53 protein-coding genes and 1 tRNA gene (1 of these 54 running past the window's edge) are annotated in these 57671 nt (G+C 69.6%); 29 read left to right on the forward strand and 25 right to left on the reverse strand.

Annotated elements, in window-relative coordinates; genetic code table 11:
• The coding region (locus NS220_RS08135; RefSeq protein WP_058623578.1) for a DNA-3-methyladenine glycosylase family protein at positions 1-754 on the forward strand (754 nt) is incomplete at its 5' end.
• Between the two features lie 3 nt (positions 755-757).
• On the opposite strand, the gene NS220_RS08140 is transcribed toward NS220_RS08135, so the two are convergent.
• Positions 758-1606 carry a siderophore-interacting protein gene (locus tag NS220_RS08140; protein ID WP_058623579.1) on the reverse strand — a complete coding sequence of 283 codons (849 nt, stop codon included), beginning with the start codon at positions 1604-1606 and terminating at the stop codon, positions 758-760.
• A gap of 55 nt (positions 1607-1661) precedes the next feature.
• Here NS220_RS08140 and NS220_RS08145 point away from each other — a divergent pair, with 55 nt between their 5' ends.
• Positions 1662-1883 carry a hypothetical protein gene (locus tag NS220_RS08145; RefSeq protein ID WP_058623580.1) on the forward strand — a complete coding sequence of 74 codons (222 nt, stop codon included), beginning with the start codon at positions 1662-1664 and terminating at the stop codon, positions 1881-1883.
• Between the two features lie 92 nt (positions 1884-1975).
• Positions 1976-2746, forward strand: coding sequence for a siderophore-interacting protein (locus tag NS220_RS08150; protein ID WP_058623635.1), 771 nt, complete (start codon positions 1976-1978; stop codon positions 2744-2746).
• 105 nt (positions 2747-2851) lie between these two features.
• Here the strand turns inward: NS220_RS08150 and NS220_RS08155 are convergent, their stop codons facing one another.
• From NS220_RS08155 to NS220_RS08165, 3 genes are all read right to left on the reverse strand, one after another.
• Positions 2852-4597, reverse strand: coding sequence for a S16 family serine protease (locus NS220_RS08155; protein ID WP_058623581.1), 1746 nt, complete (start codon positions 4595-4597; stop codon positions 2852-2854).
• Complete coding sequence (locus NS220_RS19690) at positions 4594-5562, reverse strand: GNAT family N-acetyltransferase (RefSeq protein ID WP_153004211.1); 969 nt, start codon at positions 5560-5562, stop codon at positions 4594-4596. Before NS220_RS19690 ends, NS220_RS08155 begins: the two co-directional genes overlap by 4 nt.
• A gap of 80 nt (positions 5563-5642) precedes the next feature.
• Positions 5643-6251 carry a MerR family transcriptional regulator gene (locus tag NS220_RS08165; protein WP_058623582.1) on the reverse strand — a complete coding sequence of 203 codons (609 nt, stop codon included), beginning with the start codon at positions 6249-6251 and terminating at the stop codon, positions 5643-5645.
• 71 nt (positions 6252-6322) lie between these two features.
• On the opposite strand from NS220_RS08165, the gene NS220_RS08170 reads away from it, so the two are divergent.
• Both NS220_RS08170 and NS220_RS08175 read left to right on the forward strand, forming a co-directional pair.
• Positions 6323-6823: a DUF4188 domain-containing protein gene (locus tag NS220_RS08170; RefSeq protein ID WP_058623583.1), complete on the forward strand. Its 501-nt coding sequence runs from the start codon at positions 6323-6325 to the stop codon at positions 6821-6823.
• A 16-nt stretch (positions 6824-6839) separates the two neighbouring features.
• Positions 6840-7700, forward strand: a complete 861-nt coding sequence (locus NS220_RS08175; protein WP_058623584.1) for a sulfurtransferase — start codon at positions 6840-6842, stop codon at positions 7698-7700.
• Positions 7701-7753: 53 nt separating this feature from the next.
• Here the strand turns inward: NS220_RS08175 and NS220_RS08180 are convergent, their stop codons facing one another.
• Both NS220_RS08180 and NS220_RS08185 read right to left on the reverse strand, forming a co-directional pair.
• Positions 7754-9076, reverse strand: coding sequence for a flavin monoamine oxidase family protein (locus NS220_RS08180; protein WP_058623585.1), 1323 nt, complete (start codon positions 9074-9076; stop codon positions 7754-7756).
• A gap of 138 nt (positions 9077-9214) precedes the next feature.
• A complete protein-coding gene (locus NS220_RS08185) occupies positions 9215-10651 on the reverse strand; it encodes an amino acid permease (protein WP_058623586.1) in 1437 nt (478 codons plus the stop codon).
• 169 nt (positions 10652-10820) lie between these two features.
• On the opposite strand from NS220_RS08185, the gene NS220_RS08190 reads away from it, so the two are divergent.
• Complete coding sequence (locus NS220_RS08190) at positions 10821-11645, forward strand: IclR family transcriptional regulator (protein WP_081323061.1); 825 nt, start codon at positions 10821-10823, stop codon at positions 11643-11645.
• A gap of 1 nt (position 11646) precedes the next feature.
• Here the strand turns inward: NS220_RS08190 and NS220_RS08195 are convergent, their stop codons facing one another.
• Positions 11647-12396: an IclR family transcriptional regulator domain-containing protein gene (locus NS220_RS08195; protein ID WP_058623587.1), complete on the reverse strand. Its 750-nt coding sequence runs from the start codon at positions 12394-12396 to the stop codon at positions 11647-11649.
• Positions 12393-13889 (reverse strand): amino acid permease, encoded by a 1497-nt coding sequence (locus tag NS220_RS08200; protein ID WP_081323062.1) that lies wholly within the window; start codon positions 13887-13889, stop codon positions 12393-12395. Before NS220_RS08200 ends, NS220_RS08195 begins: the two co-directional genes overlap by 4 nt.
• A gap of 267 nt (positions 13890-14156) precedes the next feature.
• Between NS220_RS08200 and NS220_RS08205 the strand changes: the two genes are divergently transcribed.
• Together NS220_RS08205 and NS220_RS08210 are read left to right on the forward strand one after the other, a co-directional pair.
• A complete protein-coding gene (locus tag NS220_RS08205; RefSeq protein ID WP_058623588.1) occupies positions 14157-15212 on the forward strand; it encodes a homoserine dehydrogenase in 1056 nt (351 codons plus the stop codon).
• Positions 15213-15220: 8 nt separating this feature from the next.
• Positions 15221-16600 carry an aldehyde dehydrogenase family protein gene (locus NS220_RS08210; protein WP_242864566.1) on the forward strand — a complete coding sequence of 460 codons (1380 nt, stop codon included), beginning with the start codon at positions 15221-15223 and terminating at the stop codon, positions 16598-16600.
• Positions 16601-16661: 61 nt separating this feature from the next.
• Here NS220_RS08210 and NS220_RS08215 read toward each other — a convergent pair whose 3' ends face one another.
• A complete protein-coding gene (locus NS220_RS08215; RefSeq protein ID WP_058623590.1) occupies positions 16662-17105 on the reverse strand; it encodes an Lrp/AsnC family transcriptional regulator in 444 nt (147 codons plus the stop codon).
• 108 nt (positions 17106-17213) lie between these two features.
• Here NS220_RS08215 and NS220_RS08220 point away from each other — a divergent pair, with 108 nt between their 5' ends.
• Positions 17214-18416: a trans-sulfuration enzyme family protein gene (locus NS220_RS08220; protein WP_058623591.1), complete on the forward strand. Its 1203-nt coding sequence runs from the start codon at positions 17214-17216 to the stop codon at positions 18414-18416.
• A 36-nt stretch (positions 18417-18452) separates the two neighbouring features.
• Here the strand turns inward: NS220_RS08220 and NS220_RS19695 are convergent, their stop codons facing one another.
• From NS220_RS19695 to NS220_RS08245, 5 genes are all read right to left on the reverse strand, one after another.
• Positions 18453-19109 carry an excalibur calcium-binding domain-containing protein gene (locus NS220_RS19695; protein ID WP_153004212.1) on the reverse strand — a complete coding sequence of 219 codons (657 nt, stop codon included), beginning with the start codon at positions 19107-19109 and terminating at the stop codon, positions 18453-18455.
• 239 nt (positions 19110-19348) lie between these two features.
• Positions 19349-21088, reverse strand: coding sequence for a choice-of-anchor G family protein (locus tag NS220_RS08230; protein ID WP_058623592.1), 1740 nt, complete (start codon positions 21086-21088; stop codon positions 19349-19351).
• Positions 21085-21813: a hypothetical protein gene (locus tag NS220_RS08235; protein WP_058623593.1), complete on the reverse strand. Its 729-nt coding sequence runs from the start codon at positions 21811-21813 to the stop codon at positions 21085-21087. Before NS220_RS08235 ends, NS220_RS08230 begins: the two co-directional genes overlap by 4 nt.
• A 13-nt stretch (positions 21814-21826) precedes the next feature.
• Positions 21827-22438 carry a signal peptidase I gene (locus NS220_RS08240; protein WP_058623594.1) on the reverse strand — a complete coding sequence of 204 codons (612 nt, stop codon included), beginning with the start codon at positions 22436-22438 and terminating at the stop codon, positions 21827-21829.
• Positions 22435-23121, reverse strand: a complete 687-nt coding sequence (locus NS220_RS08245) for a SipW-dependent-type signal peptide-containing protein (protein ID WP_242864567.1) — start codon at positions 23119-23121, stop codon at positions 22435-22437. The genes NS220_RS08240 and NS220_RS08245 overlap by 4 nt, the downstream gene beginning before the upstream one ends.
• A 429-nt stretch (positions 23122-23550) precedes the next feature.
• Between NS220_RS08245 and NS220_RS19700 the strand changes: the two genes are divergently transcribed.
• From NS220_RS19700 to NS220_RS08260, 3 genes are all read left to right on the forward strand, one after another.
• Positions 23551-25956 carry a helix-turn-helix transcriptional regulator gene (locus tag NS220_RS19700; protein WP_153004214.1) on the forward strand — a complete coding sequence of 802 codons (2406 nt, stop codon included), beginning with the start codon at positions 23551-23553 and terminating at the stop codon, positions 25954-25956.
• A 239-nt stretch (positions 25957-26195) separates the two neighbouring features.
• A complete protein-coding gene (locus NS220_RS08255) occupies positions 26196-26816 on the forward strand; it encodes a histidine phosphatase family protein (RefSeq protein ID WP_058623597.1) in 621 nt (206 codons plus the stop codon).
• Between the two features lie 253 nt (positions 26817-27069).
• The gene (locus NS220_RS08260; protein WP_058623598.1) at positions 27070-27501 is read left to right on the forward strand and encodes a MarR family winged helix-turn-helix transcriptional regulator; all 432 of its coding nucleotides are present in this window, start codon (positions 27070-27072) and stop codon (positions 27499-27501) included.
• Between the two features lie 115 nt (positions 27502-27616).
• Here NS220_RS08260 and NS220_RS08265 read toward each other — a convergent pair whose 3' ends face one another.
• The gene (locus NS220_RS08265) at positions 27617-29113 is read right to left on the reverse strand and encodes an L-serine ammonia-lyase, iron-sulfur-dependent, subunit alpha (protein ID WP_058623599.1); all 1497 of its coding nucleotides are present in this window, start codon (positions 29111-29113) and stop codon (positions 27617-27619) included.
• A gap of 157 nt (positions 29114-29270) precedes the next feature.
• Between NS220_RS08265 and NS220_RS08270 the strand changes: the two genes are divergently transcribed.
• Positions 29271-29343 (forward strand) — tRNA-Arg (locus NS220_RS08270).
• 149 nt (positions 29344-29492) lie between these two features.
• Positions 29493-30464, forward strand: a complete 972-nt coding sequence (locus tag NS220_RS08275) for a hypothetical protein (protein WP_153004215.1) — start codon at positions 29493-29495, stop codon at positions 30462-30464.
• A 1-nt stretch (position 30465) separates the two neighbouring features.
• On the opposite strand, the gene NS220_RS08280 is transcribed toward NS220_RS08275, so the two are convergent.
• Complete coding sequence (locus NS220_RS08280) at positions 30466-31149, reverse strand: response regulator (protein WP_058623601.1); 684 nt, start codon at positions 31147-31149, stop codon at positions 30466-30468.
• Complete coding sequence (locus NS220_RS08285; protein WP_058623602.1) at positions 31146-32393, reverse strand: sensor histidine kinase; 1248 nt, start codon at positions 32391-32393, stop codon at positions 31146-31148. The genes NS220_RS08280 and NS220_RS08285 overlap by 4 nt, the downstream gene beginning before the upstream one ends.
• 163 nt (positions 32394-32556) lie before the next feature.
• Here NS220_RS08285 and NS220_RS20090 point away from each other — a divergent pair, with 163 nt between their 5' ends.
• The 13 genes from NS220_RS20090 to NS220_RS19240 all read left to right on the forward strand — a co-directional run bounded on the left by NS220_RS20090 (position 32557) and on the right by NS220_RS19240 (position 47224).
• The gene (locus NS220_RS20090) at positions 32557-32727 is read left to right on the forward strand and encodes a hypothetical protein (RefSeq protein ID WP_193755313.1); all 171 of its coding nucleotides are present in this window, start codon (positions 32557-32559) and stop codon (positions 32725-32727) included.
• Between the two features lie 40 nt (positions 32728-32767).
• Complete coding sequence (locus NS220_RS08290; RefSeq protein ID WP_058623603.1) at positions 32768-34714, forward strand: hypothetical protein; 1947 nt, start codon at positions 32768-32770, stop codon at positions 34712-34714.
• Positions 34711-36354: a YcaO-like family protein gene (locus NS220_RS08295; RefSeq protein WP_081323045.1), complete on the forward strand. Its 1644-nt coding sequence runs from the start codon at positions 34711-34713 to the stop codon at positions 36352-36354. The genes NS220_RS08290 and NS220_RS08295 overlap by 4 nt, the downstream gene beginning before the upstream one ends.
• 15 nt (positions 36355-36369) lie before the next feature.
• Complete coding sequence (locus tag NS220_RS08300; RefSeq protein WP_058623605.1) at positions 36370-37902, forward strand: nitroreductase family protein; 1533 nt, start codon at positions 36370-36372, stop codon at positions 37900-37902.
• Positions 37899-40565 (forward strand): lantibiotic dehydratase, encoded by a 2667-nt coding sequence (locus NS220_RS08305; protein ID WP_058623606.1) that lies wholly within the window; start codon positions 37899-37901, stop codon positions 40563-40565. The genes NS220_RS08300 and NS220_RS08305 overlap by 4 nt, the downstream gene beginning before the upstream one ends.
• The gene (locus tag NS220_RS08310) at positions 40562-41620 is read left to right on the forward strand and encodes a thiopeptide-type bacteriocin biosynthesis protein (RefSeq protein WP_058623607.1); all 1059 of its coding nucleotides are present in this window, start codon (positions 40562-40564) and stop codon (positions 41618-41620) included. Before NS220_RS08305 ends, NS220_RS08310 begins: the two co-directional genes overlap by 4 nt.
• The gene (locus tag NS220_RS08315) at positions 41617-42732 is read left to right on the forward strand and encodes a hypothetical protein (protein ID WP_058623608.1); all 1116 of its coding nucleotides are present in this window, start codon (positions 41617-41619) and stop codon (positions 42730-42732) included. Before NS220_RS08310 ends, NS220_RS08315 begins: the two co-directional genes overlap by 4 nt.
• Positions 42733-42771: 39 nt before the next feature.
• Positions 42772-42957 (forward strand): thiazolylpeptide-type bacteriocin, encoded by a 186-nt coding sequence (locus NS220_RS19235; RefSeq protein WP_081323047.1) that lies wholly within the window; start codon positions 42772-42774, stop codon positions 42955-42957.
• Between the two features lie 87 nt (positions 42958-43044).
• On the forward strand, positions 43045-43959 hold the full coding sequence (locus tag NS220_RS08320; RefSeq protein ID WP_058623609.1) for an ABC transporter ATP-binding protein: 915 nt from the start codon (positions 43045-43047) through the stop codon (positions 43957-43959).
• Positions 43956-44702: an ABC transporter permease gene (locus NS220_RS08325; protein WP_058623610.1), complete on the forward strand. Its 747-nt coding sequence runs from the start codon at positions 43956-43958 to the stop codon at positions 44700-44702. The genes NS220_RS08320 and NS220_RS08325 overlap by 4 nt, the downstream gene beginning before the upstream one ends.
• Positions 44703-44706: 4 nt before the next feature.
• A complete protein-coding gene (locus NS220_RS08330; RefSeq protein WP_058623611.1) occupies positions 44707-46413 on the forward strand; it encodes a YcaO-like family protein in 1707 nt (568 codons plus the stop codon).
• Positions 46410-47006, forward strand: coding sequence for a hypothetical protein (locus NS220_RS08335; RefSeq protein ID WP_058623612.1), 597 nt, complete (start codon positions 46410-46412; stop codon positions 47004-47006). Before NS220_RS08330 ends, NS220_RS08335 begins: the two co-directional genes overlap by 4 nt.
• A gap of 35 nt (positions 47007-47041) precedes the next feature.
• Positions 47042-47224 (forward strand): thiazolylpeptide-type bacteriocin, encoded by a 183-nt coding sequence (locus NS220_RS19240; protein WP_081323048.1) that lies wholly within the window; start codon positions 47042-47044, stop codon positions 47222-47224.
• A gap of 254 nt (positions 47225-47478) precedes the next feature.
• Here the strand turns inward: NS220_RS19240 and NS220_RS08345 are convergent, their stop codons facing one another.
• From NS220_RS08345 to gmd, 4 genes are read right to left on the reverse strand one after another with little or no spacing between them, the layout of a single operon-like run.
• Entirely contained in the window at positions 47479-49716 is a 2238-nt protein-coding gene (locus tag NS220_RS08345) for a hypothetical protein (protein WP_058623614.1), read from the reverse strand.
• Between the two features lie 53 nt (positions 49717-49769).
• Positions 49770-50054 (reverse strand): Dabb family protein, encoded by a 285-nt coding sequence (locus NS220_RS08350; protein WP_058623615.1) that lies wholly within the window; start codon positions 50052-50054, stop codon positions 49770-49772.
• Positions 50055-51038 (reverse strand): GDP-L-fucose synthase family protein, encoded by a 984-nt coding sequence (locus NS220_RS08355; RefSeq protein ID WP_058623616.1) that lies wholly within the window; start codon positions 51036-51038, stop codon positions 50055-50057.
• Positions 51035-52084 carry a GDP-mannose 4,6-dehydratase gene (gmd, locus tag NS220_RS08360; RefSeq protein WP_058623617.1) on the reverse strand — a complete coding sequence of 350 codons (1050 nt, stop codon included), beginning with the start codon at positions 52082-52084 and terminating at the stop codon, positions 51035-51037. The genes NS220_RS08355 and gmd overlap by 4 nt, the downstream gene beginning before the upstream one ends.
• Here gmd and NS220_RS20095 point away from each other — a divergent pair.
• Positions 51995-52456, forward strand: a complete 462-nt coding sequence (locus tag NS220_RS20095; RefSeq protein ID WP_193755317.1) for a hypothetical protein — start codon at positions 51995-51997, stop codon at positions 52454-52456. The two genes, gmd and NS220_RS20095, sit on opposite strands and share 90 nt — an antisense overlap.
• A 52-nt stretch (positions 52457-52508) precedes the next feature.
• Here the strand turns inward: NS220_RS20095 and NS220_RS19705 are convergent, their stop codons facing one another.
• Positions 52509-53078 carry a hypothetical protein gene (locus NS220_RS19705; protein WP_153004216.1) on the reverse strand — a complete coding sequence of 190 codons (570 nt, stop codon included), beginning with the start codon at positions 53076-53078 and terminating at the stop codon, positions 52509-52511.
• Between the two features lie 546 nt (positions 53079-53624).
• Here NS220_RS19705 and NS220_RS19245 point away from each other — a divergent pair.
• Entirely contained in the window at positions 53625-55052 is a 1428-nt protein-coding gene (locus NS220_RS19245; protein WP_275934672.1) for an oligosaccharide flippase family protein, read from the forward strand.
• Between the two features lie 36 nt (positions 55053-55088).
• Here the strand turns inward: NS220_RS19245 and NS220_RS08370 are convergent, their stop codons facing one another.
• The 3 genes in view from NS220_RS08370 to NS220_RS19250 are tightly spaced (at most 58 nt apart) and all read right to left on the reverse strand, a layout consistent with a single transcriptional unit that may run on beyond the window.
• Positions 55089-56396, reverse strand: a complete 1308-nt coding sequence (locus tag NS220_RS08370; protein ID WP_058623619.1) for a hypothetical protein — start codon at positions 56394-56396, stop codon at positions 55089-55091.
• 58 nt (positions 56397-56454) lie between these two features.
• Positions 56455-57531, reverse strand: coding sequence for a glycosyltransferase family protein (locus NS220_RS19710; RefSeq protein ID WP_153004217.1), 1077 nt, complete (start codon positions 57529-57531; stop codon positions 56455-56457).
• A gap of 12 nt (positions 57532-57543) precedes the next feature.
• Positions 57544-57671, reverse strand: the end of a protein-coding gene (locus NS220_RS19250) for a glycosyltransferase (protein ID WP_081323050.1). The gene runs 1090 nt beyond the window's last position; only the last 128 of its 1218 coding nucleotides appear in the window; the start codon falls outside the window, past its right edge; its stop codon occupies positions 57544-57546.

Raw genomic sequence — 57671 nt, forward strand, 5'->3', positions numbered from 1 at the left:
CCAGAGCATCGGGGGTGCGGTGCGCGCGGCGGCATGGGGGCCCGGTGCCGAATGGGCACTCGACCAACTGCCGGCCCTCTGCGGCAAGCTCGACGACCCCGACGGGTTCGACGCTTCGCGGCATCCGTCGGTCGCCGAGTGGCACCGGCGGCACCCCGATCTCCGGATCGGACGCACCGATCTCGTCTTCGATGCCCTGGTCAGCGCGATCATGGAGCAGAAGGTCACGAGCCTGCAGGCGTTCTCGGCCTGGCGCAGCATCGTCACCTGGTACGGGGAGCGCGCGCCGGGGCCGACGCCGCGACCGATGTTCGCCCCGCCCGATATCGAGGGCTGGCGTCACGTGCCCTCGTGGGCCTGGCACCGCGCCGGTCTCGAGCCCCCGCAATCCCGCACGATCGTCGAGACGGCGCGCCGAGGCGAATCCATCGTGCGCGCGGCGAGCGGCGCCACCGACGGCGAGGCCCGCGATCGCGTGTTCATCAGCCTGCGCGGGGTCGGCATCTGGACAAGCGCTGAGACACGTATCCGCGCGTTCGGGGATCCGGATGCCGTGAGCGTCGGCGACTATCACCTCGCGCATCAGGTGGGCTACGCCCTCACCGGCCACCGCACCGACGACGACGGCATGCTCGAGCTGCTCGAGCCCTTCGCGGGGCACCGGCAGCGCGTCATCCGTCTCATCTACGTGGGATCGGCGCTCGAACCCCGCCGGGGCCCGCGCCTGCACCCCGAGGACCATCGCGACCGCTGAGGTTCAGTGCCCGCGCGACGCCCGCCAGTACCCCGTGAACGAGATCGCGCGCTTGTCCACGCCCGCGCGAACCCAGTGCCGACGCATCGCGGCGACGAGAGCCTGCTCCCCCGCCACCCACGCGTACGCGGGCACCGCCGCGACACCCTCGACAGCGGTGTCGTCCCGCGCAGCGTCGCGGACGGCGACGCCCGGGGTGGCGTCCGCGACGCCGCGGACGACCCATCGCACGTCCACCCCGGCGGGCGCGACGAGGTCTCGCACGTCGCCGGCCTCGGGCACCTCGATGAGAGCGGTGCCGGTGGCTCCGGCGGGAAGGGAGGCCAGGATGCCGCTGATCGCCGGCAGGGCCGTCTCGTCGCCCACGAGCGCGAAGGGGCCCGTCACTCCACCCGCAGGGGTGAAGAGGATCCCCTCGTCGAGGATCGCGACGGCATCGCCGGGCTCGCAGGTCTCGGCCCAGGTCGCCGCCGGTCCCGCGGTCCCGTCGGCTGCGGAGCCGTGGATCACGAAGTCGACGTCGAGCTCGGGCCCGTCCTCACCGGTGGGGCGGAACCCGGCGACGGTGTAGTTGCGCAGCACCGGACGTTCCGTCTTGGCGATCGCCAGGTACCGGAGATACGCGAAGGTGTCGAGTTGCTTCGGCAGGCGCGACAGCGTGCCCTCCGCCACGGGGAGGAACAGGCGGAACCACTGGTCGCGGCCGAGTGGCGCGAACCGGGAGAGCTCTTCGCCGCCGAGCGTGACGCGCGCGAAAGACGGGGAGAGACGCCGCCGTTCGCGCACCCGGAGGGTGAGGAGCGTGCTGTCGAGGGGCTTCTGCCGCGTCTGCGCGGCGTTCGTGCGAGCCATGTCGTCCTTCGCGAGGGATCGGGGTGGGGGTGGGGGCTGCGCCTAGGCTGAGCACATGACGCAGACAGGGACCGGTTGGCCGCGAGGACGCACATACTGGGTGCTCGGCAGCGTGCTGCTGCTGGGTCTCGGCATCCTGTTCGGGTTGATCTGGCAGAACGTGTGGCTGGGCGTCATCCTCGCCGCGGCTGTATCGGTGGGATGGCTGATCGCGTACGAGTCCAGCCGCGGCCGCAATGTCGGCGTGAACGACCCCGATAACGGCATCCAGCTCTGACGGCGATCGCCCACCAAGAGGAGACCGCTCACCGGTGGTACGGCCGCGCCTCTGATCCGACATGAAGTTAGGTTAGCCTTAGCTTTGTGATGATGTCGAACTCGACCCTGGGAGCCCGTCTCGAACCCCGCCGCCACGAGCTCGTCTTCCGCTCGGCGTCCCTCGCCGCTCGCACGTTCCTCACCCCGTCGTACGTGCGGCTGCGCCTCGAGGGCAGCGAGCTCCGCAGCTTCGATTCGGCCGGCACCGACGATCACATCCGCGTGTTCTTCTCCTCGGCACCGACCGTCGATCTCCGGTCCGCGCCGAGCCGCGAATACACCCCGGTGAGCTGGGATGCCGAGCGCGGCTGGCTCGACATCGACGTCGCGCTGCACGGCGACGGCGTCGGCAGCCGCTGGGCCGAGACGGCTCCCCTCGGCGCACCCGTGGGCGTCGGAGGGCCGCGGGGGTCGATGGTGCTCGTCGGGCGTCCGGACGCGTGGCTTTTGGCCGGCGACGAGACGGCCGTTCCCGCAATCCGCCGATTCGCCGCGGCGATGGACGACGACGCAGTCGGTCGCATCGCGATCGAGGTGCCTGATGCAGCGCACGACCTCCCCGTGGCCGCACCTGCGGGGGTGCAGGTGATCCAGGTGCACCGGGGCGACAGGCCGGCCGGCGCGGAGCTCGCCGATTGGCTCGACGCACTCGATGTCGAGGAGCAGCCCGAGGGGTGCGTTTTCGGCTTCGTCGCCGCCGAGCAGTCGATCGTCCGCGCCGGACGCGCCCTCCTGGTCGACCGATGGTCAGGCGACCCGGCCGCGACCGTCGTCAAGGGCTACTGGAAGCGCGGCACGGCGGAGTACCACGCGCCACACTGATAGCAGGCGGGGAGCGGGCATCGACGTGCCGCGACGCGGACCGTGCCGCGTCGTGTGCTCCGCCGCCGGCGAGACGCGCGTGTCCCGATTCGGTGCTGCGCTGCGCTACGCGCGCTCGACGCCGGCCGCGAAGGCGAGAACGCGCGCTCGCAGGAACGGCGTCGCATACACCGCCGACGCACCGGGTACGGGGGCTGCCGTGGCCGTCGCCGTCGCGTCGCTGAGGGCTCCGCGCACCAGAGACACCTCGGCCCCGGCGTCGGCGAGCGCGTCGACGGCCCGCACCGCGTACTGGTCTCCGACGGCGATGCGCTGCTGCACCGCCGCCGTCGGGTCGACGCCGTCGGGCACACGCACCGCCTGCTGCGTGACGAGCGGGGGGACCGCCCGGCTGAGGGAGGTTGCGGCGAAGGCGAGACCGAGCCACGCATCGCCGCCGGCGATCGACTCGAGATCTTTGCGCGCCGTGTCGTAGGCCGCGAGCCGCACAGCCGGAAGATCGCCCGCGCGCACGGGTGCCTCTCCCGCGCGCGACTCGTATGCGTCGGTGGCCGCGATCGCGGCGCGCCGCAACAGCGAGCCGAGACCGTCGAGGTCGGCATCACGCGAGATCGACCCCGACCCGGGGCCGAGCGCATCGCGCAGGGCGGCGCTCTCGCGCGCGCGGGCGAGCGCCGAAACCGCGAGCGCCGCGGCGGTCGGCGCCGCTTCTTCTCCGGCGGCGAGGGCTGCCTCCGCGGAGACCGCGAGCGCGTAGGCATCGGCCGCGGCTCCGATGACCTCGAGTGAGAGATCGGCGGCGTCGAGCGTCTCGGGAGGATTCTGCGACGCCGCCGCCAGCAGGTCCTCCGCCGCCGTGCGTGTGCCACCGACCGATGCCGCGTCGACATCGGATGCACCGGCGACCGCGGCGACGTCGGCCGCGGCCGCGGCGGCAGCGAATGCTCCGCTGTCGTCGCCGGCATCGCGCAGTGTCCGTGCGCGATCAGCGGCCGCCCGGGAGCGCTCGACGAGGGTCGCATCGGTCGCGGTCTCGAGAGACGACTCCACGCGGGCCAGCGCACTGTCGATGGCGACGTCGAACGCACCATCCCCGGGCTCCACCGGCCCCTCCGTCGCGGTCGGCAGCGGGGTCGGCGAGGCGGCGGGGGTGGGGAACGCCGCCTCGGGCAGGTCTTCGGCCGTCATGATCGCGTACGCGCCGGCCACGTCGGCGACCTCGGTGATCGTCATCCCGCCGGTGGCCGCGACCTGGTCGAGGTCGACCGGTCGGCCGTCGGCATCCGCCGCGATGCGTTGCCCCGCGGGGACGAGGACCGTGTCGATTCCGCCGGCCTCGATCGCCGCCGTCACCTGCTCGGGCAGGCCGGCGACCGGGCTCACGGTGCCGAACGGCGTCACGCCGCCGGTGAGGGCGACCCCAGGCTGCACCTCGGTGCCGTAATACAGCGCCAGCACGCCCACGGCGGTCACGGCACCGGCGGCCGGGGTGTTGATGCGGGCGTCGAAGCCGAACGTGTAAGCCGTGTCGGGGCGCGCCCCGGTGAGCAGTGTGGCCGCCGTCACCGCCGTCCAGGTCGCGGACTGCGTGACCGGGGCGACGCCGCTGACGTCGTTCTCGGTGATGTCGATGCTGAGGTCGCCGCCGTCGGTTGACGCGGCGGTGATCCGTTGCGAGGCGACGCCCCCTTTGCCGCCGCTGACGTACAGCACGGGAACGGTGAGCTCACTGCCCTCGAAGTGCCCGTCGGGCTTGCCGCCGAAGCCGAGCGAGAATCCCAGGTCGCATCCGGCCAGCACCAGCGTGCACGCGAGGGCCAGGGCCGTCGCGGCTGCCGCGCGGGCTCTCACGCCTCGGTCTCCTCGACGTACAGCGCGCAGGTGGTGTCGTAGTAGTCGGCCGTCTCGCCCACCGGACGCAGTCCGATGCGCTGCGCGAGCGCGCCGGAAGCCGAGTTCGCGGGGTTCGTGACGGCGACGATCCTGCGGATGCCGCTCTCGTGCGCGAGCGCGAGGACCGCGGCCGCCGCCTCGGTGGCGTACCCGGATCCCCACGCGTCGGGGTGGAAATGCCACCCGATCTCGATGTCTTCCGGCCGGCCCTTGCCCGCACCCGCCGACCACGGGATGCGCTTGAGCAGCACCGAGCCCAGCCGTCGGCCCTCTCGCGTCTCGACGGCGCGGACCCCTAGGATGCCGTCGGCCAGACTCGTCCAGCGGTCGAGGGTCGCGTCGACCTCGACCGGATCGGTCATCACCTGACCGTTGCCGAGGTACTGCCGCACCTCGGGGCGTCGGTACATGTCGAACAGGAACGCCCGGTCGTCGTCGGACCGGGTCCATTCGCGCAGCACCAGACGCTCGGTCGCGAGACGCGTCCGCCGCATCGGCACGTGCGGGATCCCGTCCTCGGCGAACGGCGCCCCCGACACGACGAAACCGAATCGTCCGTACCAGGACGCCAGGTGAGCCTGCGCGTCGAGCAGGATCGGGATGCCGGGGGCCTCGGCATCCAGGATCTCGACGGCCTCGCGCATGAGGTCGGCGGCAAGCCCTCGGCCGCGAGCGGAGGCGGCGGTGGCGACCCGACCGATACGCGTGTTCGTCGACTCGCGCAGGAGACGGAGGGTCGCGAGCACGTCGTCGCCTTCGCTGACCCACATCAGCTCGGCACCCGGTTCGATGTCGCGACCGTCGATCTCGGGGTACGCGGCCTCCTGCTCGACGACGAACACGGTCACGCGCAGCCAGAGCAGGCGGTAGAGGGTGCGGGGGTCGATCTCGGCGACGGGCGCCCGGTGCAGGGTGACGGCCATCCTTCGACCGTACCCCGGCGTACCGACATCGCTCATGCCCCGAACAGGGCGCGGGCCACCTCGTCTCCGAACCGGCGCGGTCAGCCCGCGCCGAAGCGCCGCGAGGCGGCGACCTGCTCCGCGACGCGACGGAGCGCGAGAATCAGCGGCTCGACGAGCGCGGTTCCGAGCACGACATAGCGCACGGCGTCCTCGATCGACGTGTCGGGGGTCGCGGCCAGCTCCGCCTCGGCGATCGCGGACAGGTGCTCGAGGTAGGACGCCATCACGGGCTCAGGCACCATGAACTCGGCGCGCTCCAGCGTCGAGAGGGCATGCGCGACGGCCGCGAGCTGGTCGGGGAAGCACTTCTCGGGACTTCCCCCCATGCGCTCCAGCAGCGCGGTCGCCTCGGTGAGATCCGGATCCCCGACGATCTCGGGCGTCACGGCGGCATTGGCCGCACCGAGCAGGTCGTAAGGGTTCTCGGGCGGCTCCTCGAGCACACCGACGACCTTGCGCACCCCCGCGATCCCGACACCGGCGTCCACGAGCGCGCGGATGACCCCGAGCCGCTGCACGTGCGCGGCGCCGTACGAGGCCTGCGTGGGCGAGGAGCGTTCCCCCTCCGGCAGGAGCTTCTCGCGCAGGTAGTACTTGATCGTCGCCACGGGGACTCCGCTCTCCGCCGACAATTCCGAAATCCGCACCGTGACCCCCTTGACTGGATAGCTCTACTATCTAACACTGGATAGCATCACTATCGAGCGAGGACGAGCCCATGGCATCCATCAATCCGGGTCGGATGACCCACCGTTACGACGGCGAACTCGTCGTCTTCCACATCGGGATGACCGTCAACAAGTGGTGGCGGCCCGACCAGTGGATGCCGCTGATGGGCGACATGCCCCGGATGCTGCGCGAACTCAGCGTGGACCCCGACTCGGGACTGCTCGGCTTCACGATGCTTCTCGGCTCGCGCGGGCCGTATCTCGTGCAGTACTGGTCGTCGCTGGAGAAGCTGTACGCGTACGCCTCCGCCCCGGAGCACGAGCACCGCCCCGCGTGGACCCGATTCAACCGACGCGCGCGGAAGACTCCGGGTGCGGTCGGCATCTGGCACGAGACGTACGTCGTCGAGCGCGCCGAGACCATCTACGTCGCGACACCCCCGATGGGATTGCCGAAGGCCACCGAACTCGTGCCGATCGCGTCCCGCCATGACCGCGCTCGAGCGCGCGTGACGGACGGACGGACCCGGGGTCCCGCCCCGGGGAGCTGAGGGCCAGACTGGGACCATGGCCTCGATCCTCACGACCGCGCACGACCTGCACGACGCCCTCGCAGCCGGAGCCTTCCCCGACGGGGGGCCGGTGCGCGTCCTCGACGTCCGCTGGCGCCTCGACCGCCCCGACGGGCGCCCCGCGTACCGCGCCGGACACATCCCGGGCGCGCAGTACGTCGACCTCGACCACGATCTCGCTGCCCACGGCGCGCCGACCGAGGGCCGGCATCCTCTCCCTCCCGTCGAGACGCTGCAAGCCGCCGCGCGACGCTGGGGCATCGACGCGGGCGACACGGTCGTGGTCTACGACGATCTGAAGAACATGTCGAGCGCGCGGGCGTGGTGGCTGCTGCGGTACGCGGGAGTCGCCGACGTCCGGTTGCTCGACGGCGCGTTGGCGGCCTGGACCGGTGCCGGCTTCATGACGGAGGAAGGGGATGCCGAGCCCCCGACGCCCGGATCCATCGCTCTGTCGTACGGGGCTCTGCCGACGCTCGAGCTCGACGAGGTGGGCGCGTTCGCCGAGTCCGCGCCGCTGCTCGACGCCCGCGCCGGCGAGCGCTACCGCGGCGAGGTCGAACCGATCGACCCGCGCGCCGGTCACGTGCCCGGGGCGATCAGCGCCCCGACGACCGAGAACGTCGGCGACGACGGGCGCTTCCTCGAGCCGGATGCCCTGCGCTCACGATTCCGGATGCTGGGGGCCGAGGACGGCATGACCGTCGGCGTCTACTGCGGCTCCGGGGTGACGGCGGCGCATCAGGCCGTCGCGCTGACGCTCGCGGGATTCGCGCCGCGCGTGTTCCCCGGGTCGTGGAGTCAGTGGTCGAACCACGAGGAGCTGCCGGTGGCGACGGGGCCGGAGCGGCGGTAGCGGTCCGCCCGGTCCCTTCGACGCGCTCAGGGACCTCCGCCGCGGCCCAGGGCCTACGACCAGAGCGCGCTCAGCGGGACCTCTCGCCCCAGCACGTTCTCGGCCGCACGGTGCCCCGACAGCATCGCGCCCGGTACCGTCGCGGGATCGTCGCCCCAGGTCGCCTCGCCCGCGAGGTGCAGGACCCCGCCGACCGGGACGGCCAGGTCATCGTGGTCGGACCCGACCGAGCCCGGGAGCATGTAGGCGTAGGAGCCCCGCGAGAACGGATCGTCCTGCCAACGCGTCACGACCGCGCTCTCGGGCTCGGGAACGTCGTTCCCGTAGAGCCGTCGCAGCTGTGCCAGCGTCGAGGCGACGATCTCCTCATCCGCCCACTCGCGCGTCGCCACCGCGGCGGGCCCCGCCGCGAACGTCAGCAGGGCGGGCTCGTCGTGGATCCGACCGAGGTCGTACCACGAGTGCCACCACTCCCCCTCGGCACCGAGCTGACGGATGCCGTAGACCTCGGCATCCCAGAATCTCTCGGGAAAGCGCAGCACGACCTTCTCGAAGGCATTCATCCGCAGAAGGCCCAGGGCGCGGCGGTGCGTCTCGGGGAGCTCGGGCTCGATCGCGAGGTCGCCGGACTGCAGGACCCCCACCGGCACGGTGACGACGACGTTCGCGGCGGCGAACGAGCCGTGGTCGGTCTCCACCGTGACGCCGTCCGGCGACCAGCGCACCGCCGACACGACGTGCGAGAGCCGCACGTCGACCCCTTCGGCGAAATTCTGGGCGAGCTCGTCGTACCCGCGCGGGAAGACGACCTCGTCGCCGTTCACGGTGTCGTCGTCGAGGCCGTGGGCGCCGAGCCCTGTCATCGCGACGCCGTACTGCTCCTGCGCGCGGCGGTCGTTGTACTCGCGTACGCGCGCCGCGCGCGCGGCATCCCAGTCCTGCGCGGCGAGGGCCCGGTCGACGACGTCGGCGTAGGTGGCATCCGGAGCGGAGTCGGCGATGACGTCGACGAGGGCCGCGTTCAGGGCGCGGATGTCAGCGGCGTACTGCTCGACCCCCTCGGCGGAGAGACGCGCGCCGTTCTCATCGAAGTACGCGAGCGGCCGACCGGCCGGCTGGTACCCACCGACCGTGAACTCGACCATCGGCATCCCGAACGCGCGCGCCGCCTCGGCGACCGGGCTGTCGTCGATGCCGTGGATCCAGGACGCGCCGCGGTCGGTCACGTGCCCGCCGGAGCGATCGGTGTGCGTGCGACCGCCGATGCGGTCGCGCGCTTCGAGCACGACCACGCGGCGGCCGGCGCGGGTGAGCAATCGGGCTGCTGCAAGCCCCGAGACTCCCGCTCCCACGACGATCGTGTCGATGCTCTCCATGGATGCCTCCTGGTTGCGGCGGCCCCCACGGGTCGCGTCGCCTTTCCCGAGACCGTAGTGGGCCGCGCCGAGCCGCGACAGCCACCCCGACGTACGGTGCGGCTCATCCGGATCGACGCCGCGTATAGGAGCCCCGACTCAGGCGACCGGCGCCTCCTCGTCGAGGGGCCGCGGGGTCACGCCCTTCCGGCCGTAGCGCCACCAGAAGTACAGATAGCAGAGGCCGACGAAGGGGATGCCGAAGTACAGGGCGGGAGCCTGATCGGGGTCGAACGCGATCGCGACGATCGACGCGGTCAACAGGACGAACGCCAGGATCGGCACCACCGGGTAGAACGGCGTCCGGTACACGAGCGTCGCGACATCTCCCCCGCCGCGGACGAACGCGCGCCGGTGGAAGTACTGAGCCGCGACGATCGACATCCAGACCGCCACGGCGGCGAAACCCGCGATCGACACGAGCACGAGGTAGACGGTCTCGGCGGCGATGACGCTCGAGATGAGCGACACGAGACCGATGGCCAGGCTCACCAGCAGGGCGATCATCGGGATGCCGCGGCGGGTGAGGCGCGTGAACGCGCGCGGCGCGTATCCCTCCTCGGCGAGCGAGAACAGCATCCGCGCGCAGGAGTACAGGCCGCTGTTGCCCACCGAGAGCAGCGCGGTGATGACGACGAAGTTCATGATGTCGGCCGCGTACGGCACACCGACGTACTCGAAGACGTCGACGAAGGGGCTCGAGCTGAGCCCCGCCTTCTCGTACGGCAGCAGCGCCGCGATCACCGTGATCGAGCAGACGAACAGCACGAGCAGGCGCAGGACGGTCGATCGCAGCGCGCGCGGAATGTTGCGGCCAGGATCCTTCGTCTCCCCCGCGGCGACGCCGACCAGCTCCGCACCGCTGAACGCGTAGAACACGGCGAGAGAGGTGATGAGCACGCCGCCCAGCCCCGCCGGTAGGAGACCCTCCGGCGTCTCGAAGTTGCTGAGCAGCACAGCCTCGTGCGGGCTGGTCGACAGCGGGGTGAACCCGAAGATCGCCATGGTCCCCAGCACGATGAGCGCGAGGATCGCGATGACCTTGATGGCCGCGAACCAGAACTCCGTCTCCCCGAACACGCGCGCCGAGATCGCGTTGAGGGTGAACAGGATGCCGGCGAACACCAGACACCACACCCACACGTCGACGTTCGGGAACCAGCGCTGCATGAGGATTCCGGATGCCGTGAACTCCGACCCGAGGGCGACGACCCAGCAGAGCCAGTACAGCCACGCCGTGACGAAGCCTGTCGCCGGCCCCATCGTGCGCGCCGCGTAGATGTGGATGGACCCCGAGACGGGGTAGACCACGGCCAGCTCGCCGAGGCACACCATGACGAGCCAGACGACGAACGCACCGAGCAGGTATGCGAGCACCGCCCCGAGCGGGCCCGCCTGGTGGATCGTGTACCCGGAGCTGAGGAACAGACCCGACCCGATCACGCCGCCGAGGGCGATCATCACCAGGTGGCGCGCGCTCATCGCGCGGCGCAGCTGCCGTTCGGGGGCCGGGCGCGCGTCCGTCTGTCCGTCCATGGGGATCCCACTCTCGTGCTCGAGTCGAAAGCCCACGGGCTCGCGTGCGCCGCGAGCCAGAGTAATGGACGCACAGGGCCATCGGCTGTTCCTCCCCTCTTCTCACGTCACCGAGGGGGACACGCGATCCGCAAGATCGTCGTCCGCGCGGGCTGACTACGCTGAGACGATGACCTCCGCCGATCGAGGAGCCCCCGTCGCCGCCGGTGCGAGGGGCGACGGCGCCGCCGACGACGAGGTCACCTCGACCGTCAGCAGGGCGTTCGACGTGATCGCGAGCCTCTCTCAGCTCACGCGCGACGGGCAGGGTGCGTCAGCGACGGACGTCGCCCGGGCCCTGGGGCGGGAACGATCACACGTCTCGCGCACTCTCGCCGCTCTCGCGGATCAGGACGTGGTCGCCCGCGATGCCGGGCGCCGCTACCGCCTGTCGTGGGCCTGGTACACCGCCGCCGAAGACCTCGTCGACCGGCGTCTGCGCCTCGAAGGGCTCAGCGCGCTCGACGACCTCGCCGCGCTCACCGGGGAAGCCGTCTTCCTCGGTGTCCTGCGCGGCGACACGACCGTCACGATCGTCGAGAGCGTGCCGGCGGTCTCGCGCATGATCGGCACCTGGGTCGGCCGCGCCTACCCCGCGTTCTGCAGCGACGCCGGCCAAGCGGTGCTGTGGGACGCCAGCGACGAGGAGGTTCGTGCGATCTTCGCCGCCACCGCGTTCGACAGCGAAGGTCCGCGGGCGCCGCGGTCCGTCGACGACTTCCTGGCCCGGCTGCACGCCGCCCGGGAACGCGGGTACACGATCGTCGACGAAGAAGCCGAGGTGGGCCTCTATTCGGTCGCGGCGCCGGTGTGGGACTTCCGTGGCGAGGTGGTCGCCGCGGTACAGGTCGTCGGCGAACGAGCGGCCCTCCAGCCGCGGACATCGGCACTCGCCGACGCCTGCCTCCTCGCGGCCTCGGCGCTGTCGGCGCGCCTGGGGCACGGCATCCGCTGACTCAGGCCTCGGCGAGAGCGCTCAATCGCTGCGCACTGTCGGCGAGCAGGGCCTCGATCCGGCGGTGGCGAGTGGTGTCGGTGGTCGGGCCGCTCAACGACACCGCCGCGACGATGCCCTGTCGGCCCCGCACCGGGAGGGCGAACTCGTCGATTCCCGCTACGTACTCCTCGTGGGCGACCACCAGTCCGCGCGCGCGGTCGCGCCGCTGCAGGGCATCGACGGCGGCGACCGTGCGAGCGGCACCGGGCCCCCCGACGCCGACGAACTGCGCATCGCCCAGGAGCGCATCGAGTTCGTCACGCGAGTGATCCCAGAGCAGAGCCCGCCCGGCGCCCGTGCACCAGATCGGGGTGACCGCCGCGGGGCGGAGGGTGCCTTCGCCCGCCGCATCCGCGCCCTCGACACGCAGCAGCAGCGCGCGCGGACCGTCGGGGGCGACCACCCGCGCCGTCATGCCCAGGTGCGCGGCCATCGCCCGCAGGTGCACGCGAGCCGCGCGCAGCCACGGTTCGTGCCGCGCCCCCGCGGCGGCGAAGAAAGCCGAGCCCGCGCGCAACGCGGTCGTCTCGTCTCGTTCGACGAAATCGAGGCGACGGAGTTCCTGAGTGACGCGGGACGCGCGGCTGCGTTCGACGCCCGCGGCCTCGGCCAGGCGCGACAGCGCCCAGCCGGCCCGGCCCGACCGCTCCCGCTCGACGGCGGTGTGCAGCAGGGCGAGACCCTGCGTGAGCGAGGCGGGTGGGGTCATCGGTGTCCTTCGGGTGCGGGAGCCGCCGGCGCCTCCTCGTCGACGACGGCGACGGGCGCGACCCCTCGACGACCGTACCGCCACCAGAAGAACACGTAGCACGCGACGACGAACGGGATGCCGAAGTACAGCGCCGCGACCTGGTTCGGGTCGAAGGCGATCGCGACGATCGAGACGCCGAGCAGCACGAACGCGAGGATCGGGACGACGGGGTAGAACGGCGTGCGGTAGGCGAGCGTCTTGATGTCACCGCCCCCGCGGACGAAGGCCCGCCGGTGGAAGAACTGCGCCGCGACGATCGACATCCACACCGCCACGACGGCGAACCCGGCGATCGAGACGAGCACGAGGTAGACGGTCTCGGCGGCGATCACGCTCGACACCAGGGAGACGAGTCCTACGGCCATGCTGACGCTGAGGGCGACGATCGGGATGCCGCGGGAGGTGAGCTTCGTGAACGCGCGGGGAGCGTGCCCTTCCTCCGCGAGGGAGAACAGCATCCGCGCACACGAGAAGAGGCCGCTGTTGCCCGCCGAGAGCAGCGCGGTGATGATGACGAAGTTCATGATGTCGCCGGCGAAGGGCACACCGACGTACTCGAAGACGTCGACGAAGGGGCTCGACGTCAGGCCCGCCTGCTCGTAGGGCAGGATCGCGGCGATGACGGTGATGGAACCGACGAAGAGCACGAGCAGGCGCAGCACGGTGGAACGGAGGGCCTTCGGGATGTTGCGGGCGGGGTCCTTCGTCTCACCTGCGGCCACACCGATGAGCTCCGAGCCGCTGAAGGCGTAGAAGACGGCAAGAGAGGTCATCAGGACGCCGGCGATGCCGGTGGGGAAGAGCCCGTCGGGCGTGGAGAAGTTGCTGAACAGAACGGCCCCGGGGTGCTCGGACGACAGCGGGGTGAAACCGAAGATCGCCGCACCGCCGAGCACGATGAGCGCGACGATCGCGACCACCTTGATGAGCGAGAACCAGAACTCCGTCTCGCCGAACACGCGCGCCGAGATCGCATTGAGGGTGAACAGGATGCCGGCGAACACCAGGCACCACACCCACACCTCCACACCGGGGAACCATCTCTGCATCAGGATGCCGGCGGCGGTGAACTCGGAGCCGAGGGCGACGACCCAGCACAGCCAGTACAGCCAGGCCGTCGTGAACCCGGTGGCGGGGCTGATCGCACGGGCCGCGTAGATGTGGAAGGCGCCCGAGACGGGGTAGGCCACGGCGAGTTCGCCCAGGCACGACATCACCAGGTACACGACGAACGCGCCGACGAGGTAGGCGACGATCGCACCGAGCGGGCCGGCCTGGTTGATGGTGTAGCCCGAGCTGAGGAAGAGCCCCGACCCGATCACGCCGCCCAGGGCGATCATCACCAGGTGGCGCGCGTCCATGGAGCGCTGCAGGCGTCGCAGTGGCACCTGTGTCGCGACGGTCTGCGGGAGGGCGTTCGGGAGGGACGTGGAGTCGGTGGAGCGTGGCATGGCGTCTCGCATTCGGGAAGAAGGGGAACGGATCGCATTTCGTGTGGCATGAACACTGCACTGTGTTCATTTCGCACATGTTTCCTCGGACAGTAGCGGCCTCGGGCGGTCCGCTCAAGGGCGGAGAACGGTCCGCAATCAATCGGGCGATCCGGCGGCCGCACCGACATAACGGCATCCCTCACCGTCGGAATGCCAGGCGCAGAGCGACACGGCGGCGACGGACGATGGCCGAAGACCCCGTCCTGCACCCTCTCGAGGAGACCCATGAACCGTCACGATCTCGCCCTCATCGGCTTCGGCGGCGTGAACCGCGCCCTGGCCGAGCTCATCCGCGACCGCGGTGACGACCTCGCGGCCGAGCTCGGCTTCGCGCTGCGCATCGTCGCGATCACCGACCTGCGCCTGGGCTCCCTCATGCAGGAGGACGGCATCGATCTGGACGCCGTCTTCGCTCTGGCACCCGGCGCCACCTTCGCCGGCTGGCCGGGCGGGGATGCCGAGCCCCGCAACGTCGAGGTCATCCGGAACACGACCGCCGACATCGTCGTCGAGGCGACCTTCACTAATCCGGTCGACGGCGAGCCCGGCGTCTCGCACGTGCGTCTGGCCCTCGAGGCGGGGAAGAGCGTCACGACGACGAACAAGGGCCCCGTCGCCCTCGCGGGCCCCGAGCTGAACGCGATCGCCGCGGCGAACGGCGTGCACTTCGCCTACGAGGGTTCCGTCGTCAGCGGTACGCCCGTGCTGCGCTTCGCCTCCTCCACGCTGCAGGGACTGCGCGTCGACGCGGTGCGCGGCATCCTGAACGGCACGAGCAACTACGTGCTCGGCCAGATGGAGACGGGTATGGACCTCGCCACCGCGGTCGCCGAGGCGCAGACCCTCGGCTACGCGGAGGCCGACCCGACCGCCGACATCGAGGGTTCCGACGTGCGCCTCAAGGTCGTCATCCTCGCCAACGAGGTCCTCGGCGCCGACATCACGCCCGCCGACGTGACCTGCACCGGCATCACGGGCATCACCCCCGCCGACATCGTGGATGCCGCCGCCCGAGGCTCGCGGTACAAGCTCATCGGCGCAGCCGAACGCCTCCCCGACGGCACGGTGCGCGCGAGCGTCGAGCCCGTCGCGCTGCCGCTGACCCACCCGCTCGCCGGAATCAGCGGCCCGACCAACGCGGTGTCGTTCGACACCGACCTGCTGGGCACGGTGACCGTGAGCGGCCCCGGAGCCGGACGCGTCGAGACGGCCTACGCGCTGCTCTCGGACATCATCGAGATCGACGCCCGCGTGGCGCAGACCGCGGTGGCACGGCGATGACCCTGACGATGCCCACCGACGCCCTCGAGGTGCGCAACCCCTTCGACGGCTCCGTGATCGGCAGCGTGCCGACCATCGGCGTCGACGACGTGCCCGCCGTGTTCGATCGCGCCCGCGTCGGCGCCGAACTGTCGCGCGATCTCTCGCGCTTCGCCCGGCACGCGGTCCTGCACCGGGCTGCGCAGTTGCTCGAAAGCCGCGCCGACGAGGCGGCGCAGCTCATCGTGCGCGAGGCCGGTAAGACGATCCGGCAGGCCCGCAAGGAGGTGCGCCGCGCCGTGACGACGCTCTCGCTCTCGGCCGAGACGGCGCGCGCGGCGACGGGCGAGGTCATCCCGTTCGACGCCTTCGAGGGGTCCGAGAACCGCCGGGGGTGGTTCACCCGTGAGCCGCTCGGCATCGTCGTGGCGATCACGCCCTACAACGACGCGCTGAACCTCGTCGCGCACAAGCTCGGACCCGCCCTGGCCGGCGGCAACGCCGTGATCCTCAAGCCGTCGCCGCACACCCCGCTCACGGCGGAGTTCCTCGTCGGCATCCTGATCGACGCGGGCCTGCCCGACGAGATCGTGACGGTCGTGCACGGCGATCGTGACGTGGCCGCGGCCCTCGTCTCGGCACGCGAGGCGCGCCTGGTGTCGTTCACCGGCGGCTTCGCCACGGGCGAGGCGATCGCGCGCGGCGCGGGACTCAAGCGACTCGCGATGGAGCTCGGGGGCAATGCGCCCGTGCTCGTGTTCGACGACGCCGACCTCGCGCACGCCGTCGAGGCGTGCGTGTCGGGGGCGTTCTGGGCCGCGGGGCAGAACTGCGTCGGCGCGCAGCGCATCCTCGTGCAGCGCGGGATCCACGACGCCTTCCGCGAGCGTTTCGTCGCGGCGACCGCGGCGCTGCGCGCGGGTGACCCGACGGAGGAGTCGACCGACGTCGGTCCGATGATCACGACGGATGCCGCCGAACGCGCCGAGCGGATCGTCGACGACGCCGTGCGGGCCGGGGCGCGCGTGCTCGCCGGTCACCGCCGCGACGGCTCGGTCTACGCCCCGACGGTCGTCGAGGGCGTAGCTCTCTCGTGCGAGCTGTGGGCCGACGAAGCCTTCGCCCCCGTGGTCGTCCTCGCGCCGTTCGACACCGAGGACGAGGCGATCGCGCAGGCGAACGACATCGACTACGCCCTGCACGCGGGGTTGTTCACCCGCGACCTCGGCCGCGCCCTGCGCGTGGCGGAGCGCCTGGAAGCCGGGGGCGTCATGATCAACGACTCCTCCGACTACCGCGTCGACAGCATGCCGTTCGGCGGGGCCAAGTACGGGAGCATGGGCCGCGAAGGAGTGCGCTTCGCCTACGAGGAGATGACCCAGCCCAAGGTCGTGTGCATCAACGCATGACCCTCGGATGCCACGCCCTCCGGCCACGAGCACGGGGGCGTGGCATCCTTCCGCGTGGTCGTCAGGGGCGGTCGATGACGCGCGTGAGCGAGATCGACGTCACGGTGTCGGACACACCGGGCAGCGCCGCGATGCGTTCCCAGATCTGACCGATCCGCTCCATCGAGTCGGCGCGGAGGGTGACGAGCAGATCGAACTGCCCCGAGAGGATGTCGCACTGGATCACCTCCGGGATCCGGGTGAGTTCCGTGATGACCCCCGCCCCGCGCATCCGGTCCGCGCGGTACACGAGCACGATCGCGGTGACCCGGCCGTCGTCGATGCGCGCGGGTGCGAGCGTGTACCCGGGGATGAGGCCGTCGCGTTCCAAGCGCTCGATTCGTTGCTTCACGGCGTTGCGCGACAGGTGCACGCGGGCGGCCAGGGTCACCAACGAGATGCGGGCGTCCGCGCGGAGCTCCGACAGGATGCGCTCGTCGATCGCGTCGATGCGGGGCCTGACCATGCTCACTCCTATATGTGCACAATACGCATTGTCATGTGTTTATCTTGCACGCTAGGGTAGCTCACGCCGAACGACGCGTCACCCGCGGTCGGGCAGGAAGGAACCGTCGTGTCCACACGACCCGATCGAGCCGACTCCCGCAGTCTCGCCGAGGCGAGCCTCGCCGTCCACGGGGGGATCACCCTCGACAGCACGCGGGCCCTTCGCACGCCGCTCGTCATGTCGAACTCGTTCGCGCTGCCCGACGACCCCAGCGAGATCAGCTGGTCGGCGACCGCTCCCGGCCTGTACACGCGCAACACCGGTGTCAACCAGCAGGCGCTCGAGCGCAAGCTCGCGGCCCTCGAAGGCGGCGAGGACGCGGTCGCCCTCGCGTCCGGCGTCGCCGCCCTCCACGCGGTGTTCTTCACGCACGTGCGCGCGGGTGACCACGTCGTCGTGAGCGATGTCGTCTACGAAGCGACCTGGCGGTTGTGGACCGAGCTCCTCCCCCGCCGCTACGGCATCCAGGCGACCTTCGTGGACGTGACGGACCCGGATGCCGTGCGCGCGGCGATGCGTCCCGAGACCCGCCTCGTGTGCGTCGAGGCCATCGCCAACCCGACCACGAAGGTCGCCGACATCACGATGCTCGCCGACATCGCCCACGAGGTCGGAGCGGTGCTGATGGTGGACTCGACGTTCACGCCTCCGCCCTTCTACCGCCCCCTCGCCGACGGGGCCGACCTCGTCGTGCATTCGTTGACGAAGTACATCAACGGCCACGGCGACGCGATGGGCGGCGCGGTGATCGGTCGTACCGAGCTGATCGCGCCGATCAAGGCCGACGCGATGGTCGACGTCGGCGGCGTCATCTCTCCGTTCAACGCGTGGATGATCCAGCGGGGATCGGTCACGCTCCCCCTGCGTCTGCGTCAGCACTTCGCGTCGGCGCAGAGGATCGCCGAGTTCCTCGACGCCGACCGGCGGGTCGCCTTCGTCGCCTACCCCGGCCTCGCCTCGCACCCCGGACACGACGTGGCCCGCCGCCAGTTCGGCGGACGGGAGTTCGGCGGCATGATGGCGTTCGCCCTCGACGGCGACCCCGACGTCCAGAACCGGTTCGTGTCGAACCTGCGCCTGATCACGTCGGGGTTCTCGCTCGGCCACGACGACAGCCTCATCGTGCACACCGCCGCCGACGGACCGCGTACCGCGACGTACCCCGCGGAGTTCCGCCGGTACGGTCACCTGCGGCTCTCGGTGGGACTCGAGGACGCGGACGATCTGCTCGCGGACCTCGACGCGGCCCTGGATGCCACACCCCTCTGACCTCGCGACGAGGTCGAGCGGGTGGCACCTCGAACGCTACTCGCAGCCGATCCCGTCACCGTCGCGATCGAGATGAGACCCGTAACCGGGATCTCCCCGGCGCACGGGAGCCGCACCCGCCTCGCGGGCAGCCGTGCAGTTCTTGTAGTACACGGACTTCGGAGCCTCGGGTGCAGCGGCCTCCGGTGCAGCGACCTCGACGACGGGCGGGGCGGCATCCTTCGCCGCGACCTTGCCCTGGAGGTCGGCGATCGTCGCGGCCCGGGCGTCGAGTTCGGCCTTCGCTGTGGCCGCCGCCGCTTCCAGTTCGGCGACCCGCGCCGTGGCCGAGTCGCGCTGCTTCGTCATCGCGTCGCTCGCCGCCGTCGCCGACGCCAGGGTGTCCGCGGACTCCTCCGCCGCCGTCTGCGCCTCGGCGACATCCGACTGGAGGCCGGAGACCTGGGCCTTCAACGTGGCCACCTCGGACTGACTCCCCGCCCCGCCCGACACGGCTCCCACGACGAGCCCCAGCACGAGCGCCGCCCCGGCGACGAGGGCGCCGGTGCGGCGGGTGAGCGTCCTCTTCAGGAACGGCGTCGCCTGTCCCGCCGCGGCGGGGTCGTGCCACGCCGCTCCGTCCCAGTACCGCTGCTCGCCGCCGGCGTGCGGCGCCGCGTACCATCCGGCCGCGGGCAGGTTGATGTGCTCCATCGATCCCCCTCAACCGCCGCGTCTTCGCGGGCGGTGAATGTGTGCGCTCGGGTAGCGCTCCCCGTCGTCATCTTGGCGACACGCACGACGCCGCGCACTCTCCACCGGGCGAAGATGTCGCTCCGTGGCACTGCTCTCTGCGCTTCCCGTCTCTCGCACACGCACGCGGGCGGAATGCGCGTGCGGGAGACGGGCCACGCAGGGGGCGGATCGTCGAGCGAGGTGCTCGCCGCCTCGACTCACGGGAGGGTGACCGGCCCCGCCGATCCGGTGCCGAACAGGACGTGGGCCACGTCGTCCGGGACGGCGAAGTCGGCGAGCCCGAGCCGCAAGGCGGTGACGGCATACTCGGCGGTCGACCGGGAGGTCGCGGCGATGGACGTGAGCGAGGGCGGTGCGCCCGCCTGATCGGGCTGGACGTTGACCATGACGGACACCACCCTGGGGAGGGCGTTCACCACATCGGCGAGCACGCTCACCACCGGAGCGGAGAGGGTGGACAGGGTGGCACCGAGGGTCGTGATGCGGTCGAACAACTGCGTCGTGAGCAGATTGGCCAGGGACGCGGTCACCGCAGAGCCGGATGCGGTGAGAGTGTTCAGGATCGTGGTCAGCTGGGGGAGGCCGGCCACGCTCAGAGCCGCGTTGATGGTGTTGACGATCACCCCCGTCGGCTGGTTCGACACAGTGACGCCGATCGTCGCGGTCCCGTCCACGACGGCTCCGATCGTCGCGTCCACGCCGAGCGACACCGTGGCGAGGGTAAACCCGGCGGCCGAGACGCTCGTGGACAGCGTGATCTTCAACTGTGCGTTCCGGATCGCCGTGCGCAGGGCGTCCGTGACGTCATCGGCCCAGTCGTCGAGGAGTGCCCCCGCTTCGGCGACCATGGCGTTGACGACCCCCGCGTTCAGGACGAGCTCCGTGTTGGGCGCGGCACCGTTCAGCGGACCCGTGAGCCGCTCGAGGTCGACGAGGATGCGTCCGTTCGCGAGATCGATCGTGAATCCGTCGCCCTGGAGTTGGAGACCGAGGAACGGGGCGACCGTCGACTGCAGGTTGAGCCCGCTGATCGTGACAGTGCCCGTCATGCTCGCGGCGGCGATCCCCGGCACCCGGAGGGCGAGGGCGGACCGCAGGTTCTGCGCGATCAGCCCGTTCTGTCCGATGAGTCCGGCGACCGCGGTCTCCAGCTGCCCCACCGTCGTCGTCACGGCTCCGGTCAGCGCGCCCACCGCCGGTGAATCCAGCGTCACCCCGAGAGAGGCGATGCCGTAATCCCTCTGAGAGACCGGCTGCGCGGAGGCCACGCCCCACACCTGCTCGAGGAGAGCCGCGCACCCGTCCAGCTGAGAACTCGCCGCGACCGCGCCGACCTCGAGCGTCGCCGTCTCCAGGCCGGTGATCGCGGGGAGCAGATCGGTGAGGTCGATCGTCGCCGGCCGCGGCAGATCGTCGTCGGGCGTCGAGTCGGAGACCAGGACCGCTCCGGAGTCGTTGATCAACCCGGAGGCGCCGGCCGCGCGACCGCTGGTCGCCCCCTGAGCCCACTGATTCGCCGCCCCCAGGGCGGCTCCGGGAAGCCCGACGCTGAACCCGGTCAGATCCACTCCCACGATGCCCAGGGCCGTGACGTTCAACGGGTTCGCGAAGGTGTACACGGGCGGGGTGGAACCGAGGTCGATCGCGTTCGCGGGATCGGGGACCGGGGTGCCGTCGGCCTGCACCGTCAGGCGCATGTCATCGAGTTGGGCGATCGCGTCGAGGTCGATCCCGAGCAGTTCGCCGGCGAGGAAGGTGCCGCGCGAGCGGCTCTCCACCGCCGGATTCTGCGCACAGTCGAGTGTGGCCGTCCCGAGCGCGTCCTCGTGGACCCACTCGGCGTCGTTCCAGCTCGCCGTCGTCGCGGTGATGCCCAGCGGCACCACGAGCACCGCCCCGATCGACGCGGCCAACGCCGCGCGTACCGATGTCTTCACCGTCGTCCTCCGTTCCGTGCGATGCGCAGCGACGCGCCGAGCCCCAGCAGGCCGGCCGCGAGCGCGCCGACGCCGATCAGCGCCGTCGGGTCGAACCCGGTGACCGGCAGTCGATCCGGCGGTCGGACCGCGACATCGTCGATCGACGTGGCTGTGAGACCGATCCCCATCCGACCGCGCAGCCCCATCAGCGAGGTGTCCTCCTGCGCCGCGGCGGAGTCGTCCACCGAGAGCGTCACCAGCAGGAACTGGGGCGCGGAGGGCGTGAGGGGACGCAGCTCGAACGACGGCGACGCCGAGGTGTAGTCCTCGGCCGGGGTCGCCAGCGTGACGGGGCGACTACCCGATGCGCACAGAGGCCGGTCCGGGAAGCCCGCCCACGGCGCATCGCAGACGTCGACCTGCATGATCAGACCGCGCGGCGTCTCGGCGAGCGGACCGCTCTTGCGCAGTTCCAGGGCGAGGGTCGCGCGGGTGGCGTCCTCGAGTCGTGCGCGGATCTGCCAGAAAGCGGGGTCCCCGGGGCTGAGGTCGAGGAACTCGGCGGGGTAGGGGTCGGAGGAGAGCACCAACCGGCCCGGCGCGCCCGTGGGTGGGACGTCGACGAACGCCGCGCGGGCCGCGTCGGCGACGAAGAGGCCTCCCGCTCCGATGAGCACGAGGGAAGCGGCGGCGGCGAGGACCGCGCTGACGCGCCGGCGACCGGCGCGGAGAGAGAGGGACATGGGTCTCCTGGGGTCAGCGGGAGGGGTGGGACGTCTGCGTCCGGGGCGATGAGGGCCACAGAGCCCACGCGATGACCGCGGCGACGAGCACGGATCCCCCGAGCATGGCCGCGGGCGCCTTCGCCGCGGTGATGATCGATCCGGCGACGGGTGCACCGACGAGGACGCGGGCGGCGGTGGTCACGACGTACGGACGGAGATCGGCGGAATCGTTCGCGTCGCCGCGGAGGGTGAGGCTGCGGGCCTGCGGATCCCCCGCGACGGGCTGGACGTCGACGATGCGGTGGGTCACCTGGGCACCGTTGCCCGGGCGCCGTACCGTCACGACGTCTCCGACCGCGAGGTCGGCGGCGTCGACCGTCTGGGTGATCGCGGCGGCACCGGTGGGGAGGGTGGGAGACATCGACCCGGTCATGAAGACGATGATCCCCAGCCCCCACACGGCGCTCGCCACCAACCAGGTGACGGTGAGGATGCCGAGGCATCCGACGAGGGTGGTCACGGCATCCCGAATCCGCTCGATCGGCGTGACCGCTTCGACGGCGGACGCTCCAGCGGATGCCCTGTGTCGGGGGCCCGCGGCGTGCGCGGCGACGGGGCGGGATGCCGTGACCAGATCGTTCACGAGGTGGCCACGAACTCCCAGGCGGGGGCGATCGTCCGGCCCATGTAGTCCTCGACGGTCGTTCCACCCGCCAGCGGGATCGGGTCGGGAAGCGTGACCTCGAAGCAGTAGTACTGCACCGAGCCGGACGCCGCCGCGAGCGGCTGCGTGACGGATCCACCCGTACCCGACAGGGCGCCATCGGCGATGATGGTCGCGCCTCCCGTGAATGCCGATCCGTCGCACGTGAAAGCGGTGGCGCTCGTCGCCACGCGAACGTCGAGGGCGTCGAAGAGCAGGTCGCCCGCATCGTTGACGGTGATGCCGGCCCCCGTGACCGCGGGCTGGAGCTCGACGTCGCCGGCGATGGACGCAGCCTTGGTGCGCAGCGCCACGGCGGCGTAGACGCTGTCGCCCGGGGTGAGTTCGGTGCCGAGCAGCCCGGCCGCGGTGAACACCATCTCCCCACCGGGGTTGTCCGGCTCGTCCGTCCAGGCGGCGGGGTCGAAGCCCGGATCGGTGTTCTGCTCGATCGCGAAGGTCGACGTTCCGACGCCGGGTCCCCCCGCACCATCCCCTCCGAACACCCACTCGGTGTCGGTCCAGGCCGCCAGGGTCGCGGCGACGCCGACCCCGAGAGCCGCGCCGCCGGCAGCGACGGCGAAAATACGACGCCGAACGACCCGGCGCTTCTGGTTCTCCATAGAAACCCCTATCAGTTTCGATCCACTCGGCCGATACCGAGCGGGCGGGGCGACCCCGCGGGGCGAGCCTCCCGTCCTGAAGGGCGCGCGCCCAAGGCCTCGGAGCGGGAATCAGAGCGAACCTCAGTGGATGCCGAGAGCCCCCTGTCCGTTCGAATGAGAACGCGCGGTTCTTCTCGACTACTGAGCCGAGAGGTAAGTAGTGCGGAAGCCGGACAGCCGCCCCGAGCTGCGTGCATGCGGATATGGTGAAAAGGGAAACCGGATCCACGAGGGGGTGGTGCGGGGGTGATTTCAGGTTTCCGCGGCGGAGAGAACGCCCTTCAGATCACCGGTCGTGCAGCCGATCCGGAAGGGATCGCACGGCATCTGGAGGCCGGAACGCCGGTGTTGTTGGTCGGGCCCGTCGGCGTCGGGAAAACCGTGACGATGCGCCGTGTCGCCTCGGCGCTCGCACGACGAGATCTCCCGACACAGCTCGTGCGGGGAGTGGAACCGGTGCTCGAGCCGGGACCGGTGGCGATGGAGGATCTCCCGACGCCGGGGACGACGTTGCTGGTGGACGACGCCCACGCGTTGGACGAGCGTTCCGCCGCGACCCTGCTGCACGGCGTGTATCGCCGCCGCGTCACGGCGTGCATCGCCGTGGAGACGCCACTGTTCTCGCGTCCGGCGCCCGACGCATTCACCCACTCGTTGCTGGAGCTGGGAAGCCGGGGCTTCGCCCTTCGCATCGACATCGAGCCCCTCAGCGAGACGAAGGCATTCGCATTCCTCCGGGAGTGCGGGGCCGACGCTCTCGACGAGGTGACCACGGACGCGCTGGTGTGGATGGCGAACGGCTCCCGGGCCCTGCTGTACGAGTTCGCCGAGGTCGCCACCCACGCCGTGCGGCACGGGCGCGACCCTCTCGCCGCCCTGCGCGAAGCCCCGATGTGGACGCGCCTGGGAGAGGCGGTGAACAAGAACGTGTCGACCCTCGATCACGAGCACCTGTCGACCCTCGTCGCACTCGGCCGGTTCCCCGGTCTGGCGTCCTCGCACGCCGCGCGGATACGCCCGTTCCATGAGATCGACGAGCTGCGCGCGCACGGGTACGTCTTCCAGGACGACTCGGCATCCGGCGCGCTGTGGGCCAACCCCGTACTCGCAGCCGAAGCCGTGCGCGCCCTCGGCGAGCAGCAGGTCCGCACCGTCGTCGACACCGCGGTCGCCCGCATGCTGGATGCGGGCGGGCGCTGGTGGAGTCCGCCGATCGCGACGGTCGTCGCCGAGGCGATCCTGCGAGACGACCCTCCGCCTGCTTCGCTGACGAACGACCTCTCCCGGCGGGCCCTGCTCGACGCCGCGCGGCACGCCAACGACCTGGGCCGTTTCGCCTCGGCCGAGGCATTCGCCACGACCGGCATCGTCGAAGAGCCGGACGACGTCGCCCTCTGCTTGGAGCTCGCGCACGCGCGCGTCTGCGCCGGCGACCCGCGGGCGGGCGAACAGGTGCCGCAGGCGGTCTCGGCGGAGCCGGATCGACACCGGGCGCAGCAGATCGCGAGGGCGTGGGAGATGCGCGGGTTCTTCTCCCCCACCCGCGACCTGCTCGCCGCGCTCGACCGCGGCCGGGCCGACGACGCGGAACCCGATCCCTCCGCCGCGCGCGTCGACACCCTCGGGTTCGCGCTGCAGTGGCCGCTCGCGCGGGACCACGCGCAGCACACAGCGCGCACGTCCTGCGGGTACTGGCGCGTCTGGGCGTGGCTGCGGGAGGCGCATGCCCGGGCGCAGTTGGGCGACGCCGAGGGCACGGACCAACTGCTCACTCGCGTGGACGAGTTCGTCTACGAGAGCGGTATCTCCGGCCTCGACACCGCGGAACGACTGTGGGCGCTGACGGTCTCGCTGGTGACGCGCCTGATGCTGAACACGGATCTCCCCCTGCTCCATGAGCGGATCGCCGACGAGCGGCGTCGGGCCGTGCGAGAAGGAGACGACCGGACGTTGGGCCTGGCCGGGCTGGCCGCCTCTCTGTCGGCGGCTGTCAGCGGGGAGAGCGACACCGCCCTCCGGAACCTCGCGGCGGCGCGGGCACGATTCCACCTCATCCGCAAGGACATGGCGGCGGCGAGCGTGAAGCTGCTGATCGCCCAGTTCATCGCCGTCCACGACCGGATCCCCGAGGCCCGACGCATCGTCGATCGCGTCGCGAGCCTGTGGACGGACGGTCCGCTGAGTCTTCGTCACGATTACGTCGCGGCACGCTCGATGATCGACGCGCTGGACGGGCGGTACGACGACGCCGCCCGCGCGGCCGCGCACGCTCTGCGGTTGACCGCGGGAAGGCCGTCTCCGCTGCTGCGGCTTCGCGACCTCCACCGGGCGGCGACGCTCGGGGTGGCCGGTCGCGACGCGCACGAGGAGAGAGCTCGCCTGCTGACGGGGGTCGCGGCATCCGTTCGCCGGTTCTGGGGTGACGCGCCGGTCCCGTTGGTGAGCGGCCACCGACACGCTGAGCTGCGAGCGGCTCTGCTGCGGACGCTCGTCCCGCAGTCGTCTCCTTCTCCCCTGACGGAGGCGGACGCTCCCGCCGCCGAGACGGCACCGCTCGACGCGTCGTCGCTCACCCGTCGGGAGCGGGAGATCGCCGGATTGATCGCCGCCGGCATGTCGAACCGCGACATCGCCGTTCACCTCTTCCTCTCCGTCCGCACGGTCGAGTCGCACGTCTACCAGGCCCGCGCCAAGCTGGGCGCGGAGTCTCGCCGCGACCTCGGTCGTCGTGTCGCGCGTGACGCGCTCGCCTCGTCCGCCCCGGCCGCTCCCGACGCGTCACCCATTCCGTGACGACACTGCGGCGCACCCCCGGTGAATCACGAAAAGATAACGCCGCCCCCTTCCCTTCCGTTACCTCACCGTTATAGAGTGCTCGCACGGTAGTTGTTTTGCTGTGGCAGCTACCGGCATGTGATTGCAGGACACTCTGGTGCAGAGATGGGCCGGTCGAGATTTCTCGGCCGGCCCTTCGTCGTTCTCGCGTCCCTTTCCGACGCCCGGAACATCCGTCGAGGCAGCAGGATGAGGGGGTGAACGACGCAGACCTCACCGAACCCGACGGACGCCTCGTGCTGGTCCGGCACGGCGAGACCGAGTGGAGCCGCACCGGCCGCCACACCGGGCTCACCGACATCCCCCTCACCGAGACGGGCGCGTACAAGGCCGAGCTCGCAGGGACGCTCCTCGCGACGCGGCGCTTCGATCTGGTCCTGACCAGCCCTCTGCAGCGCGCGGTCGAGACCGCGTCCCGCGCCGGCTTCCCCGACGCGCGACCCGAGCCCCGACTCGTCGAGTGGGACTACGGCGCGTACGAGGGGCTCACGACCCCCGAGATCATCGAGCAGCTGGGCCACCCCTGGACGATCTGGCAGGCGGGTGCGCCCGCCGGAGCCACTCCGGGCGAGAGCATCGAGCAGGTCACCGCGCGCGCGGCATCCCTTCTCGACGATCTGCGGCCGCGCCTCGAGAACGGCGAACAGATTCTCGTCTTCTCGCACGCCCACTTCCTGCGCGCCCTCGCGGGCGTGTGGCTCGGCCTCACCGCGGCGGGCGGGCGCTACTTCGTGCTCGGCACCTCGGCCGTCAGCGAGCTCGGCTTCGAGCATGGCAACGCCGTCATCACGCAGTGGAATCACGTGCGCGGGCGCTGAGCACCGACCCCCGGAGGCCTCGCGCAAGAAATCACGAAAAGATAACGCCACCCTCTTCCCTTCCGTTACCTCACCGTTATAGAGTGCTCGCACGGTAGTTGTTTTGCTGTGGCAGCTACCGACATGTGATTGCAGGACACTCTTGGTGCAGGGACAAGGGCCGGTCGGAAGCCTCTCCGACCGGCCCTTACTCTGTGCGGGTGCCCGCCGTCGACCTCGCCACCCGATCGGCGCGCCCCTCTATCGTGGAGACATGACCGATCGCCGCCTCGCCGTCCAGGCGTGGGAGAGCCTTTTCCGGGCGCAGCACGAGGTCTTCGAAGAACTGCGAACGGACTTCGACGGCACAGAGCTGACGCAGGCCGAATACGACGTGCTCCTCACCGTGACCCGCGCTCCCGACCTCACCGCGCGCCTGCGCGACGTCACGGGCAACATGCTGATCAGCCAGCCGAGCGTCTCACGCCTGGTGGAACGAATGGTCGCTCGCGGCCTGCTGACGAAGTGCGCCGACCCCGACGACGGTCGCGGCTCCCTCGTCACCGCCACCGAGGCGGGCGCGGTCGTCTTCCGCAAGATCGCGGCAGCCCACGGGCGCTCGATCGCGGACCGCATGGCCCGCCTCGACGACGACGAACTGGCGCAGTTGCACGCGCTGACGTCGAAGCTCCGCGGCCCCGCCTGAGCCGACGGCATCCGGCGCTCGTCGAAACCGCACGCTCTCACCGAGCCCGTACGCAAAGGGCCGCAATCGCGTGCGCGTTCGACACACGCCTGCGGTTTCGCGACGCCCGCGCGGCTCAGCACTCGATGACGTTGACCGCGAGGCCGCCCTCGCTCGTCTCCTTGTACTTCGTCGACATGTCGATGCCGGTCTGACGCATCGTCTCGACGACGGCGTCGAGCGAGACGTAATGGCTGCCGTCACCGCGCAGCGCGAGTCGCGCCGCGGTCACGGCGGTCGAGGCGGCGATCGCGTTGCGTTCGATGCACGGGATCTGCACGAGCCCGCCCACGGGGTCGCACGTCAGACCCAGGTGGTGCTCCATCGCGATCTCGGCGGCGTTCTCGATCTGCCGGTTGGTGCCGCCCATCACCGCGGTCAGGCCTCCCGCGGCCATCGCGCACGCGGAGCCGACCTCGGCCTGGCATCCGCCCTCGGCACCCGAGATCGACGCGTTGGCCTTGAACAGCGAGCCGAGCGCCGTCGCCGTCAACAGGAAGCGCCGGATGCCACGGCGTCGGTTCGCCTCCGCCACGTCACCGTCGTCCCAGTGCGAGACCTCGGAGCGGGTCACCGCGTGCCCGTCGTACCCGAGCAGCGCACTGCCCACGAGCTCGCCGTGCGGGGTGACCGCGTTGCCGACGCCGAGCCCCGAGTCGGCGAGGAATCGCCACCAGTACATCGCCACCGCGGGCAGGATGCCCGCGGCCCCGTTCGTCGGCGCCGTCACGACGCGTCCGCCTGCGGCGTTCTCCTCGTTCACGGCGAGCGCGAACGCCCCGAGCCACTCCCCCGGCAACTCGCGGTGCCTCTCGGCTTCGATGGCCTCGAGCTGCTCCCGGATCACCGAGGCGCGCCGTTTCACCTTCAGGATGCCGGGAAGCACCCCGTCGTGCACCAGTCCGGCGTTCACGCAGGAGGCCATGGCATCCCAGATCCGGTCGAGGCCCGCGGCGATCTCTTCGTCGGAGCGCAGCGCCTCTTCGTTGCGGCGGGCGGCCTCGGCGATCGTGATGCCCTGCTCGTCGCACAGCGCGATCAGGGTCGCCGCATCGTCGAACGCGAGGGGGAACGGCGCGGTCGCGACGCGCGGCGGTTCTCCCTCGCGCCGGATGAATCCTCCGCCGACCGAGTAGTAGGTGTCTTCCGCGATCACCTCGTCGCGCGCGTCGCGCGCGACGAGGGTCATGGCGTTGGGGTGACCCGGCAAGCGCCTGCGGGGTTCGAGCGAGATGTCGGCCTTGCGGAAGCGGATCTCGTGCGTCCCGGCGAGCGGGAGGCGACGTTCGTCGGGCCAGTCCACCCAGAGTCGCTGGACCGCGGTCGGATCGACGGTCTCGGGATCCCATCCGTGCAACCCCGCGACGACGGCATCCGGCGTCCCGTGCCCGATCCCGGTCGCGCCGAGCGAGCCGTAGAGGTAGCACGAAACGTAGGCCACGCGGCCGATGATGCCGTCGCTCTCGAGTCGCGTGACGAACTGGAGGGCGGCCTTCATGGGGCCGACGGTGTGGGAGCTCGAGGGTCCGATCCCGATGGAGAACAGCTCGAACGCGGAGGTGTATGCGCTCATCCCGCCAGCGTACGGCGCGGCCGGGTCACCGCGCGATCATCGCGCCGTCACCCGCGCGCCACGCCCGGGATGCACACCGTTCCGGGCCGATTAGACGTCTCCGGCGGTCGCGGCTATGCTGGACCACGGCCTGCGCGCCGTTTCGCGCGGAGGCCCTGCGCCCGTAGCTCAATGGATAGAGCATCTGACTACGGATCAGAAGGTTAGGGGTTCGAGTCCCTTCGGGCGCACACTGTGTTGAGACAGTAAGAGGTCCGGTTCGGAAGAGATTCCGACCGGGCCTTGTCTCATTCTCGGGCAGCGACGATCCGCACGTACCGCTGCCAGGTGTGTACTCGAGTACAGGTCGCCCCGCGCCCGACGGACGTAGCGTCGAAGGGTGCCCCCTCCGCCCCCACCCCGGCACTCGCTTCGTCCTCCCGATGACGAGCGCGAGCGGGCGGGGTTCGCGTCCCCGCGGGAGCGTCGCTTCGAGGTCGTGGACCGGCGCTATCCCCATCCCGCCGTGTCTCTGGGGTGGCGTCACCGCAGCCTCGCCGAGGGAGACGGACTCCGGGCGGCGATGACCGCCGCGATCTCCCGGGGCGGTGACCCGCTCCTCGTCACGTGGTCCGCGGACCCCGGTGCCGGTCAGGTGACCGCACTGGTCCCGGCGCGAGCGAACCCCGCGTGGTTGGTGCGGCTGCTGCGAGCGGCCGCCGAGCAGGGCGTGGGTCCGCCCGTCTCGGCGGTGGTCGGCGACGAGGGCGCCGTCGCGTCCACCACGTCGGCCCTCGACGCCGTCGCCTTCACCGGCGCACGGTTCACTCGGTCTCCCGTGCGGAGCGTCCTGCATCGCCGCACCAGAGACGGCGTGACGCGGACCACCATCACGGGGGTCGATCCGGCGCTGCGTTTCGGCGGGCCGGCGGCGGCGCTGGCCGTCCGCGTCGCGGGGGGAGGCCCGAATCCGCTTCTCCCGTCCATCGTCGACCGATCGGGACTCACCGCGACGATACGGTTCGTCCGCGGACTGCAGGACGGTGTCTCCACCGTCACCTGGCTGGTGGATGCCCCGGAGCGCGCCGGGCTGCTCGCCCTGGAGGCGGTGCTGGATGCCGGTGCCCTCGGCCTCCGCGTCGAGCCCGACGTGCTGTCCGCCGCGCGTGCGTCGCTCCTCGCGGAACTCCACGGCCACCGGCACTCCCCCGTGGAGTTCGCCCGCGCCCTGGCGCGCTACGAGACCCTCGGCTGGGACGGCGATCTCGTCCACGACCCTGAATCCGCTCTCGCCGGCGTGACCACCGCCGAGGTGGGAGATGCGATCTCGGGCCTGTTGAAGCCGGTCGTCGACGTGCTCGGCAGGACCTGACTCACTCGCGCGGGCGGAAGTGCGGATCGTCGGTGATGGTCACGAGCCCGCGCGCGATCGCCGTGACGAGGATCTGCACGCGGTCGCGCACGCCGAGCTTCTCCATGATCTTCACGAAGCGCGCCTTGATCGTCGACTCCGTCACGAAGAGGTGCTCGGCCATCTCCCGATTGCTGAGGCCGTTGGCGAGCAGCGCAATGACCTCGAGCTCTTTCTCGGTGAGGACGCTCAGCAGCGCCTCGTCCGGTTCGAGAGTGGTGGGCGTGGACTCCTCGAGGCCCCGCACCACATGCCGCGTCACGTCGGGCGACAACACCGACTCGCCCGCCGCGACGGCGTGGACGGCGGCGACGATGTCCTTCGGGAGGGCATCTTTGACGAGGTAGCCCGAGGCGCCCGCGCGGAGGAGATCCACGACGTACCGGTCCGTCGAGAACGTGCTGAGGCCGAGGATGGCGATCTCGGGGAACTCCGCGTGGATCTGCGCGGTCGCTCGTACCCCGTCCATGATCGGCATCTGCATGTCCATGAGGATGACGTCGGGCCGGAGGGCGCTCGCCTGCGCCACGGCGACCTGGCCGTTGGCCGCCTCGCCCACGATCTCGAGACTCGGATCAGACCCCACGTAGTCGCGCAGGATCTCGCGCGTGATCGCCTCGTCGTCCACGAGCAGCACGCGGGTCACGGCGTTTCCTCCGTCACCCTCAGGGGCTGCAGCGCACGTTCGAGGGGAAGAGTCATGATGGTTCGCCATTTTCCTTCGCTCATTCCGCTGGTGACCGATCCCCCGAAGACCTCGCTGCGCGCCCGCATCGCCTCGATGCCCGTCGTCGTCGACGAGAGGGGGCTCGTGGATGCCGGCGCGTCGACCGTGCTGACGATCACCGCATCGGACCCGACGGTCATCGTCATCTCCACGGGGTGCGAGGGATCCGCGTGCTTGAGCACGTTCGTGCCGAGTTCGCGGATCGTGCGCCGCAGGGCCTGCCGAAGACTCGCCGGCACGCGGGCGAGCTCACCCTCGAGCGTGAACACGACGTCGAAGCCCGCGCGCTGCAGGGCGTCCGCCACCCCCTCGAGATCGTGGGCGAGTCCGACAGCGCTCGTCGTCTCTCCCGAGAGTTCCGGGGACCCCAGCAGGTCGGCCTCGTCCGCGGGGGCCGACGGGGCGGCGTCGCTCTTCAGCAACAGCACCAGACTGCGGAGGTCGTTCAGCGCCTGTTGGGCGGAGTCACCGATCCCCTCGATGATCTGCGCCGTCTTGCTCGGGTCGTGGACGAGCTGCGCGCGACGCGCCTGCATCGCGATGATCGTCACGTCGTGGGCGACGATGTCGTGCAGCTCGTACGCGAGCGTCATGCGCTCCTCGGCACGGATACGCGCCTGCTGTTCGCGGAGGGAGCGGATCTGAGCGGCGCTGCGATCGTTGCGTCGGGCGTAGACGCCGAGGCCGAGTCCTGCGCCGGCCGCGACGATCATGATCAGGAGGACGACGAGCACGGTCGAGATGGTGAGCTCGGTCGGGTGGACGACCATGGACAGCGACATCAGGACGATGCTCGCGGGGGCGAAGACCAGGGCGACCCGGAGGGGGAGCATCATCGCGCACAAGCCCAGCGTGATGGCTGTGGGGAACGTCATCTGCGCGATCTGATACTCGGTGCCCACCGTGGCGAGCGCGGCGAGCAGGCCGACGATCGAGAGCAGCAAGGTCACGGCGGCCGGCACCGCACCGATGAGCAGGGCGAGCAGCGGCAGGCACGGGACGATGAGGAAGACCCAGCCGAGGGGGGTGCCGAGATCCAGCTCCCCCGCGCTGATGTCGACGGCGACCAGCGCCGCGATGACGGCGACGAGCAGAACGCGGGCGATCCACTTTCCGGGCAGGGGCTTGACCTCGGTGAACCACGGGGGTGGACGTCCTACCACGTGGCCACCCTAACCGGCGGGCTCGGTCCGACATGAACTTTCGACCACACTCTTCGCCGTCCGGCTGAGGTGTGTCCTTTCGTATATGCCGTCCCTTCGCGGCAGCCGACAGGGTCGGATCAAGCGCTTCCGACAACCACCGGAACTTCTCGAAGGGTCTCTCATGCTCACCTCCGCTGCCGTCACCGCCACCCTCGTCCTCGCCCTCTCGGGATCGCCCGCGGCGGCTCCCGCCCCGGTTCCCGCCGCCGTCTCGGCGGTCTCGGTGGACGCCGGTTCGTCGGCGTACCTCCCCCTGAACTTCTGGTGCGCGTTCCTCCGCATGTGCAAGTGACCATCGCCACCCCTCCCCGACGGAAGAGAGACGTCAGCCCATGAGCGCGACGATCGTCACCCCGGCACCCGCCCGGCGGGAAACCCTCGGCGCGGCGGACCGCGCTCGGCCGTTCCTCCGCCGCGACACCTTCTACGCCGAAGCCGACGACGGGGTCCAGTTCGCCTCCTCCGGACCGGCCTTCCACCTGAGCGGACGCGGGTCGTTCCCGGTCTTCGAGCGGATCGCGCCGTTCCTCGACGGTCAGGTGTCCCGCGCCGAGCTGCGCGCCGCTCTCGGCCCCGCGCACTGGCCGGTCGTCGAGCGGATCCTCGGTCATCTCGCCGAGCGCGGCTTCCTCCGCTGGATCGCTCAGGAGGATGTCGACACGGTCGGCGAAGACGACCGCGCCACCTACGCCGAGCAGATCGCGTTCCTCGCGCAGTACACCGACACCCCCCACGCGTCGTTCGCGACGTTCCGCGATGAGCCCCTCTCGCTCGTCGGGCAGTGTCCGCTCGGTGATGCCCTCGCCCAGAACCTCGCGGCGAACGGGCACCGCGACCTGACCGTCGTCGACACCTCCGGAGCCGGTCCCCTCTCGGACGACGCCCGTCACGCGGCTCATCTGCTGATCCTGCCCACGGCCGAGGCCTACGCGTGGTTCGCGCGGCATCGGGGGCAGCTGGATCCCGCGCGGTGCCTGCTCGTCCTCCCCGTGGGCGACCGGCTGTGGGTCCTGCCCCACGCGTGGCGTGCGGACACCCGTTCCGCCCCGGACTGGAAGGACGCGGTCATCGCCCTCGAAGCGGCCGGCGTCGCTCCCGCCCTCGAGACGCTGTTCGCCGCGGCGGAGGAAGGCCTCACCCCGCTGCAGGGTCGCGCCGCATCGGTGCAGGTGCAGCGGATGCTGGGTGCCCTGCTCTCGTACGAGATCTTCAAGGGTCTCACCGGAGCTCTCGCTCCCGAGACCGAGGCAGGTGCCATCTCGCTCGACGCGACCACCGGCGAGACCGTGGCGCACCGCATCCTTCCGAGCACGCAGCGCAGCCGCGTCATGTCGGCGCCCGCGTCCTCGCCGACGGAGCCGACCACGAGCCTCACGCCCGACGACTCCCGACCGGACGATTACGGACGGTGGGAGCGTCTCGTCGGTTCCCTCACCATGCCGGTCACGGGGTTCGCGGACGAGCACCTGGTCCAGCTCCCCCTGAAGGTCGCCGTCGCGACGACGGGCGAGGGCTCCGCGGTCCGGGCGCCGAGCCTCTGGACGCTCGCCGACGCACGGAGCGAGGCGATCGCCCGCGTGTACGAGACGCTCGTCGCGAGCCTGGAACCGTCCGGTCCGCTCCTGCCGTTCACGTCGTTCGACGGCGAGAGGGCCGAGATCGACGCGGCACGGATCTTCCGTCGTTCTCGCGCGAATGCAGCCGGGCGCTACGAGCGTTCCGCCGCCGCGATCGGTGTCGCCCTGACCGAGGGGGATGCCACGCTCCGCGCGGTCTGGAAGGCGGCCACCGAGCACCTCCTGTTGCAGCACGTGTCCGAGCCCGCCGGGGCCGTCGTGGCCGCCGCCCCCGAGGGCACCGTCTCCACCTTCCTCGCCGATGTCGCCGGCACGGGCGACCTCGGGTACATCGCGCTCGGGTCGCTCGCCGTGGCCGGGACGGCGCTCGAGATCCACGTCGTGATCGCGACCCTCGCCGCGGACGACCGGCTGCTCTGGCACGTCGCCGCCGGAGACAGCGCCGCGGCCGCCGCCGCCGCCGCGGCGACCGAAGTGATCGCCCTCGTCCAGTACGACGATGCGCGGGCCACGACACCGTCGATGGAGATCTGGCCCGGCATCGACCCGCGCGCCCTCGTCGCCGCGGGAGCCGCAGGAGCCGCGAGAGCCGCAGGAGCCGCGGAGACCACGACGCGCGCACGCGTGTTCGCCGCGTCCCTCCGCGCGCCTGTCCTCACCGCCGCCGACCTCCACGCCGCCGCCGCGGTCGTGCTCGGATGACGGGACGCCCCGTGCAGCTGCTGACATCCGACCGCTTCGTGCTCGCCCCGGCGCCGCACGAGTGCACCGCGTGCGCCCGCACGCGCCTCGGCGATATGGACGACTTCCAGCTCCGCAGTCCCGCATCCCGGCGCCGAGCGGTGAGTGCCGCCGCCACGAACCCCTTCCTCCCGATCTTCGTCGACGCGTTCGTCCCGGATCCCTCGCCCGCCGTCGAGCGGTACACGGCCATCGGGGTGCACGACCTGCGCGTGCACCACGGCGAGGTCGTGGACGCCGCGCACTGTCCGCACGCCCGCCCCTCGGTCGCCGTGCCGCGCGAACGCGGCGACGGGTACCGCCCGTATCCGGTCGAGGGGTACTTCGCGTCGGCCCCGGACGCCCCCGAACTGTCGAACCCGGTGACGGGGGTCCTGTCCGCTCACGCGACGGACGACGTCGCCTCGCTCGTGACCGCGAAGGTCTCGGGGTTCATGGTGTCGCACGGCGAGCACGGTCCCTACATCCGCGCGTGGGGCGGGCACTGCGAGAGCTACGCGCGTTCGCGGTGGGTCGGGATGGTCGAGGGCATCGAGCGCATCTGCTGCGCCGAGCCCTCTCCGGCGGATCTGCGGAGCGGGGTTCCCGAGGGCGTACGCGCGATCGGGCTGGACGAGTTCGGAGTGGATGCCGCTTCCTGGCGGGTCCCCCACCCCGTCGTCGGCACCTGGACGCTCGGCCGCGACCTCGTCTCGGGAGAATCCGTCGCCCTGCCGACACGGACCGTCTTCTACGAGGCAGCGATCGCCGACCCGATCTACGTCCAGGACTCGTCCAGCGGGTGCGCGGCCGGAGGCAGCGATGCCGAGGCCACCCTTTTCGGCCTGCTCGAGGTCGTCGAACGCGATGCCTTCCTCCTCGCCTGGTACGGCGACCTCCCCCTCCGGGAGATCCGCCGCGACAGCATCCGCGACGAGGAGTCACGCCACTACCTGAACCGGCTGGCACTCGTCGGGCGCACCGTCCGCTTCCTCGACGCCACGGTGGGCGTCGGCATCCCGACCGTCGTCGCGGTGTGCGACACCGAGTCCGGGGGCGTGTGCCTGGGCGCGGGGTCGCACCCCGACCCGGAACGCGCGCTGAAATCGGCGCTCGTCGAAGTGGCATCCGATTTCCAGGTCATCGAGACTCGCGTGCATCAGCGGCGCGACGAGCTCGAGGACATGCTGCGGGACCCCGCCGGCATCCGCGGCGTAGAAGACCATGCCGACCTGTACGGGCTGCCCGCCGCTCGCGAATGGCTGACCAGGTGGGCCCGCACCCCGTACCCCGTGTCGACGCAGATCGCGCTCGCCGAACTTCGACGGGCCGCCACCGCGGGCACCAGCATCGAGACGGACCTGGTTCTCGTCGTCGAGGCGATCGCCGCCGCGGGATTCTCGCCCCTCGTCGTCGACGTCGGATCCCACCTCTCCCGCCGCTACGGGTTCAGCTGCGTCAAGGCGGTCGTCCCGGGCCTGCTGCCCATCGATTTCGGCTGGTCGAGCCAGCGCGCGCTGCGCATGCCACGCCTGCGCGAGCAGAGCGAGCGCTGGCTGCGGCAGCACGGCGGTGCCGACGAGACCTTCCTGCTGCACGAGCGCCCCCACCCGTTTCCCTGAGCCGGAGAACCTGACATGTCGATTCACACTTGGCCCGGCGTCCTCCCGGGGACGGCAGCCGTCCGTTACGCGCACCTCATCCTCGATCGCGTGCGAGACGGGATGCCGAACGACGACTGGAAGGTCGACTGGACGAACGCCCCCCTCACGGTGGCGGACCACCGGGACGCGACGCTTCGCCTGATGGATGCCGACGTGCCGGCCGACAGCGAGGGAACCGCCCCGCGTGCTCTCAGCCGGACGATCGCCGCCGTCTGTCTGAGCGCCTACGGCATCACGGGTCCACGGCTCAACATCAACCTCAACGACCGCCCCGAGGTTCACGCGCGGGTCGCGAACGTCAAATGGGGACGCGGAGCCGCATCGGGCGGGGGTCGGTACGGCATCGATCTCTATCTCATCCACGGCGGAGACGATGCGCTGGACGCGGGCGTTTATCACTTCAACGTGATCGCCAACGGGTGGGAGCAGTTGCAGCGGCACGACCGCACGCGCGAGGTCCGCGGCTTCCAGGGCTATGTCCGCGAGGCGCGGTCGTACCTGGTGGCGACCGTCAACTTCTGGCGCTCGGCGTTCAAGTACAGCGATTTCGCCTATCAAGCGACGGCGATGGACGTCGGGACGTTCTTCGGCGCGCAGTGGGAGACCCTCGGCGACGACGTCGCGGGCACCTGGGACATGGAGGTCGACGAGACGCGTCTCGCCGCCCTGCTCGGCATCGATCCCCAGGACCAGGGCGTGTACGCCGTGCAAGCGTGGGGGCCGATCCCGGCGGGACCGGAGCGCGAGGTGGTGCGTCCGGTGCCGGCGCCGGTCACGGCGTTCCGTCGCGACCGCGCGGTCGTCCGCTTCCCCACCGCAACCGCTCTCCAGGACGACATGCGCCGGGAGAGCCCGGATGTGTCGGCACGCGCGAAGCTCGCGATCGTCCCCGACGCCACGGTCCCCGATGACGCGGGCCGCCGTCGCCTCGCCGCCCGGGAGACGAGCTTCGGTCGCTTCAGCGGAGAGTCCCTCACCGAGGACGCGCTCGACCGGGTCCTCGCTCGTGCCCGATCCGCCGCCCAGGCCCTTGCCGGCGGGTCTCCCTACGCGCCCGCGCTCTCGTTCCTCGTCTACGCCCACCGGGTCGAGGGGCTCGAACCGGGCCTGTACCTCGACGACGACGAGGGGCGTCGTGGGCTCGACGACGGCGATCAGTCGTCGTTCCTGGAGAGCACGTACTTCCTGCACAACTACATGGGGCGGCGCGCCGCGTGCACTCTCATCGTGTGCGCCGCCGTGATCGACGCCGCTCGCGCCCACGGCGTGCGCGGATACCGCGTGACGAACGCGGTCGTCGGTGCCGCATGCCAGGCGCTGCTGACCGACGCGAACGCCGTCGGGGTCGCCACGGGCACCGCCCTCGGATTCGACGCAGCCGCCCACGCGCGGCACGCCGGCATCGACCCCACGGTCAGCGCACCGATGCTCATGATCATGCTGGGGGTCGACACCCCGGGCTCGGGACGTGTGCGCGCCGACATGACGGTCGAGATGGCCTCGTGAGCGCGGCGGTGGACGCGCGGTGGCAGCTGCGCTTCGGGGGGTTGCCGGCATCCGTCGTCCGCGAACTCGATGACCCGGCGCACCGCGACAGCTTCGTCGCGTTCTGGGATGCCTCTCGGCACCTGTCCGCCGCGAGGAACGCGGTGAGCGACGCCCTGCACGACCTCATCGCCGCGCGCCGGGCGGCGGGGGCGGAGACCTCGACGCTCGTCGCCCTCCGTCGCGCCCTGTTCAACCAGGACGCGGATGCGGTCGAGCGCCGGCTCGGCGCCCTGGGGCCGGCGGAGCGCGACGACGTGCTCGCCCGCCTCGCGGAGCACGCGGCGCCGCTGCAGGCGTGGCTCGCGCACGAGCGTCGGCACCGCGAGAGCTTCGACGAGATGCTCGCCGGACAGCGCACGCGGCTGTGGGAACAGGCGGCGCAGCACGGCTTCCTCCCCGGTCTCGCCCTCTCGACTCCCGATCTCGTCGCCGAGGTCGACCGGTACGGCCGGGAGCTCGCGGCGCAGGGTCGGATCGACAAGCGGGGAAAGCGCGTCGAACGCTCGCTCGTGTCGTACGTGACCCGGGCGGCGGCGAAGACGACGCCGTTCTCCTCGCTCGGCCCTGTCGCTTTCCCCGGGGCGACTCCGCGCCCGTCCGGCGAGGACGGCCCCCGCGCGCGTTCCCGCTGGTCGGTGTATCCGCTCGCCCGCGTGCTCTCGGTGATCGCCGAGCACGCGGACCTCGTCGTGGGGGTCTCGCTCCGCCGCAGCCCCTATGTGCGACGACAGGATGCCGCGACCCTCGTCGACCGTGCGACCTGGACGTTCTCCGAGGTCGACACCCGCGACGACTACGCGGCGTGTGTCGAGTCCCGCGTGCGCCTTCCCGCGGAGGGCGTCCTCGCCGCCGTCGACGAGATCATGGACCGGCTCGGGGGCGAGACGGCGTGGGGTGCGCTGACCGACGAGCTCGTCGACGCGGCGGGCCTCGATCACGACCGCGCCTCGGACCTCGTCGCCAGCCTCGTGCGGCTCGGCGTGCTCGTCGCCCCCGCACTGACCATCGATGCCTTCGACGCGGACGCCTTCGACACCACCCTGGAGCAGATCGCCGCCGGTGGCTCGCGCGCCGAAGAGATCGCCGTCGCCCTCCGCCGCTATCGCGACGACGCCGCCGCCACGGTCGACGTCGTCGATCCCCGCGAGCGCGCCGTGCACGTGCAACGACTCCGGGGGGTGGTCGCGGACATCTACGCGATCGCCGGAATCGCCGCCGAGCCGCCCCGATCGGTCGTCTACGAGGACGTCGTCTTCCCCGCATCCGGCTCGGGTCTCGCGGAGCCGCTGGCGACCTCGGCATCCGACGCCGATGCTCTCCTGACCTTCGTCGACCTCCTCGACACGAGTCACATCAAGCGCGACCTTCTCAACGGCTACTACCTCCACCTCCGCGATGCCGGCGAGAAGGTCGACGATGTCGCCGCGTTCCTGCGCGGTTTCGACGTCGACCTGCTCGAGTCGTTCGAGGGATACGTCCTCTCCGACATCGCCGACGACGCACTCGAATCAGATCCCTGGCTCCGCTGGGGCGGCGCGTGGAGACGCGAAGCGGCACGCCGCGAGCTGCTGTCGGTCCTCCTCCGCCACCAGCGCGCCGTGGCCTTCGACGGCGTCGACATCGCCTCCGAGATGGGCGCACCGCCGATCGACCTCGAGGCGGAGGCGCGCCGGATCTCCGCGATGACCTCGCGTCTGACGGCACCTTTCCGTCATCTCAACCTCCTCCTGCAGCACGATGTCGCGTCCGGGGTCACCGTGATGAACGACTGCTTCGGTGGGGTCGGCTTCTCGGTCTCCCGCTTCTCCCACGTCCTGTCCGAGCCGGCGTCGGAGCTCACCGACGACGTCGAACGGGCCGCCGAGACCACGGGCGTGCGGCTCGTCGAGATCAGCGGCGGAACTGTGTTCTCGAATCTGAACCTGCACGACCCGGTGCTGCGCGTCCGTTTGGAGGTGCCGGGCGATCCGGTGCGGCCGGGAGAACACGGCATCCGGCTCGACGACCTCGCGGTCCGGTGGTCGGACGACCACGAGCGGGTCGTGCTCGTCGAACGGGCGACGGGGATGATCGTTCACCCGGAGTACGCGGGCTACCTGGTGCCTGCGGCGACCCCGCGCCTGCATCAATCCCTGTCGCTGCTGACGCCCTCGGCGAGCTTGAGCTCGAAGCCCGCGGATCTGCTGCGGGTCGTCCCCGAGGCCGGCACGGCCGTCGTGCGCCGCCGCATGAGCATCGGCGACGTCATCGTGGTCCGCGCGGCCGCTCTCCTCCGCGGTGCCGACGCGCCGACACTCGATCCGCTCACGCGCGAGGGAAACCTCGCGTGGCAGCGCTTCTGGGCGCGTCACGCGCTCCCGCCCCGCGCGTACGTGCGCGTGCTCCATGGAACTTCCGGGCGTCGGGCGAAGCCGTTCTTCCTCGACGTGACGCTCGCGCTGTGCCTGTCGAATCTGCACAGCCAGATGAGGGATGCCGATGACCAGACGGTCCTCGAGATCACCGAGGCGCTGCCCGATCCCCACGGAGCCGCCGAAGGAGGCGACGGATGCCCCCGTGTCGCCGAGGCGATGGCGGGCATCAGCATCATCGACCGATCGACCTGGAAGGAAAGCGCATGAGCGCCGTGATCCCCCTCCCCCACAGCCCCGAAGCGGCCCGCGTGGACGACGAGGACGCACGCTGGGTGTCCTTCCACGTCTTCTACGGCGGCTCGCCCGACATCCTGCTGACCGAGTGTCTGATCCCTCTGGCGGAGGCGCTCGTGCGCGACGGGGTCGTCCGCGACTGGTTCTACATCAACTACTGGCTCGAGGGCAGCCATGTCCGGCTGCGGCTGCGGGTTCCTCGTGAACGCACCGACGCCGACCTCGACAGCGTCGTGCTCCCCGCCGTCGAGGGCTATCTCGCGCGCAAGCCGTCGATGCATCCGATGCTCGAGCTCGCCGACAACGGCTTCTACGAGCGACTCTTCGTCGGGGAGTTCACGGATGCCGATCGCCCGCGCTACTTCGACGACGGCGCCCCGCTCTTCCGGCCCAACAACTCGATCGAGCGGCGCGACTACGAACGGGAGACCTTCCGCTACGGGGGCCCCCAGTGCATGAGGCTCGCGGAGGAGCACTTCGTCGCCTCGACGCGCCTCGCGTGCGACGTGATGGGCGGCGGAAACCAGAACGTCCGGAGTCTCCTGCTGGGCATCGCCTCGCAGCTGAGCTTCGTGACCGCCTGCACGCTGCTGCGTGACCGCGATCTCGTCGCCGATTTCTTCGTCGCGTACCACCATCGATGGGCCTCCGGCTACGCCGACGAGACCCACTACGCCACCGAGAAAGGGCGCCGCACCCACGCCCTGACCGCCGCCCACCTGCGCCGCCGTCTTCTCCCGCTCCTCGACCGCCTCGTCGCCGACGACCTGGAGGGGATGCCGCAGCGGCTCCGCGACTGGGCGCAGACGAACCGCCGCGTCCGCGCGGGACTGGACGAGCTGTTCGACAGGGACGTCCTCCGCTTCGACTACCACGACGGCCGGCGCGCGCCGGAGTCGCCGTCGGCGGCGGCGTGGTCGCTGTGCCACTCGCTCATCCACATGACCAACAACCGCATGATGGTGTCGGTCGCCGACGAGGCGTTCATCGCGTACCAGATCGCCGAAGCGATGGGAACGCCGGCATGAGCGGCGAGACGCCCACGCCGGTGCTGCCCGACACCGCCCCGTGGCGCCCCTCGGTCGCCCCGGGCGTCCAGGTGGGTCCGGCTCGATGGAACGGCGAGCAGCTGAGGAGCGACGCGTCCGTCGCCGGGCAGAACCGCATCCTGCGTCTGGGTCTCCGGGAGCGGCTGATCCTCGACGCGATCGACGGGCGGCGCACGGTGGCGGAGATCCACACGTCCCTGACCGGTCAGGGGCTGCCCGCTCCGACCGAGGTCGTCGTGGCATCCCTCAACCGATTCCTCGCCTTCGGACTCGTCGAACGCCCGTTCACCGTGCCGGCCCCGACGATCGAGGCGCTGGACACGCGAGCCGAGATCGCCGCCGAGAACCTCTCCGAGGTGTGGGCGACGGGAGCGCGTTCCGGTCGGGCGTCCCGGGCGCGGTCGGCACTCGCGTCGTGGCCCTCGTTCGTCGTCGCGCTCGCGATCGCCGCCGCCGTCACGGTCCTCGCCGCGACGGCGTGGCCTTCCGCCGTGATCGCGGTGACGCATCTCACGAACCCCCTGTGGCTCGTGCCCGCCGCCGTGCTCGCGGTGGTCTGGAACCTCGGGGTCACTCTCGCGCACGAGGGGGCTCACATGAGCACCTTCCGCGCGCTCTCCGGGCGGAGCGCGCGCCTGTCGGTGACCCGCCTCGGTGTGGTCCCGATGATCAACACCCAGCTCGATGGCGTCGGTCTGCTCGACCCGGGCAGGAAGGTGCGCGTCGTCGCGAGCGGTCCGCTCGTCTCGCTGCTCGCGCTCCTCGTGCCGTGGGCCGTCTTCGTCCTCGCTCCCGGGGGCAGCGTCCTCGAGCTCTTCGCCGCGGCGTCGCTCCTCCTCGATCTCGCGGTCGTCGGCCTCGCCCTGTCGTTCTTCCCCAACACCGACGGCAGTCGCCTCCTCGAGGCGGTGGCATCCGTCGATCAGATCCAGGCGGTCGCCTTCCGCACCCTCTCCCGGCGTTACCGCCTGCCTCGTGGCCTCCCGCTGCTCACCCGTGTGGCGGTCCGCGTCTATCCAGTCTTGCTCTCAGCGACCGTCCTGGCGGTGCTGCTGGCGGGAGTGCTCGTCGTCCGGCTGGCACTGAGCTGAGTCGCGCCCGCGGCTCGGCACACCTTCGAAAGGGAAATCATGAACAACCTGTCATCGCTCGCCGTCGAGCTCGACGCCTTCGAGGTCGACACCCTCGAGGTCAAGGACTACGTCGACTACTCCGAAATGGCGTTCGGCTCCACGTGTTCGTCGTCCTCGTCGTCGTCCTGCTCGTCGACGTGCACCTCGTGCTGCACCTCGACGTCGTCGTGCGCCACGGCCTGATCTCGGGCTGATCCCCGCTTCACCCCACTTGCGGTGCTGGGGCGAGCATCCCTCGTCCCAGCACCGCATCACCTGAAGGAGAGCATCGTGAACCCATCGGATCCGTGGGCGGTGGACGTCTCGGACGTCTCGCTGACCATCCGCGGCAAGACCATCCTGTCCGGCGTCGACCTCAAGGTGGCCGCCGGCACCTTCCACGGCATCATCGGCCCCAACGGCGCGGGGAAGTCGACCCTGTTCGACGTCATCCTCGGATTCCGCGCCCCGAGCTCGGGCAGCGTCCGCGTCCTCGGCAAGCCGACGCGTCCCCGCGATGTCGAGCTGTACCGCAAGGTCGGGGTGCAGCCGCAGCGGACGGCCTTCTTCCCCAAGCTGAACGCGCTGGAGCACCTCACGGCGCTGGCCCACATCTACGGGATGGGCGCCTCGCGCATCACCGCGCTCATGGAGGCGCTCGATCTCACGCGCCACGCCGCGACGCGCACCGAGAAGCTCTCCGGCGGCGAGCGGCAACGGCTCGCGATCGCCTCGGCGCTCGTGCACCAGCCGCGCGTCCTCTTCCTCGACGAGCCGACGGCCGGGCTCGACCCCACCGCGCGGCACAACCTCGTCGAGATGCTGCGCTCCGGCGAGTTCCGGGACATGACCACCATCTACACGACGCACTACCTCGAAGAGGCCTCGCGCCTCTGCGACGTGGTGTCGATCCTCGATCGCGGCCGGGTGCTCGTGACCAAGTCGCCCAACGAGCTCGTGTACGAGACGGGCAGCGAGACGTCCATTCTGCTGCCGGCCGCCGTGCACCAGGCCGACCTCGTCGCGCGTCTCGACGCGATCACGACGGTCGACGTCGATTCGGCGGGGCTGCGCGTGCGCACGCGCGAGGTCGGACGCGCGTTCGAAGCCCTCGCGGCCGCGGGCATCGACATGACCAATTCGCAGGTCACGAGCGGGTCCCTCGAGGACGCGTTCATGGCCTACACCGGACGGAGCTTCGAATGACCACGGCGACCACCACGCTCTCGCGTGTCATGTTCACGGCGGATCTGCGCGATTTCGCCACGCTGTTCTTCACCTTCGTGTTCCCCGCGGGTCTTCTCGTGGGCCTCGTCCTCGGGATGGGGCAGATCCCCTCGCCGCACGGGGGCAACTCGGTCAACGAGATCTCGGCGAACGTCGTCGCTTTCGGCATCGCGTTCGTCGCGGTCTTCGCGGGTGCCCAGCACATCTCGGCATGGCGCGAGAACGGCATGCTCAACGTGCTGCGGTCCGCTCCGGTCGGGTCGGGGCACGTCCTCGCGGCGCAGGCGGCGGTCGGGGCGGTTCTCGCCATCGTCCAGGCCGTGTTCCTCATCGTGATCGCGGTCACTCCCTGGCTCGGAATGCAGCTCGTTCCGACGGCACCGCTCGGCGTCCTCGGAGTCGCCCTCGGCTATTTCTTCTTCTTCGGTCTCGGCGTGATCCTCGCGAACCTCGTCCCCTCGATGACCGCGGTCACGATGCTCTCGCTGATCGTCGTCATCGGGCTCGGACTCGTGGGCGGGGCCATGATGCCCGTGGAGTACATGCCGACGTGGGTTCAGGACGTCGCCCCCTACACCCCGGTCTTCCACATCAGAGAGGTGCTCACCTTCCTCCTCGTCGGCGTCGGCGACTGGGGCCAGGTCGGAATCTCGAGCGCGTACCTCCTCGTCATCGGGGCGGGGCTCTTCCTCGTCGCCCGCAAGACGATGCGTCTGAGCTGATCCCATGATCGGTCTCGCGCACAGCGCCCCCTCACGCGACAGCGCCGCGGTCTGGACCGCGCCGGCGACGGTCGTCGTCGGCGCGGGCGGACTGACCCGCGCCGAGCGGGACGCCGTGATCGCCGACCGGTGGTTCCGGGCGCGGCCCCACGTGCAAGCGCAGGTGGTGTCGAGGTCCGGTGTGCGCAGGGTCGGCGGGCCGGAGGACGGCGAGCTGCTCGGCCGGATCGTGCGCTCTCTCCGCGACTTCGCGTCGGCCGGCGCGGCGGAGGCGACGAACGTGTGGGAGGTCGACCAACGTTCCGGACTCATCCGGCATACGGAGTTGTCCGAGATCGCGACGCCGCTCGGCGAGACCGCGGCGGAGGTTCCTCGAGTGGATGCCGTCTCCCTGCGCGAGCGCGATCTCGCGGGCTGGGAGTGGGAGTCGGCGGGTCTCATCGACCCGATCGCCGCGCTCCTCGCCCCCGAGGTGACGGATGCCGTCGCCTGCACGACCCTCGCCCCCGCATCGGGTGCGACAGCGACGCGGACGCGGGACAGCGCGCGACGTCTCACCTGGTCGGGGCAGGGAGAGTCGTTCTCGGGCTCGCGGCGCTCCGCCGTCGTCGAGGGGATCGAACGGCTGGTCGGCGGGCAGCAGTTCACCCGGCGGCATCCGCTGACGTCGGCGCGCGCGCTCGAGGGTCGCGTGCTGACGCCCCGCGCGTTCGACCCGTACCTCGGCTCGGCGTACGGGCGTATCGTCGAACGCTTCGACGCCGCGAGACCGCACGAGTGGGTGTCGGGCTCCTCGCTGCGCGACGACGAGCACGTCTGGATTCCTCGCGAACTCGTCTACTACGCCGAGATCCCCGAGAACGAACGATGGGCTCTCGGGACTTCCTCGGGGTGCGCGACGGGCAGTTCCCTCGACGAGGCGACCGTGTTCGGTCTGCTCGAGCTCATCGAGAGGGACACCTTCGTGAACGCCTGGTACGGCGGTATCGACGCCGTCCCGGCCCTGGCCGAGGACTTTCCCGGTGCCGCCGGGATGCTCGCGCGCGTGCGCCTGCTCGGCTGGCGCATGGAGCTCGGGCTTCTGCGCAACGCGTGGAACGTCCCCGTCTTCGTCGCCGCCGTCGACACGGGCGAGGTCCGCGCTTTCGGCGCCGCCGCCCATCTCGACGTCGCCACCGCCGGTCTGCGTGCGATGACCGAGGCGGTCGCCTACGCCCCTGGACGTATCGCCGAAGTCGCCGACAACGCCGACCGGGTCGACGAGCTCCGCCGCGATCCGCGCCGCGCGCGGCACATCGAAGACCATCCGTTGCTTCCCGTGCGGGGCGCTCACCCGGCGTACGCCACGATGTGCGGGGATCCGCGAGAGGCTCTGTCGCTCGACGAGATCTCTGCGTTCGCGGATGCCGGGACCCGGCTCCTTCACGACGGCGACGACGGTGCGGGGGTCGACGTCCGCGGCATCCGATCGGCTCTCGTCCGCCTCCTCGCGGAGGAGGGGATCGAGACCTTCCGGGTCGTCCAAAGTGCTCCCTTCGAGAAGCAGCTCGGGCTCGAGACCGTGATGACACTCGCTCCCGCCCTGTCGCAACTCGACTTCGGGTGGGAGGCGCAACGCGTGCGCACGTCGACGCGTCCCCTCGACCAGGCCCAGCTGCTCACCGGCCGCCGCCCGTCCGCGCTCCGCGACCTGCCGCACCCGTTCTCATGACCGGCTCCGCTGCCGCGGCCCCGGCGCGAAAGGCGGGCGGGACGACCGTCTCTCTTCTGGCCTTCGCCGCGTTGTACGTCGTCGCCCTCGCGTGGGCGCCCACGTGGTGGTGGGCGGTGGGCGCCGCGGTGCTCGGCACCGGCGTCGCGCTCGGATCGTGGGGCCTCGCGCGCCGCCCGCGGAACCCGACTCGACGACCGAGTGCCGTCGCGCTCCGGGCGGTCGGCCTGACGTCGCTCGCCGAAGCCGTCGGACTCGCGGCCGCCGTGGCGACGTTCCTCGTCGCCGACCTCCGCTGGCTCGCCCTCCCCCTTCTGCTGACGACGGTGACGGCGCACGTCGCGAGCCTCGCGGGGGCGTTCCGCCGGGGCGTCGACGCGTGGGCGCTCGGGTGGATCGTGGTCGCGACGGTGATCGCGTGGGTCTGCGGGCCGGCTCTTCTGGCATGGGCGTGGCCCGTGTCGGGCGCGATCGCCGCGGGCATGTGCGTCGGGTACGTCCTCGCTCTTCATTCGGCTCGACGATCGGGTCGCCCGCGCGCCGACTCGTCGCCTGACGTGTCGGTTCGTGAATCGGCATCCCCTGCGACGTGACCACGCTCGCAGACCATCCCTGAAAGGAAGACGCAATGAAACTCGCATCCCTCGCCGCCGAACTGGACGCCTTCGAGGTCGAGACCCTCGAGGTCAAGGATTTCGTCGACTACTCCGACATGGCCTTCGGCTCGACGTGTTCCTCGTCGTCGTCGTCCTCGTGCACGTCAACGTGCGCCTCGACGTGCGCCTCGACCTCCTCGTGCGCCACGGCATGATGCCCGCGCGCTCGTGATGCCCGAGCGCCGATGATCTCGCGCGCCGGTGGGGCGGCGGTGGGGCCGCCGTCCTCCCGGCGCGCGGTGGGCGGAGGCGGCGAGTTCGCCCTCCTGCACACCGACTTCGCAGCTCGGCAGCCGCGTCAGCGCCGAGGAGGCGTGGGCGCTCGTGCGCGGCTCACAGGGCGAGTGTCGCGGGTACCCGGACGACTTCGTCGTCATCGAGCCGGAGTAGTCACAAGGCGACGTCGCCTTCACCCCGTCGTCCGACGCCTCCGCAGCGCAAGCAAACCGCCGGCCGCGATCAGCATGCCCGCGAGGGGAATCAGGCCGAGCCACTCCCCCGTGCCGCTCCGCGCGAGCGCGTCAGGGCGCTCGGATGCCGTCGGGTTCGCGGATGCCGTCGGCCCCGGCGAGACGCTCGGGTCGGGGGACGCGGTCGGCTCCGGGGAAACAGTGGGGCTCGGCGCCGGATCCTTCATCGCGGCGGTCATCATCGCGAACCACCGCCACGGCGCTGCGGCCCCACCGGGGAGAGCGTCGGCGTACTCGTCACCGCGGATGCCGCCGAACCGCGGCTCGACGGCGACGATGTCCTGCAGCGAGCGGGCGAGCTCGTCGGGCGACGTGAAGGCGCTGCCCGCGGGACAGAGACCGGGCGAGGTGGTGGCCGACAGGACGACCTTCTCCGGCGGCATCCCGAGCTGGGAGACCGCTCGGCGGTAGTCGTCGCCGGTCGGGACGGCGTCGCACGGCAGGCGGAGAGCGAACCACGCCACGTCCTCGCCGCGCGCCGCCGCGACGGCGGGGTAGTCGGGAGCCGAGTCGCTCCCTCCCGCGAACGCTGCCGCGTCACCGACGAGCGAGACGGCGGAAAGGGGGCCGAGGTCGCGGCGGAGGGCGTCGATCAGCCGCACCACCAGGGCGGTGTCGAGGCCGGTGCGGATGTCGAGCTCGATCGCATCGAGCTTGTTCGTCAGGAGGTAGAAGCGAAGGCTGGCATAGAAGCGGTCGAAATCTTGACTCAGCAGAGACCAGACGACCGCAGAATCCCCGCCGAGGGTAGCGACGACGGGGATGCCGGCACTCCGAGCCGTGGCGAGCTCGGCCCGCGCCTCCGGGTCGGTGTCGACGAAGAAGGGCTGGCCGTTGCGCAGGAACGTCCCATCGGCCCGGAGATCGAAGGTGCCGAAGGCGACGGCATCCACTCGTGTCTTGCCGGTGAAGAGGTCATCGAGCGGGACGACCTGCGTGTCGGTCTGCGTCGTCCGATAGACGGCGATCGTCTTCGTGGAAGGGAACGCTCGCGGAGTGATCGACAAGGCATCCACCCGCACGACGTCGACGTCTCCGCGCACGCTGTCGACGTGCACGGAGACACCCGTCGCGGGATCCGTGTAGGTGTCGCCGGCGGTCAGCGGGGCGTCGAGCAGTGTCGCGTTGTCCCGGATGTCGGGATGCCGGCCATCGGCGAACTCGACCTCGATCGGGCCGTCGCCCGATGTGCGGGAGACGTCGACGGTGGACACGAGGACACCCTCGTGGGGAATGCCCGCATCCCATTTCTCGGCTCGCCGCGATTCGACCGTCAACACGTGCGTGGCGTCGAGACGCACCGCCGCCAACAGCGTCGGGCCGTCGGATTGCACCGGAGAGAGCGACACCGTGCGCGTCTCACCGGGCAGCACGCAGGCGACCTGCGCCTCGCTCGCCCAGCCCAGCATCCATCGATGCCAGGCGAAGTACGCGTGCCCGGGACCGTCCGTCGTGGCCATGAGGTCCCACGGCCCCGTCCACCGCGTCGTCGGCCCACCGTCGTTCGAGGTGTCGTACAGGTCGGGCAGGCCGAAGATGTGCCCCATCTCGTGCGTGGGCACCCAGTACCCCGACTGGTTGAGGTCGACTTGCCGCAGCGAGACCCCGTGCGTCAGAGTGCGGCCGTCGGCCACGACCTGGTAGCCGTTCTGCGCGTGCGAGCGAAAGGCGTCGCGCGGATCCTTCGTCGCCCAGACCACCCACACCACGTCGACGGACGAGAAGTCGACGGCGCCGTCCGTTGCGGCGACGGCGCTCGCGAGACCGTCCGCGTTCTCCTCCCACGCGGCCGACGTGCCGTCCAGGCGAGTCCACACCGCGTTCGACCGACGCTGGGCCTGAAACGCGCCCCGCGAAACGGTGCCGAGCGCTGTGACCGAGGCATCGAGAGTCTCTTCCAGCGCGGGAATATCGCCGGGGTCCCCCGGCGCGTCATCGAAGTCGACGTACAGCGTCTCGATCACCGGGGAGCCGGAGGTCGCGAGCCCGTCCGACGGCAGCGGGAACCCTTCCCGCGTCGGGCTCTCGCCGGCGGGCGCACGACACGCGTCGACCCGGGATACCTGCGAAGCGTCGACAGTCGCCGCGGACGCAGCCGGCCCGCCGGGGACGAGAGCGGTCGCCGTCACCGCCAGCGCCGTCAGGACAGTCAGGAATCGAGCAGCGCGACGGGGCATTCCCAGCTTTTTCACAGGCGAAGCTTATCCAGGCGGAGCGTCATTTCTCCGGCTCACTTCCGCTCCCAGTCCCCGACCCACCAGTCGCTGATCGAGGCCATTCTTTCTCCGACGGCGCGATGTGCGTCACTTCCGCGCCACTCGTCGAATGCCGCGCGGTCGACGAACGTCCCGTCCTCGACGATCACCCGCCCTTTACGCGTATCGAGCGACATCGCGATATCCCACGACAGGATGCCGGGATCCTCCCCCACCGCGCGCAGTTCGGCGATCGCCGCAGAAACGTCCGGGTCCGCGGCATCGTCACGGACCCGGAACAGCACGACGTGGCGGAACACCTATTGCCGCAGCGCGCCCACGTGGTCGCGGTACCAGGCGACCGTGCGCTCCATGCCCTCTTCGAGCGAGATCTTCGCGGTCCAGCCTGCTTCGGCGAGCTTCGAGACGTCGAGGAGCTTCTGGGGTGTGCCGTCGGGCTTGGAGGTGTCCCACTCGGTCTCACCCTCGAACCCGGTGACGCGCGCGATCGTCTCGGCGATCTCGCGGATCGTCACGTCCGACCCCGTACCCACGTTGACCTGGTCGGGCCCGTCGTAGTGCTCGAGCAGGTGCAGGCAGGCGTCGGCCATGTCGTCGGCGTGCAAGAACTCGCGTCGCGGCGTTCCTGTCCCCCAATTGGTGACGCTCGCCGCCCCCGCCTGCGCGGCTTCGTCGTAGCGACGGATCAGCGCGGGCAGCACGTGCGAGCCCTGCGGTGAGAAGTTGTCGTTCGGGCCGTAGAGGTTGGTCGGCATCGCGCTGATCCACGGCAGTCCGTACTGACGACGAACCGCCTGGGTCTGCAAGATGCCGGCGATCTTGGCGATCGCGTACGCGTCGTTCGTCGGCTCGAGGTGGCCCGTGAGAAGCGAGTTTTCGCGGATCGGCTGCTCCGCGAACTTCGGGTAGATGCAGGACGACCCGAGGAACAGCACGCGCTCCACGTCGTTGGCGAGAGCGGCATCCAGCACGTTGACCTGGATACGCATGTTGTCGCTGAGGAAATCGACCGGATACGTCGAATTCGCCAGGATGCCACCGACCTTCGCCGCAGCGAGCACCAGGTACTTCGGCTTGATCTCCCCCACGTAGGCGAAGACGGCGTCGCGGTCTTTCAGATCGAGTTCGCGGGAGGTCTTTCCGACGACGTTCTCGAACCCCGCGGATGCCAGCTTGCGCGCGATCGCCGAGCCGACGAGACCGCGATGGCCGGCGACGTAGAAGGTCGCGTCGCGATCCAGCTCATGCGGGGTGAAGCTCACGCCGTCGACAGCGGTACTCACGCACGCGCCCCCAGGAGCTCGGCGTTGCTCCACGTGGGCAGCGTCACCGTGTCGATCCATTCCGGCCCCTTTTCGAGCGCCATGGTGTCGGCGTCGACCATGAGCTTCGCGAGCTCGTCGCCACGAACCGAGGGCACCCAGCCGAGCTTATCGGCGGCCTTGGAGGGGTCTCCGATCAGGGCGTCGACCTCGGTCGGCCGGAGGTAGCGTTCGTCGAACTTGACGAACTCCTTCCAGTCGAGACCGACGTGCCCGAAGGACGTCTCGAGGAACTCCCGGATGGTGTAGCCCACACCCGTGGCGAGCACGAAGTCTTCGGGGGTGTCGGCCTGCAGCATGCGCCACATTCCCTCGACGTACTCGGCGGCGTAGCCCCAGTCGCGGATCGAGTCGAGGTTGCCGAGGTAGAGGTCCTTCTGCAGACCCGCCTTGATGCGGGCGACAGCGCGCGTGATCTTGCGCGTCACGAAGGTCTCGCCGCGACGGGGCGATTCGTGGTTGAACAGGATGCCGTTCACCGCGAACATGTCGTACGCCTCGCGGTAGTTCTTGGTGATCCAGTAGCTGTAGAGCTTCGCGGCGGCGTAGGGCGAGCGCGGGTAGAACGGCGTCTCTTCGTTCTGGGGCGGAGGCGTCGCGCCGTAGAGCTCCGACGTCGAGGCCTGGTAGAACTTCGTGTCGATTCCCGACAGGCGCACCGCTTCGAGGAGGCGGATCGTTCCCGTTCCTGTCGTGTCGGCCGTGTGCTCCGGCTCGTCGAACGACACCCGCACGTGCGACTGCGCGGCGAGGTTGTAGACCTCGTCGGGGTTGATCTCCGACATCAGCGTGACGAGACGCGCGCCGTCGGAAAGGTCGCCGTAATGCAGGAAGAGCTTTGCGTTCGGGTCGTGCGGATCGACGTAGAGGTGGTCGATGCGGCTCGTGTTGAAGGTCGAAGCGCGACGGATGACCCCGTGCACCTCGTATCCCTTCGCAAGGAGGAGTTCAGCGAGGTAGGAACCGTCTTGACCGGTGATACCGGTAATCAGGGCGCGTTTTGCCACGTTTTTTCTGCCGTTCGGGAAGCGAGAAAGAGAGAGTCACACTGGAGTCTTCACGGCAACTTCGGCGGTCAGATCCGCGAGCAGACTATCGAATCGACGGCCAAGGAGTGTTCCGTTCCGCGACACATAATAAAACGCGGCTCCCCCGCAACCGGAGAACTCACCCCTGAGACGCACCGGGGGCCTCCGTCGAACTTCGCCAAGCGGACCATCGAGTACGTCATGGACGCCACGAGCCCGCATCGATCTAGGTGGCTTGAACAGAAGATTGGCGCGATCACTGCGAGACCGCGCTGGCCCGCCGTCGACTTGGACAGCGATCACTTTGGACAGAGCGAAGGGGCGAAGGTTCACGCCCTTCTGGAGGCGTAAAGCAGCGCCGACAGCAAGCCCATCTCATCACTCGACGAACAGCGCCGTGTATTCACACGCCGCGCGGTCGCAGGAGAAAGCTTGATGAAACGGCGCGTCGCATGTCGGCAGCCTGGAACTCACCAGCGCTGTCCATGTGCACCCAGCGCCCCTCATTCGGCAGGTGGTGCCACCAAGGCACCCGCACAAGCACCGCCCCGCGGGAAACCAGCGCAGCGTTAAAACTAAATGAGCTGGGTGCTGCCACCAGTAGGCGTGCAGCGGCTAGCTGAACAAAGTCTGAATCGCGCTCACCATTGAGGTGAACCTCGACGTTCTTCAACGCAGCCAACGAGACGAAGGAACTGGGCTCACCGAGCGAGTAAACCCGCACGGGACACTCCGAGAACTCTTCGACGTGTCGGATCGCGCCAATGAGCTGGGCGTACCACTCTACGGTTAGCCACCGGTCGGGATGGGTGTCAGGACCAATCTCGTTCGTACGCGCGGGCCGCCGAATATGCACGGCGACATACTCCTCGCCTTGCTCGAGACTGGCGAACTCCGCACCACGCGCCCCTAGCAACACCGCCTGTCGGAGAGCCTCGGACGACGGGGTGTGGTCGAATCGCGGCTGATCCAACGGAAGCCGGAACTCTATCGCACGTTCCGGCCACCTCGCTCGCGCTGTGGCCACGCGCGCTTGGAGAAGCTTGAGCGAAGTATCGTCTCGCTCGTCTTGCGTGGCAGGCAGTCGAACCACTTTGCGCCGGCCCCGTGGCATTTTGGAGTCCCGCGCCCCGAATGCGAACAAGCGGTCGTGGTCCTCAGGTAGAGGCGCATCGACGTACTCGAGCTTGAGATCTTGTGCCCACAGGTAACCGGACATCCACCCAGATGTCTGGTGACCCAACAACGCGTACGGGTGAACCTGCACCGTTAGAATGTCGCCGGGACGCGAGACCGATCCTGGAACTACTCCGCGGTCGTCGAGGCGAGCCCATTTTGTCGGTTGCTGACGCTTCTGGACTTCGTTCCAGAATCTGCGACCTCGCAGACGCAGCCGCAGCATAAGTGTCCCAAACGGGCGGAGTTTCAACAGACGCTCCTGTCTCGCAATACATATGGCGGGCATCCAGCCGCCACATTCACGAGTGTAGGGGAGCCCGAGTTGGGTGCAGGGCGCAATTTGGCCCGCGGGGCCGCATGGACCTACGGATCGCAACTCGTAATCGTAGTGTTGCAATTCGGATACGCGAGCGTAACAACACGCGCATTGGACGACGCGGCTTTCGGCGCGTATGCGGTCGCGCTCTCCGTGACCGGCTTCGTGGCGCTGCTCTCATCTGGCGGCATCGGACAGTCCGTGGGACGAATGGTAACCCTTGAGGCTGTCCGGCTGCGCGGGCTAATCACTTATGCCGCAGCACTTGGTCTTGTAGCCGGAGTGCTCGTGTGGGCGAGCGCACCAGTATGGGTGGCCGTATGGAATGCACCCTCCGCGCTCGAACCTATTCAGTGGTTTTCGCTAAATGCCGCCCTCGCGCCGATGCTTGGGTTTGCCTCAGGATACATACGCCGTATCGGACGTTTTCGACAGCTCGCTATCTTCACCCTGCTAGCGAACATCGCGGGTATGATCGCGGGAGCGATCGCTGTACTAACGTTGAAGAACGCCGAATCGTTACTCGTTTTTCCCCTGGTCGCACAAGTCGCGACTCTGGTAGGTGCGCTCGCACTCGGAGAGCGCGAACATGTGAAATTCGGACGTTTGAAGCACGCTCGCAGTGACGTCGCCTTCAGCTGGCGAGTCACAGTCGCGTCGCTACTCTCGTACGGTATTGGCAACATCGCGAAGATTGGCACGTCACGAGTGCTCGGAGCTGACACTATCGGGCAGTGGAACCGCGCGGACGTCCTGTCCGCAGTCCCCTTTCAGCAGGTCCAGTCCGCTCTAATCCCGGTGGTCTACCCCGAATTTCGGCACGACTTGGCGGGAAGCGATCGAACCAAGGCCGTGTGGACGGACATGCTAAGCCTAACCGCGTGGCTGATTCTGCCAGCTGCGGGAGTAGCCGCCGTCCTGGTCCCGCTGGTCCTACCGATGTTGTTCGGCGGCGGGTGGGACCTGGCGATACTCCTGTCTCCCTTCATCTGCGTCGCCGCCGCAATTCAAGTTGTAAGCACGCTATTGGCTAGCGCCGTCGAAGCTCTCGGCAAGTTCAAATGGATATGGTGGACACAGGGCGCTCTACTCGTGGTCCAAATTGCCGTGGTGGGGGCCATATGGGCGACGGGATCTGTACTGCCAGCGATGGCCGGCCTAATCGCGAGCTTGGTCATGCAACACGCCATCTATGTAGCCTTGTGCGCGAAGCACGGGTACCTGGACGCACGACGGCTTTTAAAGCGCTACACGGTCATCATCTTGGCTTCGGCGCTGATCTTTGTCACGACTCACCTTTTTGTATCTCTCGGCAAATGGCTGTTCGAAGTCAACATCTTCGCTACTTCACTGACCGCGGTGCCGCTCCTTAGCCTCCTCTGGACACTCTGGTTGATCCGAGGAAAACTGCCCCCCGTTCGACTCGCACGTAAATACAAACTCATTGAGTGAGTCACACCCTGAGCCCCACACTTATCGATTTGCTCGTCAGGCTTTGAGAGTATTTTTCCCTAACACCATGCGAGACAAAGAATCTTTCGAGATATTTAGCCAAGAGCCAGCCGATACCGCCGCCGAACCGTACGCCACGTACAAGCAAACGCCCAACCACGGCGTTGTGTACCACGGCAGATGGTAGAACCACGCATAGGCACCGATCGCGAGAAGAACCGCGAGCATGGCTGAGGACCTCCCGAACAAACGAAACGCAGCGATTGCGAGAATGAAGACAGCTGCCGCGAGTCCCAGCAATCCAACGCGCAAATACAGAACTACATACCAGTTGTGCGGGTTGAAATCGACGAAGGCTCCATCGACGACGCGGCCCCAGCCAGCACCAAAGCTGGCGCCGAAGAATATTCGGCCGATACCTCCCTGAATGGACTGGTCAATCAGCTCACTCCAAGATCCTTCACGGGCATTCAATGTGCCATCGCTACTCAACGCGTGTCCGACAATCTCTCCAAGAGCTGAAAGCACACCGGACGTGATCGCACACGCGAGTATCACCGCAGAGTAGAACGCCACGTATATCGTCGCGATAAGGGCGCGGCCGCGTAGAGACATGGCAGCTACTAGGAGACCGGCGAACGCGGCAACCCAAACCGATCGATGCATACAGAGGATGGCGACAGCGATGAAACCAAAACCAGTCAGCAATTCGACGACACGGAGCGCCCCGCCGGTCAAGATCATAGCCAAGCCGCAGCACAGCAGCACGGCAGCTTGTCCCGACACAAGAGGTCGCCCAGTTTGCAGAACGCCTGTGGCCGTTGTTACGAAAGAGTCCGCACCCCCCCACCCGTAGATGGCGAGATGGAGAGCGGCGACCGCGGTCAGCGCCAGCCCGATGTGCAAAAAAAACCGTCTTATGGAGGGAAAGTGGGCACTCCAGTCACGAGACAGCACCCATGTCACTCCGATCACGAGCCACAGGGTCGCACGCGCCTCGTTTACAGCCTGCAATCCATTTGCGAGAATTCCGAAGCCCAGCGAGAGCGACACCGCCAGCAAGAATATAGCGAAGGCCCACCACAGTCTCGAAATGTTCACGCCTAGGACGCGCACCGAAGACAACGCTGATGCCATCAACGCGAGGCAAATCGCGTCTTCGAACTTGACTTGCACACCGAATGCGCTTACAAGCGCCGGGGAGTCAGGAAGGTCCCAGGCGATGATCACGAAGCCGCCCATCAGATACAGCCCGACCATTGGGAAGCGGTTCAGCATCGAAACCATCACCCAAACGCAGACGCCGGCAAAAGCGAACAACCCTATAATCACCAGCGCCGTCATTGCGCCCCCTCGAACGAACCAACGCCCGACACATATGACACCGCACAGGCCAACTTCATCAAACTTCCTCTATTGGATGCGCAAAGCTCGAGCGAACAGTCTGATACTTTTCTACATCGATTGCCGCACCCGCGTGATTGAGCATTCGTATCAGTTGGTCGTCTTGCCTTAGATTGTCATGTGCGTACTTTCTTGCCTCTCGCTCGCGAAGCAATCGATCCTCAGGCTCGGTTTCCTGCAAATACACTTCGATTCGATCGGCAAGATCGGCGAAGTTCTCGGAAAGTAAAAGAAACTTATCTGCCCCGATGAAATAGTCCCGAAAACCTGCATGCGCAGTGGTCGCATGCACGCTACCTGTCGCGAGCGAGGTGGGAAGCCGGTCCGAAAAGTATAACGGCTCCTTGGCGAAGTGATCCCAGTTAGCTGACACCCAGCCTGATCGGATAGCCGAGGCCTGCTCTGAATACGGAACTTGTCCCTGGGCGCTAGGGCCCGTCCAGCCTCGCCCAAATATGGCAAAACGTGGCCCGAAACGCTGCTCCATGTACTCCACAAATGCTATACGGTCTCTCCAGTTGGGCAATCCACGAAGCCGGGGCTTGTTGCGATTTGCCACCATAACGACGTCGAAGGTTCGAACCATCTCGGGCTCCACTGAGAGATGGCCGAATCGCCCCGGATCGAAGATGCTCGGCTCCCATCGAACATCCACGGCGCCAGCACGTCTGAAGTTGTCCGCGAACACGCCATTTCCTACTGTGAACACAACATCAGATAGTTGACCCGCGAGACGTGCTTCGCGTGGCAAAGCGTGAACGTATCGTGAATAAGGATCTGCCTCGTGGTAGATCATGAACCCGCAACTTCCTCGCAGCCGGCGCAGGTCTTCGCGTGAAATGCCCGTTCCACCCAGGTGCTGCAAGAGAACAATGTCGGCCCGATACTCTTCGGCGACTTGCAAGAGAATTTTCCGCTGGTTGGGAGCGTCGAGCCCTTCTCGTATCCTCCACAGAAGGCTAAAGATCTTCACATCTGTGACCAGCCCTGCCGCTCGCAGTTTCCCGAGAGTTGACCGGATTCCGAACTGGCGGTGCTCACCATGCTCGTTTGGTACGTAGAGTATTCGCACCATCCCACGCCCCTATCACTTATCCGCCGCGGCTAACGGCGCCTGGAAAGGACCGCCGGAAATCACGCTCTCGTACTTACGCAGGTATGCCCCTGCCACGACGTCGACTCCAAACCTCTCGTTGAGGCGTCGTTCGCCATCCC

The sequence above is a fragment of the Microbacterium testaceum genome (assembly GCF_001476655.1).
GTDB lineage: Bacteria > Actinomycetota > Actinomycetes > Actinomycetales > Microbacteriaceae > Microbacterium > Microbacterium testaceum_C.

Bases quoted from the DNA above. Each gene is read 5' to 3' on its own strand.
- NS220_RS08140 (WP_058623579.1), bottom strand. From the start codon at position 1,606: ATGGCTCGCACGAACGCCGCGCAGACGCGGCAGAAGCCCCTCGACAGC.
- NS220_RS08145 (WP_058623580.1), top strand. From the start codon at position 1,662: ATGACGCAGACAGGGACCGGTTGGCCGCGAGGACGCACATACTGGGTG.
- NS220_RS08150 (WP_058623635.1), top strand. From the start codon at position 1,976: ATGTCGAACTCGACCCTGGGAGCCCGTCTCGAACCCCGCCGCCACGAG.
- NS220_RS19690 (WP_153004211.1), bottom strand. From the start codon at position 5,562: ATGGCCGTCACCCTGCACCGGGCGCCCGTCGCCGAGATCGACCCCCGC.
- NS220_RS08170 (WP_058623583.1), top strand. From the start codon at position 6,323: ATGGCATCCATCAATCCGGGTCGGATGACCCACCGTTACGACGGCGAA.
- NS220_RS08175 (WP_058623584.1), top strand. From the start codon at position 6,840: ATGGCCTCGATCCTCACGACCGCGCACGACCTGCACGACGCCCTCGCA.
- NS220_RS08180 (WP_058623585.1), bottom strand. From the start codon at position 9,076: ATGGAGAGCATCGACACGATCGTCGTGGGAGCGGGAGTCTCGGGGCTT.
- NS220_RS08185 (WP_058623586.1), bottom strand. From the start codon at position 10,651: ATGGACGGACAGACGGACGCGCGCCCGGCCCCCGAACGGCAGCTGCGC.
- NS220_RS08190 (WP_081323061.1), top strand. From the start codon at position 10,821: ATGACCTCCGCCGATCGAGGAGCCCCCGTCGCCGCCGGTGCGAGGGGC.
- NS220_RS08195 (WP_058623587.1), bottom strand. From the start codon at position 12,396: ATGACCCCACCCGCCTCGCTCACGCAGGGTCTCGCCCTGCTGCACACC.
- NS220_RS08200 (WP_081323062.1), bottom strand. From the start codon at position 13,889: ATGCCACGCTCCACCGACTCCACGTCCCTCCCGAACGCCCTCCCGCAG.
- NS220_RS08205 (WP_058623588.1), top strand. From the start codon at position 14,157: ATGAACCGTCACGATCTCGCCCTCATCGGCTTCGGCGGCGTGAACCGC.
- NS220_RS08210 (WP_242864566.1), top strand. From the start codon at position 15,221: ATGCCCACCGACGCCCTCGAGGTGCGCAACCCCTTCGACGGCTCCGTG.
- NS220_RS08215 (WP_058623590.1), bottom strand. From the start codon at position 17,105: ATGGTCAGGCCCCGCATCGACGCGATCGACGAGCGCATCCTGTCGGAG.
- NS220_RS19695 (WP_153004212.1), bottom strand. From the start codon at position 19,109: ATGGAGCACATCAACCTGCCCGCGGCCGGATGGTACGCGGCGCCGCAC.
- NS220_RS08235 (WP_058623593.1), bottom strand. From the start codon at position 21,813: ATGTCCCTCTCTCTCCGCGCCGGTCGCCGGCGCGTCAGCGCGGTCCTC.
- NS220_RS08245 (WP_242864567.1), bottom strand. From the start codon at position 23,121: ATGGAGAACCAGAAGCGCCGGGTCGTTCGGCGTCGTATTTTCGCCGTC.
- NS220_RS19700 (WP_153004214.1), top strand. From the start codon at position 23,551: ATGCGCCGTGTCGCCTCGGCGCTCGCACGACGAGATCTCCCGACACAG.
- NS220_RS08260 (WP_058623598.1), top strand. From the start codon at position 27,070: ATGACCGATCGCCGCCTCGCCGTCCAGGCGTGGGAGAGCCTTTTCCGG.
- NS220_RS08265 (WP_058623599.1), bottom strand. From the start codon at position 29,113: ATGAGCGCATACACCTCCGCGTTCGAGCTGTTCTCCATCGGGATCGGA.
- NS220_RS20090 (WP_193755313.1), top strand. From the start codon at position 32,557: ATGCTCACCTCCGCTGCCGTCACCGCCACCCTCGTCCTCGCCCTCTCG.
- NS220_RS08290 (WP_058623603.1), top strand. From the start codon at position 32,768: ATGAGCGCGACGATCGTCACCCCGGCACCCGCCCGGCGGGAAACCCTC.
- NS220_RS08295 (WP_081323045.1), top strand. From the start codon at position 34,711: ATGACGGGACGCCCCGTGCAGCTGCTGACATCCGACCGCTTCGTGCTC.
- NS220_RS08300 (WP_058623605.1), top strand. From the start codon at position 36,370: ATGTCGATTCACACTTGGCCCGGCGTCCTCCCGGGGACGGCAGCCGTC.
- NS220_RS08310 (WP_058623607.1), top strand. From the start codon at position 40,562: ATGAGCGCCGTGATCCCCCTCCCCCACAGCCCCGAAGCGGCCCGCGTG.
- NS220_RS08315 (WP_058623608.1), top strand. From the start codon at position 41,617: ATGAGCGGCGAGACGCCCACGCCGGTGCTGCCCGACACCGCCCCGTGG.
- NS220_RS19235 (WP_081323047.1), top strand. From the start codon at position 42,772: ATGAACAACCTGTCATCGCTCGCCGTCGAGCTCGACGCCTTCGAGGTC.
- NS220_RS08325 (WP_058623610.1), top strand. From the start codon at position 43,956: ATGACCACGGCGACCACCACGCTCTCGCGTGTCATGTTCACGGCGGAT.
- NS220_RS08330 (WP_058623611.1), top strand. From the start codon at position 44,707: ATGATCGGTCTCGCGCACAGCGCCCCCTCACGCGACAGCGCCGCGGTC.
- NS220_RS08335 (WP_058623612.1), top strand. From the start codon at position 46,410: ATGACCGGCTCCGCTGCCGCGGCCCCGGCGCGAAAGGCGGGCGGGACG.
- NS220_RS19240 (WP_081323048.1), top strand. From the start codon at position 47,042: ATGAAACTCGCATCCCTCGCCGCCGAACTGGACGCCTTCGAGGTCGAG.
- NS220_RS08345 (WP_058623614.1), bottom strand. From the start codon at position 49,716: ATGCCCCGTCGCGCTGCTCGATTCCTGACTGTCCTGACGGCGCTGGCG.
- NS220_RS08370 (WP_058623619.1), bottom strand. From the start codon at position 56,396: ATGACGGCGCTGGTGATTATAGGGTTGTTCGCTTTTGCCGGCGTCTGC.
- NS220_RS19710 (WP_153004217.1), bottom strand. From the start codon at position 57,531: ATGGTGCGAATACTCTACGTACCAAACGAGCATGGTGAGCACCGCCAG.